Genomic DNA, 57,671 nt, shown 5'->3' on the forward strand with positions numbered 1-57,671 from the left:
ATGCAATCAAATTGAAATGTATGCTAAAACATTCCCAAGCATTAGTATTCGTTACATCTTTAATAGCAATACCTGCAATTAACGTGGTTATGCATCAATCGGCATCAGCTTCTATTGTCTGTGAACCAGGAACTGTGAGTAATTATAGTAATGGTTCGTTAGCAAGTTGCATTTTAGGGCAGGATACAACTTTGCAAATTTCTACTAATATGGGAGGATTATTGACTTTTCCCTGTAAAGCTAAGAATTATATTAGCTTTGACTATAAAGGGCAGTTTGCAAACTGTAGACTATCAGAAGAAATCCAAATCAAAAAAGGTGACTCCGTTCAAATATGCCTTCAAGATTACTTAGTACAAGTTTCATCATCAACAGATAGTGGCATATCTATTACTTGTCAATCTCAAGATTAACCTATTTAATTCCTTATAATACTTCTATCTTGCTCGCTAAAACAATACCAGCTTCATTATTTCAGCAATTCCTCTCATTCCGACCGGCAATTGACAAAAAGTTTTAAGAATTTGTACTATGTGTACCAACAATTTGATAACTTAGTACATAGTTCGCAACACATAGGGAAAAATTACGTTGAGTTACCATCTAGATGCCATTGCCCCCCACGGTGGAGAGTTGGTTAACCGGGTTGCTACACCCGTACAAAAGGAAACATTCCTTTCCAAGGCTGACTTTTTGCCACGAGTGACACTTGATGAGCGAGCCGTTTCTGATTTAGAAATGATTGCGATCGGTGGTTTTAGTCCTCTGACAGGTTTTATGAACCAAGCGGACTACGATCGCACAGTAGTAGAAATGCGCCTTGCTAACGGTGTTGTTTGGTCAATTCCCATTACACTATCTGTTACAGAAGAAGTTGCAGCACCTTTGCCAGTAGGTGGTTTAGTGCGTCTGGATAACCCTAACGGCGAGTTTATTGGGGTTTTGGAACTAAGCGAAAAATATACCTACGACAAAAAACGCGAAGCTATCAATGTTTATCGCACCGATGATGCCAAACATCCTGGCGTGCAGGTAGTCTATAACCAAGGTTCTGTGAATTTGGCTGGTGATATCTGGTTATTACAACGAGATTCCCATCCCCATTTTCCTAGCTACCAAATTGATCCTGCTGCTTCACGGCAAATGTTTAGAGATAAGGGTTGGAAAACTATTGTTGGTTTCCAAACTCGTAACCCTATCCACCGCGCCCATGAATATATTCAAAAGTGCGCTTTAGAAACTGTGGATGGTTTATTTTTACACCCATTGGTAGGGGCAACCAAAGAAGACGATATCGCCGCAGATGTGCGAATGCGTTGCTATGAAATATTGATGGAACACTATTACCCTTTAGATAGAGTAATATTAGCTATTAATCCAGCGGCGATGCGTTATGCTGGGCCAAGAGAAGCCATTTTCCATGCTTTAGTTCGCAAGAATTATGGCTGTACACATTTTATAGTTGGCCGAGATCATGCCGGTGTGGGTGACTACTACGGTACTTATGATGCTCAGTATATATTTGATGAGTTTGCCCCTGAGGAATTAGGCATTGTGCCAATGAAGTTTGAACACGCTTTCTTCTGCAAACGTACCAAACAAATGGCGACAACCAAAACCAGTCCTAGTAAACCAGAGGAACGGGTTCACCTATCGGGGACAAAAGTCCGGGAAATGCTACGTCGAGGTGAGTTACCCCCACCAGAATTCTCTCGTCCAGAAGTGGCAGCAGAATTAGCACGGGCAATGAGTATTCCCACAGTATTAGCTTAGAATTAATGGGAAACTAACAAAAAAGTATAGTCAGAAACTTTACTCTACAGACTTCAGCCCTTTAAGCTGTTAACTAATGGGCTGAGGGCTAACTGCTAATTATGAAACGGCGTGCGTTTTTAGAACGGATTGGCTCAATATTGGCGGTATTGGGGCTAACTGAAGCTGAGTGGTTGACTTTGGGTAATCGCTATTACCAAGCTTTGGCAGCACCTAATCCCCGGAAGTTGGCTTTATTAATAGGCATTAATCAATATCCACAAAGTCCTGCGCTTAGTGGTTGTCTGACTGATGTGGAATTGCAAAGGGAAGTGTTGATTCACCGCTGTGGCTTTGCTGCTGCGGATATCCTCACTTTAACTGAGGAACAAGCCAGCCGGGAATTCATTGAGGCGGCTTTTGTCGATCATTTGGGTAAACAAGCCCAGGCTGGTGATGTGGTTGTTTTCCACTTTAGTGGTTATGGCAGTCGCGTCAAATTGGGGACTTTTCCAGAAACTGTGCAGAATGCTCTGATTCCAGTTGATGAAAAAGAACAACAGGATAGAAGATTTGTCAATTATTTATTAGAAGAAACTCTGTTACTTTTATTGCGATCGCTTCCCACCGACCGAGTAACCGCAGTCTTAGATACGAGTTACTATACTCCGACTACATTGCAGCCGTCAGGTTTGCAAATTCGCGCCCGTCCAGAATTACCAGCAACACAGTTAGCGCTTCCAGAACTGGAGTTTCTCAAACAACTGCAAACCCAGAAATCAGCTATTAATCAAGCAATGGTGTTGAAAGCCACCTCAGACCCAAATCAGCAAGCAGGAGAATTACTGTTTTCTGGTTGGAGTGCGGGGTTATTTACCTATGCTTTAACCCAATATCTATGGGAAGCTACACCAGCAACAACAATTCAAATTCTCTTTTCTCATCTCAGTAGTTCTATGCACAGACTGGGAAGTGAACAGCAGCCAGAGTTAATGAGTGGGCTAAAAAATACTCAAAGTAGTGCCATAGTTGATAATTTTCCCCTCAACAATATTGGCGCTGAAGGAGTAGTCACAGCTGTTGATGAAGACGGTAAAACAGTTGAGGTATGGTTAGGAGGATTACTTCCCCAAGTTCTAGAATACTACGGTGTTGGTTCTAGATTCACTCTACCGACTGGAGAACAGCTAATATTGCGATCATCCCTCAAAACAGGTGTTACACCTTCACGGACTGGGCTAATTGCAAAAGCAGAAATGTCTGACCCAAAAACCAGCAACCCACCCCAAGTTGGGCAACTAGTACAAGAAAAGGTGCGTGTATTACCCCGAAATATTAATTTAACAGTTGCCTTAGATTCTGGCTTAGAAAGAATTGAGCGCGTAGACGCAACTAGTGCTTTTGCCTCAATTACCCGGATGGTTAGCATCGCATCAGCAGAACAAAGCGCTGATTATGTTTTTGGTAAATTACCACAGATTCCTAGCCGTTATGGTCTTTTTTCTCTTGGTGGTGAGCCAATTCTCAATACTGCGGGGGAAATTGGGGAAGCTGTGAAAGTAGCAGTGCAGAGATTAACACCAAAATTTTCCACCCTTTTAGCAGCAAAACTATGGCGATTAACAGAAAATGAAGGTTCTTCCCGCTTGGCGGTGAAGGGAACTTTAGAAATTATTAATAAAATAGCACCCCGTATAATTACACAAAAGCAAAGCTGGCGTACTCAGGTTCAGGAATCTGGGAAGAATAAAGCAATCATAAATTCGGGTACAACCATTCCTACCGTTCCCATTGGTAGTCGGATGCAGTACAAAGTCAAAAATTTGAGCGATCGCCCGATATATTTAATCTTATTGGGTTTAAATAATGCTAGGAGTGCCTTTGGCTATGGTTCACCGGAAGCGATCGCATTATACCCCTGGCAAGTTAACCCAGAAACAGATAGTTCTGACACAAAACCCCACCTGCGAGAAATAGTCATTCCCCCAGGAGAAACCTTGAAGCTACCACAAAATGATGCTACCACTGGCTGGATTTTGCCCATGCGAGCTTTCTTTTGTGAACACCAACTAATTATCAGTACTTCTCCCTTCACACAAACTCAGAAAGCCCTAGAAACCCCTAAATATGCCACCGCAGACCAACAATCAATCAGCCCTTTAGTTAACCCCTTAGAAGTTACCCAAGCCTTACTGCAAGATTTGCATAACGCTAGTGAAACAGAAATGAATGGAACTATTACAGACTCCTATATTTTAGATGTGAATAATTGGGCAAGTCTTAATTTTAGTTTTCAAGTGGTTTGACTTTTCTACAGCTTTAAGTGCTGGAATTCTTGTTTGATTTTAAAAACCCACCTAGGTGGGTTTTTCCTGTATAGCTGTAATTTCCAATTGCTTTACAAATACTTCTGCAACAACAACCCCAACTTCTCCTTAGTCGCTGCTGGTGCATTTGCCAAATTTGTCAAAATCGCATACTTCAAAGCCGAATGGGCATCACTAGATGGGGGATTTTCACTTAAACGCTTTACAGTTTCTTGAATTACCTTTTGAGCATTGACTGCATTTCGTTGTAAATTACCAATCACCATCTCTACTGTCACACTATCGTGATCTGGATGCCAACAATCATAATCTGTCACCAGTGCTAAAGTTGCGTAGGCGATTTCCGCTTCTCTAGCTAACTTTGCTTCTGGTAAATTTGTCATCCCAATGACTGTAGCCCCCCAACTACGGTAAAGATTTGATTCGGACTTAGTAGAAAATGCAGGGCCTTCCATACAGACGTAAGTACCAGCACGGTGTAGATTAACATCAGGTAAATTCAAAGAGGCAATCGCATCTGCCAAAACTCCAGCCAAGTTTTTACAAATAGGCTCACCAAAGGCAATATGTGCGACGATTCCCTCACCGAAAAATGTAGAAATGCGATTTTTTGTTCTGTCAATAAACTGATCTGGAACCACCATATCTAGTGGTTTTGCCTCTGCTTTTAACGAACCAACCGCACTTGCAGAAATTAAGTATTTCACACCTAATTGCTTCATCGCATGAATATTTGCCCGAAATGGTAATTCACTAGGTAATAGCGTATGATTACGACCATGCCGGGCTAAAAAAGCAACTTTAGTACCAGCTAGTGTCCCTAGAATCACAGCATCAGATGGTGAACCGAATGGTGTCTGTATCTCTAATTCTTCCACATCTTTAAGAGATTCCATTTTGTATAAACCACTGCCACCAATAATTCCAATTTGCGCTAATGCCATAATTTTAAACTTGTTAATTCTTCAACACTAAGTTATTTTACCGAAAATATTATTAGTCCAAAGCTACAAAGCAGTAATTAGTTTGGCTTTTCTAGTTTCCGTAAAGCTACCATTGGAAACTTGATAAAATTTTGTTATTGTGAAATTAGGTGAAATTAGCTAGTATCACTTCTCTACAGAGGGGTACGCGGAATTCTTAATAGAGCCTAGGCCTCCCGTAAGGGATACGTAATAAGCTAAACCAACGTAATTATCATTCAATAAAGGTTTTAGAATTTTCAGATAGGTGGCCTATTTACGCGGTACTCTACTAGTATAAAAACTATATAAAAAAGTGGAAAAAAATATGCAATTTACTGTCAATTCTCACCCAAGTAATTTAGAAGAAATCTTAGAACGCATATTTAGTAATCGCAGAATTACACGTCAAGATCAACACATAATGATGTCTAGCCTTCTGGAGGCAGAAGGTTTAAGTGAGCAAAACATGAGGGAAATCAATAAAGTATTTGATGCCTTAAAAAGAGGATTAATTAAAGTCGTAGATTAGGAATATAAAGAAGAGATTTTAATGACTAACTCAACAGTGACAAATAACAAAAATTGAGTAGATTTTAGATACAGCAGATTTGATCAATAAGTTACTGTTTCTAAATTCTACTCAATGCAATTTATGATCATTTTATTTTCGTCGCTCAATAATATTAAGCTACTGGTGAAGCTTTCTTGCTTTTGCGTAAACCAAATGCACTAGCCATACCTAAAGCACCTAAACCTAGAATTGTTGTAGGTTCAGGTACTTCTACTTGCAGACGAGCACCGTCTCCGGGCTTCATTTTACCACCAATTTTACCGAGGTTAACATTGAACGAACTGACATTCGTTAAGGTGACTGTTTGGAAATTACCATCAGGTCCTGGAGCAATATTTATGTTAGCTCCTACACCGTTGATTTGACTAATTTTAGTGCCTATGTCTTCTACATCAAAGAAAGTTAGTACTATCTTGGAAAGTGTTTCACCCAAGAAGTCAAATTTATATTTACCAACTTCTAATTGACCATCCTCAGGTAGAGAAGCAACAGTACCGTCGCCATTCACTTTAACAGCCACAGGACGGAACCAAGTACCGTCTGGGGAGTTAGTTCCAGCATCTATTCCTAAAAAGTTAATAGCGAAAGCGCCAAAATTTTGGTTATTGGCAGTTGTGCTGTCATCGCTGAATAACAGACTCTTTCCATAACCTGCTACGCCAAAATTTAAACTTTCTACTGTGTAACCGTAAGCACTTGTATCAATGCAAGTGGCATCAGTAACGCAGCCAGTACCTACTAATTTGATTTCACCCTCAATAGGTGGAACCATAAAAGCGGCTTGAGCCTTAGATACGCCACCAAATAAGCTTAACCCTACAACTGACGCTGTAAATGTTGCGGCTAAAGAGTTGAATTTTCTCATGTATTTAATTGCTGTTTTAGGTGTCATATTTTGAGGCTGTTATTTTTGCCTCGTTTGATTACTATTACAGTATCACTGAGATATCTACTTAAGTAAATATAACTCAGGTGTAGTTTACACAATCTTTAAAAAAAAGATGCGTTTGCTTATACTAAATTTATACTGGCAGTATGCTGACACCAAAAAATTGCATATTAAAAGCGGTCAAAATCCTTGTCCTACAAGAGATTGAAGATCAGATAGATAGCTTTATTTAGATAAATAGAAGCGGGTAAATTTAACAGTTATTGTTTGAAGCTAGGATAAAATAGGGATACAGCCAGGCCGTATCCCTATTTTATACATTGTATTTGGCGACTTTCCTGAAAACTAGTATGAACAAGCAAGTTGTACAGGTTAGTATTGTTTTTACTTGGCATTTTCAGTAAACACCGAACAGCAGTAGGTGGCATAAAGACAAGTCGAGGGGATGATCCGGGTTATCAATTAAGCTAACAGCAAAGCTTTTTTCGCTTCATTAGCGATCGCTTCCACTTCATCATTCACCAGAGTTTCTAAGATTGATTTAGCTTCCGTACCACCTAAATTACCTAAAGCTTGCACTACTCTGTAACGCACTTGCCAATCTGAATTAGTTGTATAGGGAACCAAAAGAGGAACCGCTTCTACATCTCCCAATTCACCAAGGGAACTAATAGCAGCAGTTTGAATTAAGCCATTATCTGAAGAAAGTGCTTGTTTGAGTAGTTCCAAGCCGCGCGGATCACCCAACTCGCCTAATGTAGCGATGATGCTAAACTGCACTAACCATTCTGGGGTTGTATGGTAAAGCTGCTGCAAATCTTCAAAAGCCGCGTGTAGTTTCAACGCACCTAAACAATCGGCTGCGGCTGCTTGCACATCAGCTTCAGGATCATTAAGTAAATCCCGCAAGAGATGCAAAGATAACTCTAAATCCTGCTCTCCCAGTGTATCCATCTGACTTACAGCAGAGTAACGGACACGGGAATTACCATCACCAATAGCAATTTGCAGTAGTTCTAAACCAACTTTCGGTTCTAGTTCTCGGATTTGATTTACAGCACGTAAGCGATCGCCCAAATTCTCAGAACTCAGTAATTCTTTCACTGACTCAATAGAAATACTCATTTAATTATCCTAAATTATCAAATTGGTAATTGCTTTATTAACTTCCCCCCTCATCATCCCCAGTTCCTACTCTGCGGCCATAGTGCGAATAATGTCCCCACGAGTGAGAATACCAATAACTTGACCTGCATTGTCAAGCACAGGTAGACGGTGAACTTTATGCTCTTGGATGATTTTGGCAGCTTCTCTGAGAGATTTGTCAGGAGTAATAGTCAGAGGGTTTTTACTCATTACCTCACCGACAGTTTGTCCTAAAGCCTTATGTAAATCCCGGTCATAAGTAGCAGGATTTTGCAAATAAATCACACTATCCAAAAACATGATGTATGCAGGAGGAGTTACACCAGTTTCTTGCCACATCAAATCTGTTTCTGAAATAATTCCCACCACTTTACCCGCATCATTAATTACAGGTAAACCGCTAATTCGCTTTTCTGCCAAGATTTGGATAGCTTCTTTTAAAGGAGTTTCAGGACTAACCACAATAGGGTTAATAGTCATCACATCAGCAACGGTTTTAGACATTTTTTACTTACGCCTTTTATAAAAGTCTTTTTAATTATTGTAGAAAATTATAGGTAACAAAAAAATACTTTTAATAGATTGTTACTTTTAAAAATAATCTATGCTTGTATGGAACAGCTTTATAAAATAGTCCAATTTTACCATAAAATAATTAATTTTCCAAAACCTAGATCATATAAAGCAGACTCCCTAAGTTGGAGAGTTATCCCTGTGAAAGGTCTTCCTTGTTTGAAGTGAATGATATTTGTCGCTAGAAAACCCAAAATTATTAAAGCTTTTGTGAGATTTTAATTTTTATCAAATTAATCTAATTTTTCAAGTCACTAACAGCTTTTACTTATTTTTTATATCTATCTAAATCATCTTAAGCATTCTATTGTATTTGGACTAATAACAACAGTTTTGATTTTGACAACGAGTAAATTTGGTAAACTTCGTAAATTTGAATTGAGTAAATAAATTCCTCCATTAATTAGTGGATTATGCTGTTTTTAACCAACCCTAATTTTAATCTTCAGGATTTATACCTAATAGTCGTAATTGTGCAGCTAATTTTTCGGCTCTTTGTCTTTCTTTTTCAGTCCGTTGTCTTTCTTGTTCTACTAATTCTGAACCCCACAATAATAGGTTTTTTTGTTCATCCCACCACCTTAACCACTTTCCTATGCGGTTTTCTCTGAAACCTTCCCACACACTGAGATAAAGATTCATTTCCTCTATCCAATAAAATTGGTTTTCGTGAGGATCTTGCAAAGCATACAAACCTGTATTAGTATTCAAGCGATAGACTTCTAAATTACCAGTATCAGGTTCAAAAATAATGTAATTTGGCACTTTCAGAATACGTTCATAAAAAAACCATTTACCAGGAGGATAAGTGGGTTTAGTAGAGTACTCTGTTCCTTCTGTGTCAGAAATAAATTCCATGACTACAGAAGGAATATCACCCTGTAGTTGAGGAGTGTAACTACGAATAACTTCTTCCCTATCTACTGTGATTTTAGGAATATAAGCCCAATCAGGTGCTTTAATCACAATTTTGCCATTCAAAGTGGCACAGATACCGTAATTCGTTGATGATAAGGCATTGCTTGGCAATTTTCCCGCTAACTCTAGACTTTCTGTAAGTGCTGCGGCAAGGCTTGGTTGATTGATATTGTCCACTGGTTCATCTGGAAGAATATAATCGTTGGGTAGTTTTTCCCAAGTGATTGTATAGTCTTGGGTAGTGGTGATCATGGTGGGTTTTCCTATATTCAGGTGAATCAGTTGTTACCTGCTGGGAATATATTTATTTTAAGCCCTAGATTAGTAAATACACGACTTACGCCAACGTTTTGTTGCGATGATTATTTTCTACTCTTTTGCAAAGCGGCAATAATTTCTATATTTGCTTCGGGAAAAGTAAATTGATCTAACTCATTCAAATTCACCCAACGGATTTCAGCACATTCTATTGCTTGGGGAATACCTTGCAAATGTTGACAATGATGTACTGTCAACGTAACCTGCAAGTGTGTATAAGTATGGTTAATGGTAATCAGATGTTCTCCTACCATAATTTCTATTCCTAGTTCTTCATAAATTTCTCTTTTAATACATTCTTGGATAGTTTCACCATGCTCAATTTTGCCCCCAGGAAATTCCCATAAACCACCCATTGTCCCTTGGGGAAGACGACGATCAATTAAAATTTGTTTTTGATCATTCCAAATTACAGCAACACCAATAATTTTATGGGGTACGGGACTAGTTACACTCATAGTTTAGGGTAGATGGAGAAATTCACTATTAATTCATAATAAAACTCGTCAGACTAATTCGATGCCTGCCGAGTTAATATTTATTTTCAAATTTTCTAATTATCAAGTTTTACAAAAAAGCTGTTAACCACTAAACTGATAGGACTTACGCACTCAGCCAAGTTGAGAAAGGTAGAATAGGCGTTTCAACTTCCGGAGAGATTCTTCGCTGCGCTCAGAATGACAGTTTTCCGTTTCAGTGCGTGAGTCCTGACTGACAATTAAGATTGGATTTCGCAGAGAACTGTTCTGGTTAGCAATGCTATAGATTATGAGAAATATCTAACAGCGCTATTCAAAATCTTTATTAGCTTCATTTCCTTGTAAAGCCATATCAAAGTCCATTCTCTGTTCGGCGTTACGCAAGAAATAACCACTAATCATAGCAGAGGCCAGTAATCTACCTAAACTTTCTCGGCTGGTGGTAATGGTAACGCCAAAATGTTCTGGAGGCAGATTTCCCAAAAGCCCAAAAATGTTGCGTTCCATAACTTGAAACACTTCGGCAGAAGTCGGTTTAGATAACTGGGTTACTGTTTCTGGACTTAAGGATTTAACGTACTGCCATAGTAAATTGCTAGTTTCAGATTCACTATCAAAAAATTCTGAGACTCGATTGGATTGGTTGCTCACTTTTTATCTCCTTTATTACAACTACTGACTGAGGTAATTGTGACTGAAATAATCAATAACCTATTGTGTATTGGATGTAGCTGACACTTGTATATTCATATCAACTAATGTAACAGGTTATTTTTTTCCAGGGAGTCGTTTTAACCGTACCAAAATCAGGGTAGTTTTGCGAAAGCAGGCAGAAGAAGCAGGGTGAAAAGGAGAACTATTTTCCCCCTTGCTCCCGTTCGGCTACGTGGTAGTTGAGCGTTCACGTAGTGTGTCGAAGACAAGTCGAAACTCACGGCAAGCCTGCTCCCTGCGCTCTTTCCTCTTCTCAGTACCCAATCCCCTAACTAGCAAGATACTCATTAATGTTGGTTTTGGATTTACGAAGTTTTGTTAAGGCTTCTCTCTCAATTTGTCGGACTCTTTCCCGGCTGATATTGAGGATTTCACCGATTTTAGCAAGGGTTAAAGATTGCCCGTCTAATAAACCAAATCGCAGCTTAATTACTTCTTTTTGTTGTGGGGTGAGTTCTGCCATCATCCGCTCTAGGTCGTAAGATAAGGAGGATTGCATCACGAAATCTTCTGGTGATGCACCTGTATCTTCCAAAAGTTCTCCTAGTTCAGTGTCGTAGTTATCTCCTAACCGTAAATCGAGAGATAAGGGCAGACGAGCTTTTTCTAGGCATTCTTGTACTTGTTTGGGTGTTAATTCTAACTCTTGAGCTAATTCTGTGGCTGTGGGCGCACGTCCTAACTTTTGGGATAGTTGGCGTTGTGCTTTTTTAATTTTGTTTAGTTTTTCTGTAATATGAATAGGTAGGCGAATTGTGCGAGCTTTTTCGGCGATCGCACGAGTAATGGCTTGACGTATCCACCAGTAGGCATATGTAGAAAATCTGTAACCTTTGGTAGGGTCAAATTTTTCTACTCCTCGCTGCATTCCAATGCTGCCTTCTTGGATTAAGTCGAGTAAATCGACGTTACGCTTAATATACTTTTTAGCGACAGAAACGACTAACCGCAGGTTGGCTTCTACCATTTTGCGTTTAGCTGTTTCACCATCTGCGATCGCTTCGTTCAATTCTACTAGTTCTATCTGTGCTGCTGCTGCCCATTCTTCTAAATTAGGTTGACGATCTAATTGGGTAGCAAGATTTTCCCTCACTTCATATAAGGCGGTACATCTTTGTACCTGTTTCCCATAACGAATTTCTTCTTCGTGGGTGAGGAGTGGCACACGGCCAATCTCACGCAGGTAAGTCCGCACGAGGTCGGTGGCTGTCTGAGCGGTCTTCATGGCGCTACTCTTTGGTGATGATGGGTTTGCTGGTAGTGTCATTAGCTGAATAAGTGCCTTGTAAGGGTGCTACCCAGATGAGATATGAAACCATGCTAAGGTTTGCAACTTACACGCCCGATAAACTCGGTTACTCATATTTAGTCAATTTATGCTTCTTAACTGCTAGACGTTACAGTGACTTTTTGATAATCACAAGTACCTAGAGTTAGATATAAGGTAATAAGTCGAACATTTTTGGTTGTATTTAGATTATTAATAATTGTAACATTTATGAGAATAATTTGACTACCGAGAAACCCGAAAATTCGTGGTTGCTTGGGGTCGTCTAATGCCGTAATTTTACTCAGAAACTTATACCTGAAGCTGCTCACGCAAATTCTTTAAGGAAAAAACACGTTCCTCATATTTGTTAAAATATCTCAATGTTAACCATAATGTTTCTCCTGTAATGATTGCTTAATGTTTTTGGAACAGGGGACTGGTGATTGGGAAGAGGTTATAGATAATTCTCCCCCTGCACCCTGCCCCCTTGCCCTGAGCGTAGTCGAAGGGCTGCCTCCGACTAACTTATCGGGCAGTAATCTTGAATGGTTTTGACATCTAAGGTGGTGTTTTGCAGAGAACGGATAGCGGCTACAGTGGCTTTGGCTCCAGCAATGGTGGTAATAATAGGTATTTTGTAAGCTAAGGCTGTGCGACGGATTAACCTGGCATCAGTATGGGCTTCTTCTCCAGAAGGTGTGTTGATAATTAGTTGAATTTGTTGGTTTTTGATAGCATCGAGGACGTGGGGACGACCTTCATGAAGTTTGAGTATTGACTCAATCTTTAACCCTTTTTCCTGAAGGACTTGACGTGTACCTTGGGTAGCTATGACGTTAAAGCCTAAGGTAATAAATTCCTTGACTACATCTACTGCAAGTCCTTTATCGCGATCGCTCATAGAAACAAATACACTACCCTTAAGAGGTAGCATTTCCCCAGCACCTAACTCAGCTTTAGCAAAAGCGCGGCCAAAATCGCTATCAATTCCCATCACTTCCCCTGTTGAGCGCATTTCAGGACCGAGGATGGTATCCGTACCGGGGAACTTACTAAAAGGTAATACCGCTTCTTTGACAGCAATATGAGCAGGAATAACTTCTTGAGTAAAGTTCAATTCCTCCAAAGTTTTACCCGACATAATTAAAGATGCGAGTTTTGCCAGTTGTATGCCTGTAGCTTTAGAAACAAAAGGCACGGTACGAGATGCTCTGGGGTTAGCTTCCAAAATGTAAACTTGGGGAGAATAACTATTTGCACCGACTACGGCAAATTGAATATTCATCAAACCGACAACAGACAAGGCTTGTGCTAGTTGGACAGTCCAAGTGCGAATTTGATTTAAAACGGCTGGAGATAGGGAAATGGAAGGTAAAGAACAAGCCGAATCTCCTGAGTGAATACCCGCTTGCTCGATGTGTTCCATAATGCCGCCGATTACGACTCTGCCAGTATGGTCAGCGATCGCATCTACATCAACTTCAATGGCATTTTCTAAGAACTTATCAATTAAAATCGGGTGGTCTGGTTCTACCAACACCGCAAAAGTCATGTAGCGTTCTAACTCTGCATCAGAATAGACGATTTCCATCGCCCTTCCTCCCAACACATAGCTAGGACGTACAACCACGGGATAACCAATGCGTTTCGCAACTATTAAAGCATCTTCAAAACTTCTGGCCATGCCATTAGGCGGTTGAGCAATATTCAATTTATTGAGAATCTTTTCAAATCGCTCCCGGTTTTCTGCCATGTCGATAGAATCGGGGGATGTACCCCAAATTTGGGGAATGGGGAAATCAGGACTAGGAACGGGACATTGGTAAATATCACCAGTCGCTAGTTGCTCTAAATATTGCTGTAAGGGAACTGCTAATTTTAATGGTGTTTGTCCGCCAAACTGGACAATTATCCCCACGGGATTTTCAGTGTCGATGATGTTGAGAACATCTTCTTTGGTTAACGGCTCAAAATACAAGCGATCGCTCGTATCATAATCTGTAGAAACTGTCTCAGGATTAGAATTGACCATAATTGTTTCATAGCCTGCACCATGTAAAGCATAAGCAGCGTGACAACAACAATAATCAAACTCAATTCCTTGACCAATACGGTTTGGTCCCCCACCCAAAATCATCACCTTGGGTTTGGTAGTGGGTAAAACTTCCGTTTCTTCTTCGTAGGTAGAATAGTAATAAGGAGTCAGAGCTTCAAACTCAGCCGCGCAAGTATCCACCGTTTTGTAAACTGGAATCACTCCTAAGTTCTTGCGGTATGCCCTAACTTCATCTTCATTGGTTTTAGTAGCATAGGCTATTTGGCGATCGCTATAACCATCCCTTTTCACAGCGTACATTTGCGCTTTTGTCAACTGCTTTAAGGGTGTGCGTTTCAGGAATTTCTCCACTTCTAGCAGTTGTTGTAATTTATCTAAAAACCACGGGTCAATCGCCGTAAGTTCATAGATTTCTTCATTACTCATCCCTAGTTGCATAGCATGACGCACAGAAAAGATGCGTTCGGGGTTTGGTGTCCGCAATTGGGCGCGAATTTGTTCCCCACTAGGTAATTTTTCGGCTTTGTCACAACCCCAACCAGCGCGACCGGTTTCTAAAGAACGCAATGCTTTTTGGAAAGATTCGTTAAATGTCCGGCCAATGGCCATTGCTTCCCCGACAGATTTCATTTGGGTTGTGAGAACCGGTTCAGAACCGGGGAATTTTTCAAAAGCGAAGCGGGGAATTTTGGTGACAACATAATCAATTGTCGGTTCAAAGGAAGCGGGGGTTTTCTTGGTGATGTCGTTTTGCAGTTCATTCAAGGTGTAACCCACAGCTAACTTAGCCGCTATTTTGGCAATGGGGAATCCTGTGGCTTTGGAAGATAAGGCAGAACTGCGGGATACACGGGGGTTCATTTCAATCACCACCACATCCCCATTTTCAGGATTCACCGCAAACTGGATATTAGAACCGCCGGTTTCTACACCTATTTCGCGGATAATTTTAATCGCCATATCCCGCAACCGTTGATATTCTTTATCGGTGAGGGTTTGGGCAGGGGCGACGGTGATAGAATCACCTGTGTGAATCCCCATTGGGTCGAGGTTTTCGATGGAACAGATAATGACAACGTTATCTGCTAAGTCACGCATGACTTCTAGTTCATATTCTTTCCAGCCTAATAAAGATTGATCAATGAGAATTTGCGACACGGGACTGGCATCAATCCCTACTTGTGCCATTTCTTCAAATTCTTCTTTATTGTAGGCAATACCGCCCCCAGTACCTCCCATTGTAAAGGCTGGCCGGATGATCAGGGGATATGTACCAATTTGGCGTGCGATCGCTTTTGATTCTTCTAAAGTCGAGGCTGTACCACTAGGACACACTGCCACCCCAATTTTAGCCATTGCTTCATTAAACAGTTTTCTGTCTTCGGCTTTTTCAATTGCTGGTAACTTCGCACCAATTAACTCGACGTTGTACTTTTCTAAAACACCATTTTTCGCCAAAGCCACAGCCAGGTTAAGGGCGGTTTGTCCTCCCATTGTGGGTAATAGAGCATCTGGACGTTCTTTAGCAATAACTTTTTCTACTATTTCCGGTGTCAGCGGTTCAATATAGGTGCGGTCTGCTGTTTCCGGGTCGGTCATAATCGTAGCTGGGTTGGAATTCACCAACACCACTTCATAGCCTTCTTCTCGCAAAGCTTTACAGGCTTGAGTTCCAGAGTAGTCAAACTCACAGGCTTGGCCAATCACAATCGGACCAGAACCTAACAGTAGAATTTTACGGAGGTCTTCACGACGGGGCATAGTTTGTTACCTTGAAGTATAAAAATACAAATCTTGATTATTGTAAGGGTCTTTACCCCTCCTCATGCTATTTATTATCCAGTTTTCCGGTTTCTGATGAGCCAAAGCCGAAAAAAGAATGGGATGTTGGTCAAAGAAATGACTCTGTTTCCTTACAGTCACCTTTTCAATTTTTATAACTTAGATGATAACGATATTGATAAAAACTTTTATTTATACGTGTGATCTTAATAAAATTAATTATCAATAAATTTAGAAATATCCGCTATGGTCTTTATTTAAATAACAATGAATATTGAATAAAAATAGCAATTATTTTATATTTCAGTTAAATAACAATTTATTACCTAAGTTTTTGGTTAAAAATAGCAGAAAGGTAAAAGTTGACCTCTCTGCTTAAAAATATCATTTTTTAATAGCCTGTAAAGCTAATTCGCACTATTGCTAGATGAGATTAATCACAATGATGTGAAATTTAGTTTTCAGCAGATTGGACAAAACCCAAGGTTAAACTATCCTTAGCCAAGAAGTGGGCTAAATGATAAGCTCTTTCTTCTGTTTTTAACAAGATTTTTTCATACAGATAGCGTGTGGCTCTATCTCCTAAACTCTCAGCCTGAGAAGCTTGACGGCGAATTACGCTAATCATAGCTTGTTCTGCTGCTAGGTCATTTTCTACCATCTTGCGGGCAGCATATGCGCCATCACTTTCAGGCTCAAAGCAGCATAATTCAGCTAATTTACTAAAGCTTGCCGCAGGTACACCACCCAAACCATTTAATCTTTCGCCAATTTCATGGATGTGATCTTGGATTTCTGTGTAGCTGTCGTTAAAAAACTCGTGCAGGGAATAAAATTCTGCACCTTCAACTACAAAATGGTGTTTTTGGTACTGTAAGTACAAAGCTTGAAAACTCGCTAAGACTACATTAAATCCTTCAACTACTGGAGCAGTTACACTCCGATCTAGCAGGACAGGATTGTCATATACTTGACCAAAATTTTGTAACAAAGTTTGTGTATCAGACATGGTTCTCCTAGCTTTTTAGCAGTTTTATTTTTTTACTGCTTAGTTTTTATATATTAACATTGAAAAAAATGAAAGCAAGTCTATTAAATATTACAGAATTTTTAATTTTAACTGCTACTTGTAGCAAATTAATTCCCAAGCTAGATGCTAAAAGTTGAATTTTCATATACGTACCCAATACTATATTTACTAATGAGTTTAAGTGCAAATATATACATAGTAATAAGTTATAAATATAAAAATGCAAAATATTTGCAAAATTAATGACAATAATTTGCACTTACGCTATTCTGAATTAAAGAGGCTTAACTCTAACCAACTCCCCATTTTGGGGGGTAAATAGCTTGTGTTTACTGCAAGTTTGTTGCACTTTGAGGGCAATTCGCTTGAAATCTTTTAGCTCAGAAACAGGAATAAAGCACGTTGTTGAAGTGAATTGGGCAGACCGTTGGCAAGTCTATCAGCGTTTAAGAGAGTTAGAAATTCCCTCTTGCTGCGAGACTAACCAGCCATTACAGGTGCAAATTACCAGTCCTCAGGTAGTTGTTCAACTTTGGAGTGTGATGCGACAATTCACCGCATCTCGTCAAGAGCTAATTTGCACTCTTGAACATTGTTGGCGTAGTCGCTACCAAAAGTTTTAGTCGGTTGACAGCTTATCCTTCATTGAAAATAGGTGAAAAAAATGAGTGTATCTCCCAGTGTAGAAGTAGCAGAATTTTGCCTTGAAGGAAGATTTTTAGAGTTTGTGATTAAAGACGGTTATAAGCTCAAGGGCTTATTGCTGGCGACTGTTGAAGGTCAATGCTATGTGAAGTTAGCCAAACATTTACGGGTAGCTTTCGATTTACGTCTACCTAAAGGTACTTGGTTGCAAGTTGTGGGAACAAAAAAGTACGACTCTAAAAAGGGAGAAGAAACTCTCAAAGCAGAACGGGTAATGGCTGCACGTTCGGAAATGGGAAGATTTCCACCCCAAATTAGTCACACCATGAAGCAGTTACCAGAAACTTCTGCGAAAAATCGCACCAAAGAAAAATCGACTCAGACTAAAGCTACAATTTTGGTCTGTCAAAAGTCTGATTGTATGAAGCGTGGTGGTAAGGCTTTGTGTCAGGCTTTAGAGAGAGAGTTGGAAAATAATGGTTTAGATAATGTAATTATTAAAGGTACTGGTTGTATGAAAAACTGTAAAGCGGGACCAAATCTAGTCATGCCAGATAAAACTCGTTATAGTCGCATACAAGCTACACAAGTGCCGACGTTGATAGATAAGCATATTGGTGGGGAAAGTCGAGAAGAAGCAAAAGATGCAGTTGTGAATATACCCAGTTATGCTGAAGTTTATTGAATAGGTTTTAAACCAATCAAAATAATTGCTGATGCTCCATTTTGATGGAGCTTTAACTTTATACTGAAGCAGCTTGAGACTATTACGAACAGCACCATTCAAAAAGTGATAGCGATATCACTGTTTCCACTCGCGCAACATAAAAAAGAAATACTACTATTTCAGGACTTACGCAACTAGCTTACTTTGTAGAGTGCGTCAGACCCGATAATTTAGCACACAACAGATTTTCTCTATCTGACGCACCGCACTAATATGCGATTCCAGAAGCCTGAAACTAGACAATTTCCTATGTGAAATTTGTACAATGCATAAGTCCTAGTAATGATAGAATTTAGCTTAACTGCTAAGTTTAAATAAATGACCACAACAGTTGCAAAAATAATTACCATAGAAGAATTCTTAAAACTGGGTTACATAGATGAGTCACCAGCTTGGGAATATATTAACGGAGAAGCAATTCAAAAACCAATGGGTGGTGGTAAACATAGTCTTTTACAAAAACGATTAGTTGCAGTAATTGACACAGCAATAAGTGATTATTAAGCATTTCCAGAACTGCGTTATAGCTGTGGAAACCGTTCTTTAGTTTCTGATATTGCAGTGATTAATACCGAAGAAATACCATTAGATGAAAGCGGTGATATTATTAGCAGTGGAATTAATTTTGCACCAGCTTGGGTAATTGAAATTCTTTCACCTGCTCAAAGTCAAACTAAGGCAACTGGCAATATTTTACATTGTATTAAACATGGGACTAAATTTGGATGGTTGCTTGATCCAAGTGAGCGTTCAATTTTAGTTTATCAGCCTCATAGTTTACCAGATTTGTTAACTGGAACAGATATATTACCCATTCTAGAAGGTGTGAATTTAAAAATCACAGTTGAGGAAATATTTGGTTGGTTACAAAGGAAGAAGTGATAGATTTAACCATCAGAAATAACTTGATTATTTAACCAAATAACCAAATCATTAACACTGGTAAAATCCAACAAAGCTAAACCTAAATTCTCCAAATCTTCCACAGATAACCTATTGATTTTTACCTGTAAGTCTTGACTAAATGCACCAATACGCCGTTCAAGTAGACGTATTACAATATTGAAAATTACCTCATAACGAACTTCTTGATAATATCTGGTATTTTTTAAATCACTAATACTAAACATTCTTGCTAACTTCTGGGGACTGAGACGGGGTAATTTGTAGGAAACAATAGTCTGAATTAAATCTAGCAAATTCTTTTGCAGACTGGCATCAGATAAATCTGACCTGGCTTGTGATAACAAGTTTCTCGCTAAAGTAGGAATTTCTTTTTCATTCTCCACAACTAACTTCAGAAATTGATCTGGCTATTGTCGCTCAAAATGAGGATGATTAATGGTCAGACTATATGCTGATGAGAATTTTCCTCTTGTCTAGCAAGTTGATCACCATGTCTTACCAAAAAAATTTTTCTTTGCCACCACATATGTAAAAAATAATTACAATAGTGGAAGTTGTTTTAAAATTTGTGATATGACCCAAAAGCATTATTTAATTAGTTACGATTTATACAATGCTGATTCGCAAAGGTACTCTGATTTGAACGAGCAGATTCAAAGCTTGGATAGCTACGCACAAAAGTTCTTAGAAACTACCTGGATAGTAACTTCTGATCTTTACCGAGTCGAAATCAAGAAGAATCTTGAGTCATCTGAAGTAATCAAGCACGCTGATGAATTACGAATTATTGAGGTCAAGAACTACAAAGAAAACAAGTATTACTACTGTAATCCTTCTTATTACTATTGTGATCCTTCTCCAAAAGATATATTTTTTCTAAGTGATATAGAGCAGAAAAAAAATTATTTTGTGAGTTTGGGTGATATTAAATCACACTATTTAATCAGTTACGACCTAAAGAAAGACATACAACACAAGAGAAATTACGAAGCTTTGGAGGAGGTAATTAAGTCCTTCGATAGCAACAGCCGAAAATTGTTGCGAACCACCTGGGTTGTTAGTTGTAATCTTGCAACAGATTACAATCGTATCGCTGAAGTTCTTTACTCGTCGGATCTAATCAATGAAAGTGATAGACTATTGATTATTGAGGTTAATCCTCCCGACGAAGGTAAATATTACTACAGTCATCCTGATTTTAATTAACTAGACCATATATGACCCACTTCTTGCTCTAGTCTGATTCAGATTAGAGCAAGATCACTAAATTTCTTCGTGTAGAATATCATCTTGTGGATATCTACCGCTAAAAATTAATATTTGAAAATAGATACCCTACAATCAGTTGTATCAAGCTACTTTCGTGTGATTGATTTGATTACAATAATATAGGTGAAGTATGTCTGTACTCAGAAAAATTCGTATTGGTAAAACTGAAATCATAACGAATCATAAATTCGGTAGAGAGGAAATTACACTTTTTACTCTTTATGGAAGGGAAAAAATAAATGAATTTTTATTAAAAACTAGTAGACATTTTAGAGATGTATTTTCTATTTCGTGGGAAAAATATCAAACTGATGCCAAGCGATACTATCATTCATCTTTTTTAAAAAAGATGAATCAGGCAAAATCATTTAAAAAATTTTTACTAGCTTTTTGTTTACAACAAATGCTACAAAAAGAAAATTTCAAAATGCCTTTTGAAGAATTTTATCTACCAATGCTGATAGAAGGACATGACAACTATCAAACTAACAGAGAAACTGGCGCTCAAGGATTAGTAGTAGGTATTCTTGTACATTTAGCTGCTATCTACCCTAAATATAAAGAATGTCTATTCGAGTTAAATCATTCATTAGATATCATAGAAAACATAAATTCTGGTAGGGTTATATATCTAGATGCTAATTTAGCTTTAACATACAATCAAGACATAAAAAATGAAGGTTTAGGTGAACTATTATGCGGAGCTAAAAAGATATCTGAAATCTGGACTTACGATAAAACAGACCTTTTTGTACCTCTGAATTCGTTACGTAAAGCTAAGAAAGCATTAGCCGACTACAAAGGTATACCTCGAAAAGGTGAGTTAATGGGAAATGACTCGGAGCGTTTTGCTAAATTTTTAGGTTTAGAAATAAAAGACAAGTATGCGTATATGCCTAAATACCAAGATATAAAACAATTTAGTGGTAAAGGATTCAAAAAGTGAGTTTACATTTTATTGTAAGCATTTAGTAGGTTGAGTTAGGCTTGTAACCCACTATTAATATTGAATTATAACCCCCTCTATCTCACGACAAAGGGGGTGAGAAAATGCTATTAAGCAGTGAAATACTTAGCTACAGGGTGATAAGTAATAATCGCCGTTGTCGATTGTTCAGGATATAATTGCTCACTTTCATCCATGTGCATCTTCATCCTATCAACCCCCAGCAACTCCAACTGCTTAAACTGATCTTGGATATTCGGACAAGCCGGATAGCCGAAACTATACCGAGAACCTTGATAACGCTGCGCCAAAATATCCCGAATATTATTCGGTTCAGCATCACCAAAACCCAACTCTCGACGGATTCTGGCGTGTGTCCATTCCGCTAAAGCTTCTGCCACCTGTACCGCCATACCATGAAAATACAGATAATCAGTGTATTGATTATTGGCAAATAACTTTTGTCCAAACTCCGTTGCAACTTCCCCCACAGTCACCGCTTGCATGGGGAAAACATCAATTATTCCCGACTCCTTCGGTGCAAAGAAATCTGCAATACATAACCTATTGAAAGACTTCTGACGGGGGAAATCAAAACTTGTCACCTGTTTTGACTGATTTTCTACATCATATATATGTAGAGAATTCCCCTCGGACTGACAAGGGAAATACCCATAAATCACATGAGGATGCAACAAATTTTCTTCAATAATTCGCTGTTTCCAACTTTCTAAAACTGGATAAACCTTCTCAGCCAAAAATGCCTGATATTCCTCCTTAGATTGTTCTTTTGGCTTGCGGAATTGCCATTGTCCGGCAACCAAAGCTTGCAAATCTAAATACCAGAATATCTCCTCCAGAGAAATATCATCATGTTGTAAAAACTGAGTTCCCCAAAAAGGTGGCTGAGGACGTTCAATATCTACTGCTACAGCTTCCGAACGCCGAGTATCTATTTCTTTGGGTTCAGCAGAGGCTTTTTCTTCAGAGGAGATTTTTATTGCTTCCTTATGACCATTTATTGATTCTTCATTTTCTCCTAATTCATCCAAAAATCCCTGCAAATCATCCCAATTACCACCTACTTTCGCAGGCATTAATTTATCCATAAAATGCAAATCAGAAAACGCATCTTTGCCATAAACGACCTTACCTTTGTAAGCATTTTGGCAATCTTGATACACAAACTTAGGAGTTAACGCCGCACCGCCTAAAATTACCGGTACTGTAATACCATTTTCGTTGAAAGTCTGCAAATTATCTTTCATAAAAGCGGTAGATTTCACCAGCAAACCACTCATGGCAATACAATCAGGTTTATGCTGTTGATAAGCCTGAATAATATTTTCCACTGATTGCTTAATTCCTAAATTAATTACCTTGTAACCGTTGTTAGATAAGATGATATCTACCAGGTTTTTGCCAATGTCGTGAACATCACCTTTCACGGTTGCAATTACAAAAGTCCCCTTGGAATTATTCCCAGATTCTGATTTCTCCATGAACGGTTCTAAATACGCAACTGCCGATTTCATCGTTTCCGCAGATTGCAAAACAAAAGGCAATTGCATTTGTCCTGAACCGAACAACTCACCCACAACTTTCATCCCATCTAACAAAAATGTATTGATGATTTCTAAGGGAGGAAATTGTTCTAAAGCCTTTGTTAATTGTGCTTCTAAGCCAATGCGCTCACCATCAATAATATGACGTTTCAAACGTTCTTGAATGGGGAGATTTTCATCAATTCCCGTATTACGTTTTGTTTTAACCCCTGCAAAAATTGTTGTTAGTTCTCCTAAAGGATCATAAATGCAGACATCACCATCAAATTTCCGTTCATCGTAAATTAACTGACGACAAACTTCTTGATGCTGAGGTTCAATTTTAGCAAGTGGTAAAATTTTATTTGCGCTGACAATTGCTGCATCCATTCCCGCGTTCATTGCTTCATGCAAAAACATCGAATTCAGAACCATCCGCGATGCAGGGTTCAAACCAAAGGAAATATTGGAAACACCCAAAATTACATGACTTCCAGGCAATTCTCGGCGAATACGGCGAATTGATTCAATGGTGGCTTTACCGTTTGCTCGATCTTCTTCAATTCCCGTAGAAATAGGTAAAGCTAGTGTATCAAAGAATATTTCTGTGGGGGCAAGTCCATATTCTACAGCTTGACGGTAAGCACGTTGGGCAATTTGAAACTTTTTCTCTGCCGTCCGCGCCATGCCATCTTCGTCAATTGTACCAATAACTACACCTGCACCATACTTTTTGGCTAACTCCAACACTTTTAAAAATCGCGGTTCGCCGTCTTCATAGTTAGTAGAATTGAGCAAACACTTACCACCAGCTACCTTTAGTCCTGCTTCCATTTTTTCCCATTCGGTGGAATCGAGCATTAAAGGCAAAGTAACATTATTGACAATTCGAGAAACTACCTCGTGCATATCACGCACGCCGTCACGTCCTACATAATCAACGTTAACATCTAGGATGTGTGCGCCTTCTTTAACTTGACTCCTCGCCATTGACACCAAACCATCCCAATCTTCCGCATTTAGTAAGTCACGGCATTTCTTAGAACCACTGGCGTTGAGACGTTCACCGACAATCAAGAAAGAATTATCTTGCTCATAAGGCTGAGTAGAATAAATTGACGCTGCTGCTGGTTCTAAACTCGGTTTTCTAACTTTCGGTTTTAACTCCTTGGCAATTTCTGCCAATTGTTGAATGTGTTCTGGACGTGTCCCACAGCAACCCCCAATCACTTGGACACCTAAATCTTCGATAAAGTGCATTAAAGACATCCGTAATTCAACGGGCGTTAGTCTGTAATGCGCTTGACCACCAACGTTTTCCGGTAAACCCGCGTTAGGAATACAGGAAACTACGAAAGGCGAATGTTCTGATAAATACTTGATGTGTGGTTTCATCAAGTCTGGTCCAGTGGCACAGTTTAAACCGAGAATATCAATGGGGTAAGGTTCTAGAATTGTCAGTACGGCGCTGATTTCTGTACCTACTAGCATTGTCCCCATGCTTTCCATTGTCACGGAAACCATTAAGGGTCTTCTTTCGCCTTTTTTGGCAAAAACTTCCTCAATCCCATTTAACGCCGCTTTAATTTGCAATACGTCTTGGCAAGTTTCCACCAGAAATAAATCGACACCACCATCAAACAAAGCTTCTGCTTGTTCAGCGAAGGAGGCTTTCATGGTGTCAAAATCAATATGTCCCAAGGTGGGGAGTTTGGTTGTCGGACCAATAGAACCTGCAACAAATCGGGGTTTTTCTGGTGTAGAAAATTCCGCAGCGACGCTTTTAGCAAGTTCTGCGGCGGTTTTGGTGAGGTAGTAAGCTTGGTCTGCTAAGTCATATTCTGCTAGAACTATGGACATAGCGCCAAAGGTGTCGGTTTCAATGACATCAGCACCAGCAGTGAGAAAGTCACGGTGAACTTTGGCGACGGCTTCGGGTTTAGTGTGGACTAGGTATTCATTACAACCTTCATACTGTGCGCCTCCAAAGTCTTCCGCTGTGAGGTTTTGGGTTTGTAAGTTGGTTCCCATTGCGCCGTCAAAGACGATAACAGGACGTTTTGGACTATGTAGGTGTTCTAGGAAAGAATGTTTCATATTTTCTGAAATCAAGTTTTGTTAGTTTTGTGATTCTAGACTTAGTTTATTATTTTCCAAAATTTAGACGTATTTTTTAGACAACAAGTATTTTAAATCTGTGGATTGTCTATGATCCTGATGATATAATTTACGTTTAAACACAATATGAAGCTTTTAGTAATAGGTAAATAATGTATAAACTTGTCTTGCCCAGTCTCGACAAGGATTCTGGAAGATGCATATTGAAATTCTGTCGATGTCGTCAATGTCAAAATATTATGCACACACAGCATATCTAGGTCGAATGCAATACAATCGAGGGCGGAGAAACCCCGCCCCTACAGGCTTGGCGATGAAAAACTGTACTTCATAACATCAGGAAGTGCTGTAAGTAGGTAGGCACAATTAAACATAATTATGTGAATAAAATTAATGAGGCGCAAACCCTCTTCCCACTTGCTTTCCACTGTTTGCCTGATCCTAAAGATAAATATTAACGCCCACCTACTCAGTAAAGTTAGACTATAGACAGATGAATAGGTAAAAAAATTTATTTACCTTATACCTTAGTATAATAGTTACTTTTATTTTGCGAAATCAAAGTATTAATATTAACGTTAACAATATTACCAGTATTAGATATATGAGATTTAGAGACTGGGCAACTAGAGTAATGCTAATCTTTTTTATGTTCGCTGCTCTGGTTTTGGCATTGTTTGTGGGTGGTTCCAGACAGACGCAAAGTAATAACATTACTTCAATTCCAGAAACTACAGCTTGGAGTCAATATCCACAGGCACAATTGCAGACAGTAATAACGACGGAGAATAAGGAGCCAAATTTACCTAAATCTCCGGTGAATACGAATACCATTCCTAAACTTAGTAAAGTTAATACAATATACGCAACTACGGCGGCTTTTTCCAAATATAGACCTAATTTTGCTAAGGCTGATGTGCATCCTAGTAATTATGGAGAACGCTCTACCAGAGATGTTAACGGTGTCCCGTTAAATAATCAGGCGGTTATCGTAATTCATGAAACTAGTAATTCTGCTTCTAGTGCTATTAATTTTTTTCAAACACCCCATGATGATGAAAATGTACAAGCGAGTTATCACGCTTTAGTTACTTTAGATGGGACAGTAGTTTATCTTGTTCCACCAGATAAACGGGCTTTTGGTGCGGGTAATTCTGTGTTTGAGGGTGTTAATGGCCTGGAAACTGTGCAGACTAATCAAACTTTACCTCCATCTGTAAATAATTTTGCTTATCATGTGTCTTTAGAAACGCCTTCAGATGCTTGGGGTAAAAATGATATACAGGGTCATAGTGGGTACACAGATGCTCAATATAATTCTTTGGCTTGGTTAATTGCTCAAAGCCAAGTTCCAGATGATAGAATGACCACTCATCGGGCTGTAGACCGTTCTGGACAAAGAGCAGATCCTAAAAGTTTTGATTTTGAGAAGTTTTTTAATGTACTTCATAGCTATCGGCAGCTAAGACCGATTAATACTGCTAATAAATAATATATGCATTTATCATATCTGTTTCGGCTGGTAATGAGTAATTGGGAAGAGCAATTATCACATTCATAATCATTTCAGGCAATGTGAGTGTCAGCAGATTTTCTGGGTTTCACACGTAACAATAAGCTTTTACTCCAATAGTTTGTTGATTAAGGCAGTAAAAATAAGGTAGTATAAATACATAGATGAAATTAATTTAAATAGCAAATATTTTACAGGAAGTTTATAGTGTCTTTTTCTGTTTTTAATTGAATAAACAGTAAATTGGTATTGTAGCTATCTAAAATCATAATCTTAATGTTTAAAAGATTTAAAACGACATTTGCATTGGTTCCTCTATCGTTGGGAGCAGTTGCCATAACAGGTTTAATACAACCAGCTATGGCTGTTAATTTAGGAATCGCGCAAAACTATAATGTCTTTGTCTTTGGAGATATGAATCAAAGTTCAGATTCCGAAGGTCGTGTAGCTGTTGGTGGTAATGCAACATTGACTAATTTTGGAATTGCTGACCGTCTCAGTAATTCTAATGGTACAGATACTCGACTGGTAGTAGGTGGCAATTTAACCTACAATAATGGTCAGATTTTTGGTGGTAATGCTGTTGTTGGCGGTACTGTTAACACCCCTGTATATTTCAACTGCTCTCCTAATTGTGGTGTTAGTTCAGGTCAGCCGATTGATTTTAATGCTGCACGCTCAGAGTTAACCAATCTTTCTGATTACTTGGGTGGATTAGTTTCTACAAATACTACAGAGTATAAATGGGGCGGAATTTACCTTCAGGGAAGCAATAGTGATTTGAATGTTTTTACAATTGATGGTTCCAAATTTTCTAGCAGCAGTTACTTCAATTTGCAAGGAGTGGGTAGTAATTCTACTGTAGTGCTGAATATTTTAGGAAATAGCGTTGATATCAAGTATTTTGGCGGGTTTAATGGTGTTAATAAGCAAAATGTTTTGTTTAACTTTGTGGACGCAACTCAAGTAACAACTACTGGGTTCTCATTCCAAGGCAGTGTACTTGCTACTAAAGCTAACGTTAATTTTTCTAACGGTAATGTGGAAGGTACTTTAGTTGCTTCTTCATTGTCTGGTAGTGGCGAATTTCACAATGTACCATTTACAGGAATTCTTCCTAATTTACCAGAGCCAGAACCTCCTCACTATTGGAATCCTCCTGCTGAAGAACCTGTTGTCAACAAAGTACCAGAACCAGGTAACACTTTAGGGCTATTGATTTTAGGAACTTTATTCACATTTTTGCGCCGTTCTCAAATTTTTTCAAAATGTTTATGGGTAGCTGACTCATTAGAATCGCACAGGTAAAGCATCAAATCCCTTAAAAACTAAGGTATTACGACGGGGAAGGGGGGGTCTTGTCGAATCAAACTGAAGATTTGGGAACCGCTTCAGCAAAGTAGAGAAGCAAATATTTAATTCCATCCGCGCCAAAACTGCACCTAGACAGAAATGGATACCAGGACCAAACGCTAAATGTTCATTAGGCGATCGCTCAATATCAAAATTGTCTGCTTGAGTAAATTTTGCTGGGTCGTGATTAGCTGCTGCTAATCCCAACGCAATCACACTACCTGCGGGAATTTTTTGACCACCAATTTCTATATCTTCTTTGGCAATGCGAAATACAAAGGACACTGAAGTGTCATAGCGGATGATTTCTTCAATCGCTGATGAGATAAGGGCGGGATTATCTTTGAGTTTCTGTAGCTGTTCAGGATGATTGAGCAAAGCTGATACCCCATTGGGTATTAAATGAGTAGTAGTTGAACGGCCGGCATTGAGAATGAGAATGCACAGGGAAGGTAATTCTGCAAAATCCAGGTTTTGCTCTGTGTAAGCCATTGCCAGCAAGCTAATCATCTCTGTTCCTGGTTTTTGACGGCGTTCAGCTACGAGTTGGTTAATGAAAGCCGTGAATTGAGCAGCACTAGTATCAGCTTTTTGCGCCAATTCTTCTATATTGTTACCAGATGGAACGCCCCAGAAAGTACTGATATCCGTTGCCCACTGAATTAGGTTAGGGCGATCACTTTCTGGTACACCAAAAATCTTGGCGATAATTAAGCTAGGTAAGGGTACAGATAGGTCAGAGACAATATCCATATAACCCTGATGTTGCACTTGATCTAATAAGGTATCAGTCGTTTTTTGAATAATGCCCCGCCAGCTTTCTAAAGCACGGGTTGTAAAGCCTTGATTCGCTAGTTTTCGCATCCGCGAGTGATCAGGTGGATCTTTTTCAATCATCGAGTTATCCGTCAGTTGCAAAAAGTTTTGAATCAAACTGACATCTAGATTGCCTAATTGCTGAATAAACAAAGTCCGTCGCTCAGAACTAAGCCGTTCATCTCGCAACGCAGCTTCTACATCTTGATACCGAGTTAAAATCCAGTAGCCCAAGGATGCTTCATAGTGAACTGGATCTTCTTCGCGGATACGTTTGTACAATGGATAGGGATTAGCAATTATTTCTGGTGCAAATAAGTCATAAGTTAGGGACTGATTGCGTTTTGCTAAACTACTTTGGTCATCTTCTCCATTTAATCCTAAACGCTCTGGGGGAATTAATAGGGTAATAGGTGTATGCATAATTAGTAGGAGATTACGAGGTTTGCGGAGTAGGATTTATGGCGTTGCATAAGTGCGGGATGAATTGGTCGTCGAAATCATCCCAGGATATGGCTAACGCCAAGCTGCGCTAACAGCAACGCCGGATTTATTTAGGCATTTTGACGTTTTTTCATGCCCAAAAGTCTTTCAACTAAACTATGAATGGTTTTCTCCTAATTTAGAGTTGGTGATCCTCCCAGAGTAAAAGTTTGATAAATAATTTATCTCTATCGAGCAAAAGATATACGTCCTATACAATTTCTACTTATGGAATGATTTGGGCAGAACTTTTTTATAGTAGTCTTTACGCGATGTGCGACTTATTGTTTCTAGGACTTACGCACTCAGCCAAGTTGAGAACGGTAGAATAGGCGTTTCAACTTCTGGAGAGATTCTTCGCTGCGCTCAGAATGACAGTTTTCCGTTTCAGTGCGTGAGTCCTGCTTTCGTAAAAATCTTCATTTAGTTGTAAATAAAGAACGAAAAATCAAGATTTTACAGCACATCTGAGTTGAAAAAATAGGCGTTTTTGGATTAGTGGGATAAGTTCGTGTATAAACAATGGAAAAGAAAATTTTCTGGATTGACGGGTGGCTGACTAATAACGGGTTAGTTTTCTTGGGGTAATCCGGCTAATCTGCGTTTATTCCAGATTGAGTAGGGAACACCTACAAAAGCTCCCAAAATTAGATAAGCCACCAATGTCGGAATCACCTGCTGTTGTACATGATTCAAAATAGCAATAAACAAAGCTAAACCAAAATTGCGAGCAATACAGAAAATCGCCAAGGTAGATCGGGTATCATCATCGAATCTGCCTAAAGCGTGTCCAATTCCTAGAGAGGCAATCACCATAATTGCGATCGCTACCAGTGGTAATTCACCAACTTTGGAAAACATTGGCAGCCCTAAGATGCACACTAAAACAACCAGCACCAAAAAGAGACTGTTAGCAATAAAAGTCAAGGGTTTAGCAATCTTTTGGGTAAATGTAGGCGCGAACTTTTGCATCAAAATACCGAGACTGACAGGTAATAACTGCACCATAATCACTTGTCGGGCAACGTCCACAATTGCTACCTTTTGAGAAATACTCGCAAATAAGGTGGCGAAAATTGCCAAGGTGATGGGAGTAACAAAAACCGCCAGTATTGCCAGAGTTAGCTGAAGACTGGCTGAGTAGTGGAAGCTGCCTCCAGCCTGTTGCGCTCGCTTTGTGGTCAGAGGCGCACCCGGAGAAGCTGCCAGTAAAGCCAATCCGATCATCACTGCCGATGGTAAGTTAAACAGTTTCAACAGCAGAATAACTACTAGAGGCACTAGCACAACAACCGCTAAAAGCGCACGGAATACTAAGGCAGGTTTTCGCGAGAAGGAGCGCATCTTTGCAAAAGAGAGGTTGCACCCTATGGCTAACATCAGAGAAAAAATAGTGACTTTAACGAGAACCAGTAGTATTAGATGGTGCATGGCTTGCAAATGCTTGCTCCTGGGTGATAAAAAATCACTAAAAAATTCTGAAATCGCACTGAGTCACGACAACAAATTGCCTAAATATATGCTCAAATCCAAATGTTTTTAAATCCTCTACATTTGGGAGGATTAAACCATTTGAACAGTTTGCTGGTTAAGATATCTGGGAATAGGGGTGATAGTGGCCAAGCGATCGCAACATGATTAAATACTATGGAGGGAGGGGTCTCCCCTCACAAGGGTAGGTATTTTACATTGTCGTGAGGGCAAGACTTGGGCGACAAGGCAAGACTTGGTGACCGGAAGAAGCAGGGGGAAAGGGAGCAGAGAGCGGGGGGAACAAGCCCTTTCCCTCTGGGTGGAGCGGAGCGGAACATGGGTACAAGCCCCGTCCTTCTAGGACACTTATACGGGGCAGAGTCCAAGCTCCGTCCCGGTCTTCCCCCTTGCCCCCTGCCCCCTGCCCCTTTTCCTCTTCGTGACAAGGGAGGAAAACCGTAGAGGATTATGTTTTTTTGGTAACGATAACACTCCGTTAACAGACTATTGTACGTATAAATTCTTCCTGGTCTTGCCTTCACAGATAATATTAAAAACCTACCCCTGTGAGGGGGAAACCCCGCCCCTACGGGCTTTATCAAACAGAATTCAGGAGTCAGAATGGGCAGGAAAGCCTATTTACTAAAGCTGTAAATTTTCTGTGTCTCCAAGCGATCGCTCAACGATGAAGGCGGTGTATCATGGGTGAAATGCTGTCGGTCTAGTTGTACTTGCAAATTACTCAAGGGATCACTACCGGCAGAAATGAGAAATTCTAGCTTGTGGATGTAGGGTAAATTTACTAGTTCATCAAGAATTTGGCAGATTGCTTGCAGGTAAGGATGACCATTTTGCTGATACCAATCTGATTCAGCCACGTTGGCTTGGTCAAAACCCAAGTGTACAGTTAAAGATGGTTTATCAAATAGTGCGATCGCCAATGGACGAGCTTCTTCCTGTAACAATAAATCATGAGTTCTCACTAAATGGCGCAGTTTTTCTAGCCTTTCATAGCGTTTGATCACTAATTGCGGGTCATCTTCCCAATGCAAAGCTACTGTCACTAGATAACTTTGTAACAGCATATGCCCTAATTTTTTCGCTTTAGTCGCTAGGTAATAGGAATTATAATCATTAGCCTCAATTAACAAGGGTAAACGATCCACCACTTCCAAACCATAACCCTTGACACCAGCAATTTTACGGGGATTATTGGTGATCAGGCGAATTTTTTTAATGCCTAAATCCATCAGCATTTGCGCTCCCATACCGTAGTCCCGCAAGTCAGCAGGAAAGCCCAAACGCTCATTTGCTTCTACTGTATCCAGTCCCATATCTTGTAAAGAGTAGGCTTTGAGTTTATTAACTAAACCAATACCCCGCCCTTCTTGTCGCAAATAGACAACAACACCTTGACCGGCAGACTCAATCATTTTCAATGCTGCTTGCAATTGCATTCGACAATCGCAACGCAGAGAACCCAAAGCATCACCTGTTAGACATTCTGAGTGCATTCGCACCATGACTGCATCATCTTGGAAAGTTGCGGGATCTCCTTTGACAATAGCGACGTGTTCTGTATTATCTAGGGTGTGACGATAGCCGTAAATATCAAATTGACCAAATTGACTCGGTAGCTTGGTAACAATTTCTCGATATACCAAGCGATCGTTTTGGAGACGATAACTGATTAAATCGGCAATGCTAATAATTTTTAGCTTATGATTTTGGGCATATTGTACTAACTGCGTTAACCGCGCCATTGAACCATCAGGGTTTTGAATTTCACAAATTACCCCGGCGGGATACAACCCAGCTAATCGAGCTAAATCCACTGCTGCTTCAGTATGTCCTGCTCGTTTAAGCACACCTCCTGCCCTAGCTCGCAGTGGGAAAATATGACCAGGACGGCGTAACTCTTCAGGTTTTGTGGCTGGGTTAAGAGCGACTTGGATAGTACGGGCGCGGTCTTCCGCTGAGATGCCGGTGGAGACACCTAAATGAGGGCCAGCGTCAATGCTAACAGTGAAGGCAGTTTGGTTAGTATCTGTCAGAGTACTCACCATTAATGGTAAGTCTAGTTCATCCAAGCGATCGCCTGTCATGGCTAGACAAATTAGCCCTCTAGCTTCCACCGCCATGAAATTGATCATGTCAGGTGTGGCAAATTGGGCGGCACAAATTAAATCGCCTTCATTTTCTCTATTTTCGTCATCTACTACCACAATGACACGACCTGCTTTGAGGTCGGCCAAAGCGGCATCTATCGAATCAAATTCAAAAGCTTGGCTAGTCTTAGGCTGTGACACAGAAAATTTCCAGCTACCAACGTAAATTTTTTTTACAATTTCTTATTCTAGATTGTAGCCTGTTTATCGGAACTGGAGTGATCATGTGTCAGCACTCAGCACTCAGATAGATCCCCGACTTCTTGAAGAAGTCGGGGATCTGGTTGTTAAGGGGTGATCGCTATTCATAGAATGCGGAACTTCGCCCAAATTTCCGAGGAGATTTCATAACCAGGCGCGAATTCATCAGTGTGGGAAGGCTTGAGAACTTTTCCTAAATTCCAATCCATATCACCTTCACGGGGTAGGTAAACAATAGCAGGACGGCGACCTTGTTTTAATTCGGGTTTATAGCCTTCCCTGATAAACCAGTAACGAGAGGGTTCATCAAAGGGGTAATTTAGGATGGGTCCGTTAACTTCGTAGGTCATAACATCCTACTTTGTATTTCCTGTACTTTAATTTAATTTTTATTGCTAATCTCTTGATTAAGAAGATTTAGTATTCATAACCAGTAAACCAATACCTCCTGCAAAAAAGAATGCAGAAAGAATTAATTGATTTGTTCCTCTGCTTTGCATTTCTTTTTCATAACGTAATCCACTTGATTGAAATCTCTGCTGAATAGGATCAGTTGTAGCATAAGAAACTTTACCATTATTAAGCCAAAGTGCATTTTCACCATAGGGTGACTTAGTGTTTATGTCTTTAATGCCAAGAACAATTAAGATAAGACTAATTGCTAAACAACCAAAACCAATTTTTTTCTTCATACTACTTTATAGTATTGAAATTACTAACTACTAACAACTTATTGTCCCGCCAATCTTTAACTTGTTCCCTGATTTGGTTCACTAGCACCATTTCATAACCAGGGGCGAATTGATATGGAGGTGAAGGTTTTCATCATAATTTTTTAACCGCCATGTATTAATCTCAATCTGGAAAAGCATCTTCTCCACCCTCCGATAGTAACCAATCGAGATGTTCTTGTTCTTCTCTGGCTTCATGTCTCATGTCCTCATCCCTTTCTTTTTTACTCTGTTCCCTTTCTAACCGTTCCAACTCAGATGGATCAGATATAGTATCTTGATAAGATTGCTCGCTGCGTTGAAAGGCTTCTTCCAAACTTTCACCAAATCCAGGTATACTCACAGTCACATTTAAAGGCTCTCCTGATGGATCAGTAGATAAGAATTTTTCAACTCTCCACGTTGTTTCAGGAACTGAACTATTTTGTAAATTCACACAAAGAATAAACTTTCTCTTCTCAGAACTACAAGATAAAGTGAAATTTGATGATTCAAAAAAAGAAAAGCCGCGTTCTTGAAAAGAAAAACTTAAACTACTTAAATTAATTTCTCTGTCATATCTGCTACACACCTCTAATATTTTCTCTTTTGTCAAAGGGATATTTGCTCTGACTAATTCTGCAATATTTTGAGAATTTTCCCTGAAACTTCTCATTCTTGCTTGCTGAAAATTAAAATCAGCTTCTAACAAGGTTTCCCCAAATCCTGACGGTATGGCATCAAAATCTAATATAGATATAGAGTCCAGCTTTTTAGGCAACAGCAATACTAACCACTTTTTTTTATTTATCCCATATTCATAATAAGTATAGATTTTCTCCATATAACTTGCATTGCTTATAAGTTGACGTTTTAGTTGTAGATTATAGAATAAAGAATCTCTATTACTGATAATTTGATTTAATAAATGTTCTTTCGCTCTAAAAGACAAATTAAAGTAATATGGAGATGAGCAAACATAGAGACGCTTTATATTTCTGATACTTAGTTCATCATTATAATCACCATCATAATAATTATCTGGATCTCCTGTTTTAATATATTTTAGTATAAAATTATTGGTTGTTTTTTGTCTATGGAGATTAATTTCAGTGTAGAAATTAATTTCAATCGTTCTTTTCGTACCTGGTAAAATGTTCGGGTCATAAATAGTACAGTAATCGAGAAACTGGTCTATATTTTCAATTTGTATTTCTTCAGAAAATTCTTCATTAATATTGATATTCATTTAATTAATCTCCTTACAAACTCTTAACAACCAACAATTCATTACCCCGATCATCAATCACCTTAACCACAACCTGTTTATGTCCCCCTGCTTTAAAAGGTGCGCTGGTAGTTCCTGCTAGGTGTTCCCAAATGAACTATCAACTGCTTTTTATGAATTGCTGGATGTAGCAAATGTCATATTAAATGATATAATCATATTTAAAAGCAGTTGTAAATATTTTTTCTTGATTATTTTTTGTTTAGTTTGTTTACTAAATAGAAAAGTACCGCAATAAAACTTCAGTAAATACCCCAGTATTCACAACAAAGTTAGGTAATCACAACAATTGAGTTAAACTAAGAAGCGATAAAATCCACCCAAAAAGTTGAGTAATGGGTATTGTCTAGATATTATATTAGATTACAGTTTTCAAACCGTACATAAGAATCAGGTTTTTAGCCCCATCTTTCCTAACTCCTAATAATACAGCAGATTACAAATCCATGAGGTAGAAACTGAATAACCAAAACATGGCTTACGCCACGCTGCGCTATCAAGCAGCAAGAGTGTTTTACCTCCTGCCTCCTGCCTTCTGCTATATATAAGCTAAAAGACGATATTTGCTATACAATGCAGCGAAAGTTCAATAATAATTCAGTTGTCAGCGATGAGCTACAAGCTTGATTGTTGATAGCTAATATTAGATCAACCAAAAGCGGATAAGGATTTCAGATCATGGGTAATTTAAGACGCGTACCAGTTGGGATTGTTGGCGCGTCAGGTTATGGCGGAGTCCAACTAGTCAGACTCCTGATGGATCATCCAGAAGTTGAACTGGTTTATTTAGGTGGTGAAAGCAGCGCCGGGAAATCATTTGCTGACCTTTACCCCCATTTCGTTAATATAGTTGACTTAAAAATTGAAGCAGTAGAAGCTGAAATAATTGCTAGTCGTTGTGAAGTCGTATTTCTGTCATTACCCAACGGACTAGCTTGCGAAATCGCACCTCAACTGATAGAAAAAGGATGCAAAGTACTGGATCTGAGTGCAGATTATAGATTTAGTGACTTGACAACTTATACAAATTGGTATGGAACACAAAGAAGCGATCGCACTGTTGCAGCTACAGCAGTTTATGGTTTACCGGAATTGTACCGCGATCGCATCGCCGAAGCTCAACTTATAGGTTGTCCCGGTTGCTATCCCACAGCCAGCTTACTGGCACTTTCACCACTGCTCAAACAAGGCTTAATAGTCCCCGAAACAGCCATTATTGACGCTAAATCAGGTACATCTGGCGGTGGACGACAAGCTAAAGTTAACCTCTTATTAGCCGAAGCAGATAACTCCCTCGGTGCTTATAACGTCGGCAGACATCGCCACACACCAGAAATTGAGCAAATTTGCAGCGATTTAGCCGGACACGAAGTAACAGTCCAATTTACACCTCATTTAATCCCTATGGTGCGGGGAATTTTGGCAACTGTATACGCTTCACTGCGCGATCCTGGATTAGTCCGTGATGACTTAATTACAATTTACACAGCCTTTTACCGTAATTCCCCTTGGGTGAAAATTTGTAATAGCGGCATTTATCCCCAAACAAAATGGGCGTGCGGTAGTAACGTTTGCTATATAGGCATAGAAGTTGACCCCCGCACAGGTCGCGTTATCGTCATGTCAGCCATCGACAACCTGATTAAAGGTCAAGCAGGACAAGCAATTCAATGTATGAACCTGATGCTAGGCTGGGATGAAACCTTGGGGTTGCCAAAAGTCGGATTTTATCCCTAGTACTGAGTCACGAGTCCTGAGTCTTGAGTAACTTATTCACTCAGAACTCGGTACTCGGTACTCACAACTTACTTAGGTCCTAAACCAACCGTACCAGCATAGATAGCGCGATCGCCCAATTCATGCTCAATCCGGAGTAAGCGGTTGTATTTTGCTACCCGTTCACTACGACAGAGAGAACCGGTTTTAATTTGACCAGCGCGAGTAGCCACAGCCAAATCAGCGATCGTGGTATCTTCAGTTTCACCAGAACGATGACTAATAACTGAACGGAAACCGTTGCGATTTCCCAAATCAATGGTTTCCAAAGTTTCAGTCAGTGAACCAATTTGATTCAACTTAATCAAAATCGAGTTAGCAGCTTTTTGCTCAATGCCCTTTTGTAAGCGAGTAGCATTAGTGACAAATAAATCATCACCTACCAACTGCACTTTTGAGCCTAACTTCTGAGTTAGTAATTGCCAATTTTGCCAATCTTCCTCATGCAAGCCATCTTCAATGGACACAATTGGATATTCATCAACTAATTGTCCTAAATAATCAACAAACTCACTTGGTGCATGGGGTTTGCCATCATAGACATACTGGCCATTTTTGTAAAACTCACTTGCAGCCACATCCAAAGCCAAAGCCACCTCTTCCCCAGGCTTATAACCAGCTTTTTTAATCGCCGCTACCAGCAATTCTAAAGCAACTTGATTAGATTCCAAATTAGGCGCAAAACCGCCTTCATCACCTACACCAGTCAGCAAACCTTTTTCATCCAATACTTTGCTGAGAGTTGCAAACACTTCCGCACCCCAGCGCAAAGCTTCTTTGAATGAAGGAGCGCCAATAGGTACAATCATAAACTCTTGAAAATCAACGTTATTGGAAGCGTGCGCTCCACCGTTGATCACATTCATCAAAGGGACAGGTAGCAAATTTGATAAAGGACTGCCCAAATAGCGATATAGGGGAACATTCAAAGACTCAGCACTAGCTTTTGCAGCAGCCAGAGAAACCGCCAAAATTGCATTTGCACCCAAATTCGCTTTATTAGGTGAACCATCCAAAGCAATCATTGTTCTGTCTAAGGCTTCTTGGTTGAGAGCATCCAAACCTAACAATTTTGGTGCTAGTACCTCATTGACGTTCTGTACCGCCTTAAGTACCCCTTTACCTCCATAACGGCTTTTATCATCATCCCGCAGTTCGTGGGCTTCAAATGTGCCAGTAGACGCACCACTGGGAACCTGTGCTAGTCCGACAACACCATTAGCCAAATGTACTTCTGCTTCCACCGTTGGTCTACCCCGTGAGTCGAGGATTTCGCGGGATACAATTGCTTCAATAGCGGTATCTAGAAATGCAGTCATTCGTGTTTTGTCCTTCGTTTCTATGGTGTTTAAGGGATAAGACTTTACAGTTTAGTCCTAACCCAATCGTTAGCATAGGCGTTTCCGAGGCAAAATCGCCTGACATTAAAGAAGATTTCCAATAGCGAAGGCTTGGAGTTGGTTTACTGGGTAAGAAACAAAACACAGATTACTACTACATCTGCAATCACAGCTAATTACGTTATAATTTGCTTAAAATTTCAGAGATTATTTATGGATACAGTAGAAATTCGTCAACAAACATTAGTCTGAATCAGAATTTACAGGATTAAAGGATGTACAGGATAATTTATTGATAATTTACTTATCTTGAATACATCAATGGCTATTTTTAAGATTTGTATATAAAATTCTGAAAATCCTCAAATCCTGAAAATCCTGATTCAGACTAATGTTTGTTATGATTGCACATCGAAGTAGAGTTTATGATTAGGAAATTTCAGTGCATAAGAAATGCGATCGATCTTGTGAAGTTAACGTGACTAGAGAGCGATCGCAATATGCAAATATTCAATTAGTTATGATTACCTAGAAATACAGTAAATTCAATTTCTAGCTAATTGCAACTGATTTTTTACGATTCCTAATGACCAAGCTTCCAACAGTACCAAAAATCAATAAACCTAAAGTAGTTGATGATTCTGGTACAGATTTCTTTCCATAAATGAGAGCCATTATGTCATTACCACATTCAGGAGACAACAAAGTAGTAAAATTGGCATTAGGAAGTAAAGAAGAATCAAGACTTATTCCTATGGTATTATAACCTTGAACTCCAAAATGACTAGAATCAAAACCGAGATTTTGTAAAGCATTAGCATCCAAAAGATTAATATTACCTTTCCAATTTCCAGAATCAATAACATTGAGAATATGTTTACTGGAGTCAATCTCAGAAGTATTTAATGCCAAATCTCCCATTGAGGGTGTTCCCCCGTTGTTTTGTACATAATTATGATATGCTCCAACATTTGCTAAAGCTAATCCATTAGCTGTAGTCACAGATTTAGCAACAACATTATCATATAGACCTAAACCATGAACTCCCGCAGCATTGTTATTAACAAAGCGTATTCCCATTAAATTACCTTTTTCACTAGCCACATTAAAACTATCGGTGGTAAAGTTTAAAAGAATATCTCCCCAAGCTACAACACCATCAGCAGCAAATGAAGAGCTAGTTCCTTCTAAGGGAAGTTTACTAACAATTGCAAAAATAGATTGACCACTTTTTTCTCCATAAGCTATACCAGCAATTTCATATTTTGTTCCACCAACAGTAGTGCCGCTAATACTATCAGTTAGAGAATCAAAAGCATAATACCAATTATTATGTACAGTACCAGCCAGAACTGCTTTTACATGGAAAAGAGATAGAGTAAGTCCAGCTATAATTATACCTGATGCTTTAAGAATCGTCTTCATGGTAATTACCTCAATATTTGACTTGATGAAAAATTGAATGCTGAGAGAGAGGCAGGTCTAGTAAAATAACCTAAAGAAGAAATAATTTTGAATTTCCTAACCTTGCTAGGGTAGGTTTTTTTGCGCTTCAATATCTCGATTGATAACTCAGCACCAGGTGATTAGAAAACACATTTACCAAGATCACATCTACCAAGTAAGAACTACGTAAGTTGGTTTAAAATCTTTGAGTTTCTTTTAGTACACTTAGGCAGACTGAGTTTGTATAGCCCCAGAATTTTAATCTGAATATGCTTGTTTTAACCCACAAGCTGAATATACTCGAATCTTAAAACCTTGTCTGTCTGCCAATGTCGGGTATTTTTAGGGACTTATATTAAAAATTTTGTCGGAAAATGTCGTTTTTCGCCGCTTACTAGTCAAAAACTGATACATTTAGCTTATGAGCGTCAAAAAAATTTTTGAATTTACATTACCTATGGATATTGACCGTGCGGTAAATTTTACCTGCGAATTAATTGTTACCCAGACTGGTAAACCCTTGAATTACTCAGAAATGAATGTACTCAAAGGAATGTTAGATAATAAAACCTATACACAAATAGCTGAATTACATAAATATAGTGAAGGTGCTATCAGAGATATTGGTTCTGATTTATTAAAAAAACTGTCTGCTGCATTAGGAATAAGAATTACTAAAAAGAATCTCAGGACTGTCATAGAACAAAATTTACCTGCTGAAACACAGAAAATAACTCCTTCTGAAGAGGTAGTACCTTTTAATACTCCTGATTATCAAATTGTAGGACGTGAGCGACTTATTTCTACACTCATTGCTAAACTTCAAAAAGATTGCCGAATATTGTTACTTACTGGGATAACAGGCATTGGTAAAACTTTTTTCGCTGACCAATTGGCAGTAAAATTGCAAAGGGATTTTCCTCAATCTCTTCTATTCAATTTTGACCATTACCAAAATAGATTTGACCATTCTCAAAATATAGATTTTGCCAGTATAGCGGCTCAAATGCTAACAGGTTGGGGCGAAACACTAACAACAGAGGAGCGTAAAGATACACAGCTATTATTCAATTGGGTAGTTACCCGCTTAGAAAATAATCCCTATCTGCTGGTGATTGACTCTTTGGAATTCATACTAAATCCTGACAGCGATTTTAAGGATGAGTATTGGAATAAGTTCTTTAGTTGTTTGCTGTCTGCCAACTTGTGTCAGACTAGAATTATCATTACTTCTCAGGATTTACCGAGGCAATTATATACTATTGGTTCGCGTTACCCGACTCATTGGCACTGTCAACTTCTTAAAGGATTGACTGATACAGAACAATTAGAATTTTTCAAACAAGCAAGGTTGGAGATTAGCACAGATTTAGAGATTTTAACCTATCTTAAAAAAATTGGTGCTGCTTATGAGGGACATCCGTTAGCCTTGCAAGTAATTACTGGGGAAATAATTAGTGAACCTTTTTACGGAGATGTTATAGCCTACTGGAAGAAATATGGACATGAAGTGGAAAAAGTTGAAAAAAGTCAACAGGAACAACAGGAATCAAAAACCAATTTAGATGATGATGTATTTAAACTAGATAGATATAGCAGACATTTGGAAAAGGCTGTAAGAGAACGTATTGAAATAACTTTTAAACGACTCGCTAATGATGTGCCAAAAGCTTATTTAATGCTTTTATTAGCATCTGTCTATTCTGAGCCAGTATTAGAAATATTTTACCTTCATACTTTGGAAAATTTAGAATTAGATGAAGAAGAACGATCTATAGTGTTGAATACACTACTTGATCGTTATCTGATTGAAGAAATGATTGATGATAATCATGATTTACTGCTGAGACAGCATAATCTAATTCGCAGCACAGCATATCATCAACTTAAGAAGTCAAAAAATAGAAAGTAAATATGAGTCATGAATTTAGTGAAGCAGAGGTAAAAACTCAACAACCTTTAGAAACAGTTAGTTTCTCCAAACCTGGAGAATTAGTGTTATCTCAACTAGGTATCAAGACAGTGGCATCTCTCTCAACTAATATTTCTCTTTGGGAATTTGCTCATTACGAAGCGATAAAAAATTGGTCAATGTATAAACCTAAGCCTAATGCTTCTAACCTAGAACAAGTAAAACATTATCTGAAAATATTTCACCATCTCTGTGAATTAGAAGCATGGGAAAAAGCGTGCAGACTTATTCGCTTAACTATTCCCCATACTAAAGAACTACATGAACAATTAGGTATTTGGGGCTACTATAGTGAACAAATTGAACTATACAGCATTATTTTAAATAAACTCAATTTGGATTTAGATTGTTTTTGGTTGAATGGTCTAGGTAATGCCTATGCTCATAAAGGAAAACCCAATCTTGCTATTGATTACTATGAAGAACAATTAAATATTGCCCGTGAAATTAACAACCATAAAGCAGAAGCTTTAGCACACAGTGGCTTGGGTTGGGTTTATGTTAATTGCATAGAAGAATTTGATAAGGCACTTTTTCATTATCAGCAGCAATTAAAAATTTCACTAGAAATTGGTGATCAACAAATGGAAGGACGATCGCTATACGGGTTAGGTTCTATTTATAATATGATTTCCATAGTAAATTATCAAGTATCAATGCAATATCATAAAAATTCATTGGCAATTGCACAAGAAATTAATGATACAAGCATACAATATAATGCACTGGGTGGTATAGCAGCTAATTACATTAATATGGGAGAACCTAGTCAAGCTATTAAATATATTCAATTACAGCTAAATACAGTTGATAAAAATCTTGAAAATTACCAACTATGTAATACCTTAAACAATTTAGCATCTACCTACATATTATTGGAAGATTATGATAATGCAATGAATTCTTTACAAAAAGCCTTAAAGATAATCAATGCAATTAGTAATAGGCAACTGGAAGCTAAGATACTACATACACTTGGATGTCTTTATATTTATGTAGAAAAACAGTATAAAGCAGCAATCAATTGTTTTAATTCAGCCTTAATTATTAACAATCAAACTGGGAGCAAATTAGATGCCGCTCTGAATAGAGCTAATTTAGCCTATTGCTATGGTTGTCTAAAAGACCACCAAAAAGCGATTGATGAATCTAAGCAAGTTATGTTGATTGCTGATGAAATTAGTAGTGAAAATCTACGAGGATTAGCATTAGCAATGTTGGCTAATACCTACTGGCATCAAGGAAAATGTATTTGGGGTTTGCTATTAATTGTCAGAAGTATGCTAATAGTTCCTCCTTGGAAAAATGCAAATAGTAAGATTACCTTAAAGATCACAATTAGGACAATCAGCCAAAATTTACGTCAATTACTGATATGCTGTCCCAAAAGCTGAAAATGACTAATTATCATTTATTTATCTCATATCTAATTTGTACAGTTCTAATTTGTACAGTGGGTAAGCCCTGTTATGGATCATTTTTGACTGAGAATACTCTAAGTAGCAAAAATACGATCGCAGTATGAATCACGCGAACCAATAAGGGACAGGGTTTTTATTAAATTTAGTCAAAATTTTAGTATCGGCTGGCTTGCAAAATAAGGGTTTTTGAGGGGGGATATTCCCTAAAATTAGGCAAGAACTAGGCAAAGCCAAATGGTAAAAAGCTTGGAAGTTAGTGGGTGAGGAGGGAATCGAACCCGCAACCAATTGATTAAGAGTCAACTGCTCTACCGTTGAGCTACTCACCCACACTAGGATTTATGATATCAGACTTTTGACGCTGGCGCTAGTGTTGCAGTTAAAAAACTGGTTAAAGCGGGAATCTAATTGTGAAAGTGATTTGCATATTGCTGCTTTCGACATGAATTGAGCCGTTTAAACGTTTGATCATTGCTTTCACTAAAGCCAGTTCTAATCCCGTGTTGGTCGATTTCCAGGGAGAATTGTTGGGAAAGCGGTAAAATGGCTGAAAAACCTGTGTTAGTTCATGACTGGGAATCTCTACACCAGAATGAGTGACTTTTAACTCAACTGTGTCTGCATTCAAGTCAGCGGAGACTTTGATTGATTCACCTGTGGGGGTGCATTTACAAGCATAATTGAGCAATTCTGTGATAATGCGCTCAAAATCGGTGATATCGGTTTCTAAAAGCGGAAGTTTGTCCTCAATACTCAGGTTTAAGTTTTGTTTCTGACAATCGGTAACATCCCGAAAAGACTCGACAATGGGAGTTAGCCAGGTTTGTAAGTCAATGGCGATTAATGTCGGGGGTTCGGGTTCAATTTTGAGATAGGTGAGGGTGAGCAAATCGTTAATTAATTTGCTTTCGCGTCCACATTCGTTATGTAAAATCTGCAACAGTTGCGGTACTAATTCTAGATCGATAATACCGTTTGGGGTAAGCAGACTTTCCAGAGTTTGAGCAGCGAGGCTAATACTGGTAACAGGTGTGCGGAGTTCTTGAGAAAGGGTTTTGAGAAATTCGTTTTTGTGACGTTCGCGGTTTTCTAGTTCTTTTACCTGTGCTTTGTTTTTTTCTTGCAGTTGAGATTGACGAATTGCGATCGCACATTCATTAGCAACTTCCTGTACTAATGATATCTCTAATTCCTCAAATATCGCCTCTGTTGGCTTAATTAACCAAATATTGCCCAAAATTCCCTGAGCATCAAAAATGGGACAAGCTAATTGGGAAACAACCTGTACTTGTAGATAGTTTCCAGGCAAAATTTCCACAGTTTGCAATGGTTGTTTTTGCAATAATGGCTGATATACTTCAGGAAAGTCTGCAATATCCCTCATTAATCCCTGACAATGAGGTGAACTAGAACTATACTCACAAACAACTGTGGCTGAAGTTTGGCAAGGGTTATACAGTTCGATTTGACATCGTTCCAGTTGCAATAATTGCGCTAATTCCTGGGTTGCAGTTTGCAGCACTTGATTAACATCTACACTATCGCGGATTTGTTCAGTAATCCGTCGTAACAGTGCTTGAAAACTCTGTACCTGATGAAACTTAAATGCGTGCTGTTGCTTTTGTAATTCTAGTTGCTCTTGCAGATTTTTTACCTGTTGTTGCAGTTCTGCTTGTTGAGCAGCAATACCAAGTTGAACGGCTATTTGTTTGAATAAATCAATTTCTCCCTGTTGCCATTGTCGCTTTTCTCGGCAATGTTGAGCAATCAAAAGTCCCCACAACTTTTGTTGGAATAAAATTGGTACAACTAAATTAGATTGTACCTGCATGGCAGCCAAGAAATCCCGTTGACAAGGATGCAGACCGGTGGCATAAATATCTTCAACTACGTGAATACAACCGCGTCTGTAACGTTCTCGATGTTTGGCATCAAAACAGGGATCTTTGATTTTTTTGCCTAGTAGGGGATCACCAGCCGTAATTGTTGATTCGGCAGTAATTGTACCACCATTATCCGGCTCAAAGCGATAAATTAAAATGCGATCGCTCTCTAATAAATGGCGCAGTTCTTTAACTGTCTGCTGGAGAATCGTTTCTAAATCTTGAAATTGGCGAATTCTCAGGGTAATAGCTTCTAGCAAACGTTCTCGTTCTGCTTGTTTGATTCCCGTTTGTTCTGCTAGTTTGGAGGGGGTAATATTGCTACTAGTGCCAATCAGTCTATAAATCCTAGAGTCTGCATCTCGCAACGGTGTTAAAGTTGTACTCCACCAAGTATCTATACCCTGAAATTGCAAACATTGCTCATAGGAAATTGTTTTGCCAAAGCGCACACAATCACTATAACGCTGACGGACTCTAGCCGCATCAATGGCAGAGAGAATATCCTCTGGTTTTTTACCCCGCAGTTCCTCTGAGCGAATCCCCAACCACCTTTCATGGGTAGGATTAAGTGCTAGATAGCGAAAATCCCCGTCTTCTAGAACATCGACGATAAATATAGATGTCTGCACAGAATCGTACATACTGAGTAGAAATTGCTCGCTACTACTTTTTTCATCTATTTCTGTACCGAAAAAAACCTGCTGAGGTACTGAGTTTGTCAAATTGGAAATTGATTCAACTGGATTTATTTTCATGCGAGAGTCCATATTAGGTGTTGCTGACTCTTCTAGGCGCTCTTTTGGTATTAATTTTGGTGACAAATAATCCCTAGCGCCTAAAGCTAAAGTATTTTTCAGATTTTATTCATGGATTTTTATATCTTTCTCTAGTTATGAATCGAAAATATCAGCCAGTTAATAGGAGTAGACTTCACCAATATTCCTAATAACAGCCTAAAACACGTCTATAATGCTGTTAATGGGGTGATACTGAAGTTATTGTTAATAATGTTCTAAGATTCTTGCATATACTGAATTATAAACTAGTATGATCCTTCATATTTGTTACAATTCTTCATACTTTCATAAATTCATCCCCACCCTATGAATACATTGAGAGTTAGGACTTGGATGTGATTTTAAACAATTTGTAGGCGCTGATTCCTGTCAGAATTCCCACTACCAGCCAGGTAAGAACTAAACCGACAACTTCCCCTAAAAACAAGCGTGTGAAGCGGCGCAAAAATAGTCCTAAAATTGAACCAATAGGTACAGCCACTGCCCAACTTGCCGAACTTACGAATATCCAACACCATGTCCAGGGAACTGATTGGGGGATTGCTAACCACCATTGTGTCAGTCCAATGACGAAACCGCCAGTACCTCCTGAAATAATTCCTAAGAAGATTCTCATAGGTAACAATTCTGTTGACGGTACACACCAACCCACAGCACCTATGCCAATAGCGACAATTAGCACCCAACCTAAGAGGGTGGATAAGATCCAGCCTAAAGGAAAAATCTTCTGTTTGAGTATATAGCTTTGCGGGAGTGCGATCGCTAATCCACCTATCGTAGCCTCCACCACACCAATATATTCTTTTTCCCCAATCTCAATCAAAAATAAACTTAACAAAAAACCAATCAAAGTCGCAAAAGTCCACAGGAATGTAAATGAAAAAAAACTATATTTAGTATGTTTAAATGCTAATTGCATCACGTCTTTTTTATATTTAAAGGTTTAAAAGCTTTAGTAGGAAACATCTCAGAAAAAACTTTACGCCGTTTTTGAGGTGATTCGGGTGTCATGTAACTCCATAAACTTTCCCAATAGAAAAAAGAAAAGCCCAAGAAATTATGATCACGGACAATTTGCACCTTTTCCTTAATGCTATCAATATCCACAGGACTCGTTAAAGTTCCCGTTGATATACCAATACTCACAGGAATTTTAGTTAGCGCTAATTTTATAGCAGGTTTTTCTATTTCCGCAATAAAGGATTTTTTATCATCTCTATATACCTGTAAAATTAACTCATCTACTAAATTTTTTTTGACCCAATTTTCCCAATCTTGCAAATAATATTTATACGCAAAATACTGGGAATTAGGGGAAAGAGATATTTTGGCATAAGGCTTAATTGCCTTTACTTCCTGATTAATTTTGGTCATAAAATTAGTAATTTTGTCTGCCCTCCAGCGCATCCATTTGGCATCAAAAGGATCACTCGGTGGACTTTTACCTAAATGTTCTGTTTGATAAAGTTCAATAGTAAAATCATCATAACCGAATTGTACTGGCATTCCAAAATGATCATCAAGTTGAATACCATCTACATTGTAATTTTTCACAACTTCCAAAATTAAACTTTTGAGAAATTCCTGTACTTGGGGGTGCAGAGGATTTAGCCAAACTTGGCGATTAAACACACCATTATCAATTTCTTCCGGTAGATTTTCATCAACAGAGGTTAACCCTTTTTGTCCAATTGTCAACCATTCTGGATATAACTTTGCTAATGCAGAATCAGGTGGAGTCATTAAACCATATTCAAACCAAGGAATAACACTTAAATTTTTATTTTTTGCCAGTTTTACCAGCTTTGCTAAAACATCTTCATTTCCATGTAATAAATTCATCAAAGGTTGAACTTTTTCTCCTGTAATATTTTTAGCAATATCACTTTTGTAGAAAGTATAACCTCTATTCCAGACTACCGGATAAATTGTATTAAAATTGAGTGCGGCTAATTGATTTATTGCTCGTTCAATACCCCAAGGAACAAAAAGCACACCACTAGCAACATTAGTCAGCCAAACACCGCGAATTTCTGTAGTTACCAAACTACTTTTTGGAGAAGAAATCAAAGTTGAAGAAATTGGCAATCCTGTTAAACTGAATACAAATCCTAAACACAAAAATAACAAAAAACAACGGCGCAACACCCTATTCATTTGGCAACTAGACTTAATTTGATCATATAAATATAACTACAAAATCAAATTAGATTTATCAGGATTATGTAATGATATCAATATTTTTTAATGAAAAATAAAAAATGTAGGTTGGGTTAAGCGACAGCGCAACCCAACAAAAGCTTCGATACAACCTATGTAAATATTGATTTTGGTTACTAGAATAAGGGACTTCCAGAAAATAAATGATCTCATCTTGTGGGGTAGGCATCCTGCCTGCCCTTGATAATTAGCGGGCAAGATGCCCGCACCACAAGAAATATTTATATATTTTTTTATTTGGAAGTCCCTAAACTGTATTAGCTTATACTTTGCTAATTAAAATCTCTCCACTCCTGGAAACTGCTGAATTGAAGCCTTTGCTGCTTCTCCACAAGTGCGAGGTGTGGGGAAAATCTTCCCAGGATTTGCTAAACCTTGAGGATTAAAAACCTGTCTTACCCATTGCATAGTTTCTAAATCAGCATCACTAAACATCTCTGGCATATAACATTTTTTATCAGCACCAATACCATGTTCACCAGAAATGCTACCACCGACTTTCACACACAATCTCAGAATTTCTCCACCTAATTCTTCAACTTTTTCTAATGCTCCATGTATGGAATTATCAAATAAAATTAAAGGATGTAAATTACCATCTCCAGCATGAAATACATTAGCAATTGGATAACCATATTTTTTACTTAAAGCCTCAATTTCATTTAATACATAAGGTAACTGAGTCCGAGGAATTACCCCATCTTGTACATAATAATCAGGGCTTAAATGTCCAGCAGCAGCAAAAGCAGCTTTTCGTCCTTTCCACAATTTTAATCTCGTTTCTGGATCATTCGCAGTCGTGATATTTCGCGCCCCATTTTTTTGACAAATTTCAGAAATACGCTGTTTATTAACTGCAACTTCTACTTCTAAGCCATCAATTTCTACTAACAAAATTGCCGTTGCATCACGAGGATAACAATTTGTAGCGACAACATCTTCAACAGCATTAATACTAATATTATCCATCATTTCCATCCCACCGGGAATTATTCCCGCGCTGATGATATCCGAAACAGTTGCTGCTGCATCTTCTACACTGGTAAAATCTGCTAAAAGCACACAAATTGATTCTGCACTTTTGAGGATTCGCAAAGTGATTTCTGTCGCAATTCCTAAAGTTCCTTCTGAACCGACAAATACACCTGTTAAATCATAACCTGGCATTTCGGGAATTTGTCCCCCGACATCAACAATTGAACCGTCAGGAAGCACAAGTTTTAAACCCAAAACGTGGTTAGTGGTGACACCATATTTTAAACAATGTACTCCACCTGAATTTTCGGCAATATTCCCACCAATTGAGCAAATAATTTGGCTAGAAGGATCTGGTGCATAGTAAAAACCAGCACCGCTAACGGCTTGTGTTACCCAGCTATTTATGACTCCAGGTTGAACAACTGCAAGCTGATTTTCTAAATCAATTTTGATGATTTGCCGCATTAAAGATGTGACAATTAAAACTGAATCTTCAGACGGTAAAGCACCACCTGATAAACCGGTTCCAGAACCCCGTGCAATGAACGGGACGGAGTATTGATTACAAATTTTGACGATTGCGGATACTTGTTCTGTGGTGCGCGGTAAAACTGCAACTGGGGGTGTTTGGCGATAGCTGGTTAAGCCGTCGCATTCATAAGTGAGGAGTTCTTCTCGGCGTTTTACTACCCCTTTTTCTCCAAGAACCGCAATAAATTTTTTGATTATGGGTTTCCAGTCGATTTGTTTTTTTTCTTGGGTAAGCATAGTCTATTAATGGTAGATGTTTATTTTTACTTTAAGGCTATTTGTGTGGTTATGGAAGTTGGTTTTTTCGGTGTTGCATAATGGCAGTATGAATTATGTTTCGCGCAAAGGTGCAAAGGAGCAAAGACGCAAAGTTTCAGATTTTGCATTTTTAAAACATTTTCTAAGCAACTCCATAATCTGTATATGGACGTTTATAAGGAGGATATAATCCCAGGACGATATCTTCTCTGGGAACACCCATTTTTACTAAATCTTCGGCGAGATTTTCTTCTGTTAAATTCTGTTGTAACCAAATTTTGCTGTTTTTAATATCGAAGTGGATAACAGTGCGATAAACGCGATTTAAATCTTCCCAACCAACATTCATCCACTGGTAATGGTCGCGTTCTATATCAAAGATGAGTTCCACATCTACTTTGTCAATTTCAATTTTTTCGATATTATACGGTAGATAATCATTCAACATTGCGTTCTTAAAATCTGATAAAGATTCAATTAGTCCCTTGAGTTCATCTATACTATAGCCAAATTTTTTATTTATTTTTTGTCTCAGTTTCCACAAACGTTCAATTGGCTGAGGATGTGAACTACGCCAATTAGGTGTAGCGCTAATGTACATCCTCGCCATCTCAAATAAATCTAAACATAAGAAAAAAGTAAAAGCTCCGTTGACTATATTATCTTTATAATTGGATGTATATTTTCTTGCATTTTTAAGGGAAAACCAATCTGCTTCAAACTCTTGTTTCTGACGATAGTTATAATATTTAATTGATGAGATATTTTTATTTCTCATGTCTATGTCACTGAGAAAACATTCATTGACAATATTCTTGTTAAGATGCCCTAGTAAGATATGAGCATATTCGTGTCCAATAACAAATTCTATCTGATCTCTCACAATATCATTTACTTGTTCAGATAGTCTTTGTGGTACATTTCCTCTGGGGTCAATATCAAAATCTAGTGTTTCCGTACCAAGCATAATTCTGATTGCAATTATAAAACATGAAAAAAGATCCTCTTCTGGCATTTCATGTCCATAATTCGATACGTTGATATACCCGCAAAAAAGAAACAAATTCATCCAGTAGAGAAAGAACTGTAAAGCTTCAGAAATTATAATTGAATTACCAAAATTATTTTTAATACAAATACCATTTGGCTCATTTATAAAGGCATATCCAGCAGTTATTATTCTGCATTTCCTAAAATCATTTTGTGAAAGATTGTTCAGGTAATTATTAAAAGGTTCATTGTTAAAATGACTTGAAAGTGACCAATTATTGATACTTTTCTGACGGCGATATTCAAATACCCTCGTAAATCTTGGATGATCTACTATTGAATCAGCCCTAAGCTTTAGTAGAAAATCTTCTGAGTTTTCTAGCTTTCTAATACGCTCTATTTCTTCTTTTGTACATAATGGATAATAACAACGATATTTTAGAGGAATATTTTTGACTTCCTCAATAGGGATAATATGTTGTAAATAAATAATTAAATCTTCGCCAATAAATAGTTTTTTATTATCTTGAGCTTGTAACTTTTGCCAATGCTTTAGATATTGAAATTTCATGGTATCAAATTTATGACTATCTATTTTATTCCTGTCTATAATTTCTATATTGCCTCCGAATTCTTTTACGTCAATACCGAAATATTGCTCTAATATTTTTCTGATTTTAATGGTGTGAGTGTTTATCATATTACTTTTTAAAAAGATTTAGGTAGTCCAGCTTGTTTCAAAACTGCATTAGCAGTGTGACGAGACTTAATACAACCATCCACAACGAATCGACGCTGTGTAATAGGACTGTACCAAATTTCATGATCACCTTTGCCTTGACGTTCAAAATTGCAACCTGCTTCAGAAAGCACTTTTTTTAACTCAGGTGTAAAGGATGTACTCATCTATTAAGCCACCTGTATAAACTCTTGTCTATGACTAATTAACTCAAATCTGATAGCACCCAAATAATCAGCAGGTACAATATTATTTAATACCAATAACTCAGGAATAATTACTCGCAATTTTGCTGTCAAAACTTCAATTGTAGAAGCTTCTGTTACCAAACCAGGGACATCTTCGCTAGTTGCAACCCAAACTTCCGCTTCTGCATCCCAGAATGCTTCTACTTGATAAGTGATTTGTGTCATAATTCCCAACTCTCTAGACTGAACATAAAAAAGAATAAAATATCAATTAATATAAAATATATTATACTTTACTTCATTCTCTATTTATTAATAAAATAACATTACTTTTTTCCTCTCTTCCTTCTTCCCTCCTTTCTTACTTCGTGTCCTTCGCGCCTTCGTGGTTCATTCCTATTTTAATAAACGTTCGCGTAGCGTGCCGTAAGGCATACCACAGAAACGCAGAGGACACAGAGAAAGAAGAATGTTTAAATATCTTTTTATTCTTCTTCTCTTCCTTTGCGCCTTTGCGCCTTTGCGTGAGAAAAATCTGCTTTATTTACATAAAACAGTAATTCTAATACTTCCTCTCCTTTGGCTCAAACATATTAATCATTACCGGACGATATTGAATATCAATTCCCGCAGGTGAATAATAAGCCATTGTGTGTTGCAGAAATCGACTATCATCTCTATTTGGGAAATCTTCCCGAAAATGTGCGCCGCGACTTTCTTGACGATTTAAGGCTGATGCTAAAATTGTCTGTCCTACTACCATTAAACTCTGCAATTCTAAAGCTTCTACTAATTCCGTATTCCAACAAGTTCCTTTATCATCTAAATAAATCTGTGGATATTGTTGTTGTAATTTTTCAAGTTTCTGCAAACCTTCTTGCATTAATTCTTCTGTTCTGAACACTCCACAATATTGCGTCATCGTATCTTGAAATTCTTGACGAATTTGGTTAATTCGATATTTTCCAGGTTGTTCTAGTAAAGATTGAATTTGTTGTTTTGCTTCGGTAATATAAGGTTGCTCATTTACATTTGGAAATTTGCGGTTCTGCACATATCTGGCTATACTTGCCCCTGTGCGCTTACCATAAACTACACATTCTAACAGCGAATTACTACCGAGACGATTGGCACCATGAACGGAAACACAAGAGGTTTCCCCAGCAGCATAAAAGCCTTCAACTAAGCCGTCTCCACTGCTGCGGACTTGTCCATCAGTGTTAACTGGTATACCACCCATGCAATAATGAATTGTGGGACGGACTGGCATGGGTTGAGTGACAGCATCAACACCTACTAAACGGTGTGCTTCTTCCCAACAGAAGGGAACGCGACTCATGATTTTTTCTTTACCCATGTGGCGCAAATCTAGGTAAACAAAGGGGCCTCCTGGGCTACCATCGAGATTGACACCGCGACCGGCACGAATTTCATATGTAATGGCTCTTGAGGTAATATCACGAGGAGCTAATTCCATTCTACTAGGCGCATAATTCGCCATAAAGCGATCGCCCTCAGCATTAATCAAATACGCCCCTTCCCCGCGCACAGCCTCGGAAATCAGCACTCCTACAGGATATAAACCAGTGGGATGAAACTGCACAAATTCCATATCTTCTAAAGGCAAACCTGCGATCGCAGTCATTGCCAAACCGTCACCAGTCGAAGCATAATCATTAGAAGTAGTGTTATAAACGCGACCATATCCCCCCGTCGCAAACATCACCGCCTTAGCCCGCACCACCTCAATTTGCCCATCCAACAGGTGAAACATCACCAAACCTTTTGCCTGACCATCTTCTAAAATCAGGCGCATTACATACCATTCTTCGTAAATCTGCACACCATAACGCCGTAAATTATTCACCAACTCGTGCAAAATTGCATGACCAGTTTTATCGGCAGCGTAACAAGTGCGGTTGTGGGAATGTCCACCAAAAGCCCGTTGAGCAATCCTACCATCAGCAAGACGCGAGAACAAAACCCCCATGTGTTCTAAATCAATGACCACATTGGGTGCTTCTTGGGTGAGAATAGCCACAGCATCTTGGTCTGCCAAATAATCAGAACCCTTAACAGTATCAAAAGCGTGTGCTTCCCAACTATCCTCATCATCAACATTTTTCAAAGATGCTGCCATACCACCTTGAGCAGCAACAGAGTGAGAACGAATCGGATGGGTTTTGGCAACTACCGCAACATTTAAACTAGGGTCAGTGCGGGCGATTTCTAGCGCAGCCCGACATCCCGCCAAACCACCACCAACAATAATGACATCATGCTCTAACATAAATTTAACTCACATTGCAAAAAAAATACCCCGCCTCTAGACAGGGATGTTATCTCAATTTATTGGTTTATTCCCATTACCCATTACCAATTACCCATTTCTCAACTAGTAGCTTGTACAGGTTGTTGCTGAGAAATGTTACCAGGTATAGGTTCAGTTTTTGTCCCTGGTTCTATAGCAGTTAATTCAATATGATTTAACAATGTCGTCACAAAGGCAAAGAGCAAGAAAGGCAATGTGAGAAAAACGACTAGTCCCACTGTAGCTAAAGCATATACAGGTCTTCTTGCACCCATTAGCGCCAAAGCCGATGCCAAACTAATGGTAATTGTGATTAACCAAACAATGATTTGACCGTAGATATCACCAAATGTCAAGGTGCAGACAAACCGATAGTTTTGAATATTATTTTTATTCATCTTATTTGCCTCAAATTTATCCTATAGGTTCTACCTTAGAGCCATGTTTGGCTGACGGGTATTTTCTCAATATTTTTCCAAAGTTCGTAATATCACTTAACAATTTAGTTGTTAATGATCTAAAAAAGCCAGAAAATTAGTATTTGAGACTGTTCCTACTCTCTTCTTATTTTTATCCCCTAGTTTTAACTATGGGCTAATACTCGGTACTCAATACTCAATACTCGGTACTCAATACTCGGTACTCGGTACTACTTCACCCGCGCTTGCTTCACCATTGCAATTAGGGTTTGATGAGCATCTTCCGCATCTGTGAGAACATGATCGAACTGAATGCGAACTGGCACTGTTTCTCCGTTCACCTGTGCAGTTAAATCCATGCCTTCGGCATCTATTGAGAGCATTTGGGCTGTTGTGGCATTTTTGGCACTACCAAAAGCCTGGGCGTAGATAACAACAGCATTAGCATGATCTTCGTTCATGTGTTTGCAGATGCGATCGCTAATTTCTGGAGAAAACTGTTCAGACATTGTGCGGTTTCCACTGAGGTAAACAACTATTGTCTATATTTTAAGCTATAGTTACACTCTGAAAAACTTGCCCAAAACCAGGTTTTGATTAATTTTTTATAAAACTTGGCTAATTTTCACAAAAGTTATGTTATATCTGATAAAATTTTAACTAAGTCACTTAATATTTTTGTTAAAAATAAATCATGTAATTAATCAAGTATTTAGTGATCCTTTCATACGGTAATCATAAAAATAAAACCGTAATAAAACTTGCTAGTAAATTTATTTAGAGCTAGAGCCGATGAACGAAATTAGTCCACGCAGAATTGTTATCGGGGATGTACATGGTTACTACCAAGGTTTAATGATCCTGTTGGAGAAGATTGCACCTACATCAGCAGAAAAAGTCTATTTTTTGGGAGATTTAATAGATCGTGGACCTCAAAGCGCACAAGTAGTAGATTTTGTCAAACGAAATAACTATGATTGTCTGCTAGGTAATCATGAGCAGATGTTATTAAATGCAATTAATAACAACAAATTTAATTCTAATCAAACAATACAGGCATGGTTATATAGTGGCGGACAGGCAACTATTAGCAGTTATCAAACAGCCCAAATTCCTCAAGAACATCTAGATTGGTTTGAGAATTTACCCACCTATATTGACTTGGGAGATGTGTGGTTAACCCATGCAGGTGTAGACCCCAATAAATCAGTTTCAGAACAAACCACTGAGGAACTTTGCTGGATACGTGAAGAATTCCACAGCATAGAACAACCATATTTTAGCGATAAGTTAATTATCGTCGGTCATACTATCACCTTTACTCTACCTGGCGTTGCTCCTGGTCAATTGGCACAAGGACAAGGGTGGCTAGACATTGATACAGGTGCTTATCATCTCCGTAGCGGTTGGTTAACAGGATTAGACATTACCAATAACTTGGTTTATCAAGTCAATGTTTTTAACAATTCTGTTCGGACTTTACCTTTAGAAAAAGCAACTACTATAATTGATCCAAAGCAAATTAAAAATAGTCGTCGTCATAAACAAAGAGTCTAAGAGAACTCCACAAAAAAGATGATCCAATCTTGTGGGATGGGCATCCTGCCCGTCCTTGTATTATTAGAAGGCTTTTCAGACTGAACCACAAGAAATTTTGGGATATTTTTTTATTTGGAAGTCTCTAATTGAAAAAGTCTTTGAGTTTTAATTATCAAGGCTAATTTATAAAACTAGCCCTTTGAATATCGCTTGAAAAATCTTTTTCTCTCTCTGTGTCTCTACGGTTTAAAAGTAATCTATCTAACCACAGAGGCACAGAAAACACAAAGGAAAAAGGTTAATTAACCACCAATTACAGCAATACACTCAATTTCTACCAACACATTTTTAGGTAAACGCGACACCTCCACACAAGCGCGTGCGGGGGCTGTATCTTCAGGAAAATATTTTGCGTAAACCGCATTCACAGCGGCAAAATCATTCATATCAGCTAAAAATACACCCGTCTTAACTACATCTGCAAATGTAGCTCCTGCTTCTGTCAGGATAGCTTCAATATTCCTCATTACCTGTTCAGTTTGTTTAACTACATCTTCGGTGTAGACAACATCACCCAAACGAGGATCAATAGCAATTTGTCCAGCAACAAATAACATTTGCCCAGAAGCGAGAATTGCTTGATTATAGGGGCCAACTGGTGCAGGTGCTTTATCAGTTCGGATAACTTTACGAGTCATAATATATATCTCTTTTGGCTCTTTTGGTAATGGTGCATCTGGTTTATCGAAGTCTAAATCAACAGATGTCGTATAAACTTCTCCATCTGGCATTATCGCACCTGTGAGGTCAGCATTTTTAAAGGTTGCACCATAAATATTTGAGCCAGTTAGATTTGCATTTTTCAGATTTGCACCATCAAAATTTGCATTCATCAAGTTTGTATTTTCAAGACAAGCTCTTTCTAAATTTGCACCTTTTAAACAGGCATTTCTAAGATTTGCTTGACCCAGGAAGACACCAACCAAATCAGCTTCAGCTAAATTTACCTTTGATAAATTACATTTATCTAAATTTGCCCCTCTAAACTTAGCTTTTTGAAGATTGGCATTTTGGAATGATGCATTCGTGAGATTTGCCTGAGTCAAGTCTGTTTCCGCTAAGTTTGCTTCAGTTAGATTTGCGCTGTTGAGGTTAATACTATTTAAATTTGCCTGATATATACTCGCATTCCTCAAATTGGCACTATTCAAGCTTGCTCCAATCAACCAAGTATTATTGAGGTCTGCCCAACTTAGATTTATTGAAGAACCCTCTATAAATCGCAAATCTGCATCTTGTAGACAGGCTCTAGTAAGGACAACACTATTAAGTTTCGCTCCGATTAGTATTGCTTCACTTAAATCTGCTCCGTTCAAATTTGAATTATATAGGTCTATCTCTTTTAAGTCTGCATTTTGTAGTTCTACCCCTCCCAAATTTACAGAATGAAACTTCCGTTCTCCTGCCGCATATTTTTCTAAAAGTTTCTCAGCGTCCATAAAGCACCATTAAATACCCTGGCTCAGTATAAACCAATGCCTAACGCTAAAGTACAAGCCTCATAGCAAAATTTTGTGAAAACGGAATGAATAAACTAGCTATTCAACTCAATATAGTCAATAATTAAAGATCAACATCTCTGGCAGATACATAAAATGATGCAACTTTATGGAAAAACTGATCCAAGAGATATTCCTTCCTACTCCATTAGAGATGCTGCCAAGTATCTCCGTATCCCAGCAGGAACAATTAGCTCTTGGGTAAAAGGTAGAAATTATCCTACTGCAAACGGGTTGAATTTTTTTAAACCACTTATTATCACTCAAGAATTAAAACCAAAATTGCTTTCATTTACTAATTTAGTAGAAATTCATATTCTCAGAGCAATTCGGAAACATCATAAAATTCAA

46 protein-coding genes, 1 tRNA gene and 2 pseudogenes (1 of these 49 only partly in view) are annotated in these 57,671 nt (G+C 38.4%); 16 read left to right on the forward strand and 33 right to left on the reverse strand.

The window, feature by feature from the left end:
• The first annotated feature begins 20 nt into the window (after positions 1-20).
• The 3 genes from ACSQ6I_RS07865 (at position 21) to ACSQ6I_RS07875 (ending at position 4,058) form a co-directional block, all read left to right on the forward strand.
• Entirely contained in the window at positions 21-413 is a 393-nt protein-coding gene (locus ACSQ6I_RS07865) for a hypothetical protein (RefSeq protein ID WP_438889802.1), read from the forward strand.
• A 178-nt stretch (positions 414-591) separates the two neighbouring features.
• Positions 592-1,773 (forward strand): sulfate adenylyltransferase, encoded by a 1,182-nt coding sequence (sat, locus tag ACSQ6I_RS07870; protein ID WP_438889803.1) that lies wholly within the window; start codon positions 592-594, stop codon positions 1,771-1,773.
• A gap of 101 nt (positions 1,774-1,874) precedes the next feature.
• The gene (locus tag ACSQ6I_RS07875) at positions 1,875-4,058 is read left to right on the forward strand and encodes a caspase family protein (protein ID WP_438889804.1); all 2,184 of its coding nucleotides are present in this window, start codon (positions 1,875-1,877) and stop codon (positions 4,056-4,058) included.
• 92 nt (positions 4,059-4,150) lie between these two features.
• Here ACSQ6I_RS07875 and ACSQ6I_RS07880 read toward each other — a convergent pair whose 3' ends face one another.
• Entirely contained in the window at positions 4,151-5,023 is an 873-nt protein-coding gene (locus ACSQ6I_RS07880) for an S-methyl-5'-thioadenosine phosphorylase (RefSeq protein ID WP_438889805.1), read from the reverse strand.
• Positions 5,024-5,369: 346 nt separating this feature from the next.
• On the opposite strand from ACSQ6I_RS07880, the gene ACSQ6I_RS07885 reads away from it, so the two are divergent.
• Positions 5,370-5,573, forward strand: coding sequence for a hypothetical protein (locus ACSQ6I_RS07885; protein WP_438889806.1), 204 nt, complete (start codon positions 5,370-5,372; stop codon positions 5,571-5,573).
• Positions 5,574-5,727: 154 nt separating this feature from the next.
• Here the strand turns inward: ACSQ6I_RS07885 and ACSQ6I_RS07890 are convergent, their stop codons facing one another.
• From ACSQ6I_RS07890 to ACSQ6I_RS07930, 9 genes are all read right to left on the reverse strand, one after another.
• Entirely contained in the window at positions 5,728-6,507 is a 780-nt protein-coding gene (locus tag ACSQ6I_RS07890) for an LEVG family PEP-CTERM protein (protein WP_438889807.1), read from the reverse strand.
• 459 nt (positions 6,508-6,966) lie between these two features.
• Positions 6,967-7,629, reverse strand: a complete 663-nt coding sequence (nblB, locus tag ACSQ6I_RS07895) for a phycobilisome degradation protein NblB (protein WP_438889808.1) — start codon at positions 7,627-7,629, stop codon at positions 6,967-6,969.
• Positions 7,630-7,695: 66 nt separating this feature from the next.
• Positions 7,696-8,154 (reverse strand): CBS domain-containing protein, encoded by a 459-nt coding sequence (locus ACSQ6I_RS07900; protein ID WP_438889809.1) that lies wholly within the window; start codon positions 8,152-8,154, stop codon positions 7,696-7,698.
• 507 nt (positions 8,155-8,661) lie between these two features.
• The gene (locus ACSQ6I_RS07905; RefSeq protein ID WP_438889810.1) at positions 8,662-9,393 is read right to left on the reverse strand and encodes a Uma2 family endonuclease; all 732 of its coding nucleotides are present in this window, start codon (positions 9,391-9,393) and stop codon (positions 8,662-8,664) included.
• 110 nt (positions 9,394-9,503) lie between these two features.
• Positions 9,504-9,917, reverse strand: coding sequence for an 8-oxo-dGTP diphosphatase MutT (gene mutT, locus ACSQ6I_RS07910; protein ID WP_438889811.1), 414 nt, complete (start codon positions 9,915-9,917; stop codon positions 9,504-9,506).
• Between the two features lie 330 nt (positions 9,918-10,247).
• On the reverse strand, positions 10,248-10,589 hold the full coding sequence (locus tag ACSQ6I_RS07915) for a DUF760 domain-containing protein (RefSeq protein WP_438889812.1): 342 nt from the start codon (positions 10,587-10,589) through the stop codon (positions 10,248-10,250).
• A 331-nt stretch (positions 10,590-10,920) separates the two neighbouring features.
• Positions 10,921-11,877: an RNA polymerase sigma factor, RpoD/SigA family gene (locus ACSQ6I_RS07920; RefSeq protein WP_438889813.1), complete on the reverse strand. Its 957-nt coding sequence runs from the start codon at positions 11,875-11,877 to the stop codon at positions 10,921-10,923.
• Positions 11,878-12,442: 565 nt separating this feature from the next.
• Positions 12,443-15,739: a carbamoyl-phosphate synthase large subunit gene (gene carB, locus ACSQ6I_RS07925; protein ID WP_438889814.1), complete on the reverse strand. Its 3,297-nt coding sequence runs from the start codon at positions 15,737-15,739 to the stop codon at positions 12,443-12,445.
• Positions 15,740-16,214: 475 nt separating this feature from the next.
• Positions 16,215-16,769: a Dps family protein gene (locus ACSQ6I_RS07930; RefSeq protein ID WP_438889815.1), complete on the reverse strand. Its 555-nt coding sequence runs from the start codon at positions 16,767-16,769 to the stop codon at positions 16,215-16,217.
• A 386-nt stretch (positions 16,770-17,155) separates the two neighbouring features.
• Here ACSQ6I_RS07930 and ACSQ6I_RS07935 point away from each other — a divergent pair, with 386 nt between their 5' ends.
• From ACSQ6I_RS07935 to ACSQ6I_RS07945, 3 genes and pseudogenes are all read left to right on the forward strand, one after another.
• The gene (locus ACSQ6I_RS07935; protein WP_438889816.1) at positions 17,156-17,413 is read left to right on the forward strand and encodes an Asr1405/Asl0597 family protein; all 258 of its coding nucleotides are present in this window, start codon (positions 17,156-17,158) and stop codon (positions 17,411-17,413) included.
• Positions 17,414-17,454: 41 nt separating this feature from the next.
• Positions 17,455-18,120 carry a (2Fe-2S) ferredoxin domain-containing protein gene (locus ACSQ6I_RS07940; RefSeq protein ID WP_438889817.1) on the forward strand — a complete coding sequence of 222 codons (666 nt, stop codon included), beginning with the start codon at positions 17,455-17,457 and terminating at the stop codon, positions 18,118-18,120.
• 360 nt (positions 18,121-18,480) lie between these two features.
• A pseudogene (locus ACSQ6I_RS07945) lies at positions 18,481-19,044 on the forward strand (Uma2 family endonuclease).
• Between the two features lie 5 nt (positions 19,045-19,049).
• On the opposite strand, the gene ACSQ6I_RS07950 reads toward ACSQ6I_RS07945, so the two are convergent.
• Positions 19,050-19,463, reverse strand: coding sequence for a DUF4351 domain-containing protein (locus ACSQ6I_RS07950; RefSeq protein ID WP_438889978.1), 414 nt, complete (start codon positions 19,461-19,463; stop codon positions 19,050-19,052).
• 178 nt (positions 19,464-19,641) lie between these two features.
• Here ACSQ6I_RS07950 and ACSQ6I_RS07955 point away from each other — a divergent pair, with 178 nt between their 5' ends.
• Together ACSQ6I_RS07955 and ACSQ6I_RS07960 are read left to right on the forward strand one after the other, a co-directional pair.
• A complete protein-coding gene (locus tag ACSQ6I_RS07955) occupies positions 19,642-20,274 on the forward strand; it encodes a hypothetical protein (RefSeq protein ID WP_438889818.1) in 633 nt (210 codons plus the stop codon).
• Between the two features lie 193 nt (positions 20,275-20,467).
• Positions 20,468-21,283 (forward strand): hypothetical protein, encoded by an 816-nt coding sequence (locus ACSQ6I_RS07960; protein WP_438889819.1) that lies wholly within the window; start codon positions 20,468-20,470, stop codon positions 21,281-21,283.
• A gap of 110 nt (positions 21,284-21,393) precedes the next feature.
• Here the strand turns inward: ACSQ6I_RS07960 and metH are convergent, their stop codons facing one another.
• On the reverse strand, positions 21,394-24,924 hold the full coding sequence (metH, locus tag ACSQ6I_RS07965; protein ID WP_438889820.1) for a methionine synthase: 3,531 nt from the start codon (positions 24,922-24,924) through the stop codon (positions 21,394-21,396).
• A gap of 625 nt (positions 24,925-25,549) precedes the next feature.
• On the opposite strand from metH, the gene ACSQ6I_RS07970 reads away from it, so the two are divergent.
• Complete coding sequence (locus tag ACSQ6I_RS07970; RefSeq protein ID WP_438889821.1) at positions 25,550-26,437, forward strand: peptidoglycan recognition protein family protein; 888 nt, start codon at positions 25,550-25,552, stop codon at positions 26,435-26,437.
• Between the two features lie 297 nt (positions 26,438-26,734).
• Positions 26,735-27,766, forward strand: a complete 1,032-nt coding sequence (locus tag ACSQ6I_RS07975; RefSeq protein ID WP_438889822.1) for a choice-of-anchor A family protein — start codon at positions 26,735-26,737, stop codon at positions 27,764-27,766.
• Here ACSQ6I_RS07975 and ACSQ6I_RS07980 read toward each other — a convergent pair.
• From ACSQ6I_RS07980 to ACSQ6I_RS08005, 6 genes are all read right to left on the reverse strand, one after another.
• Positions 27,749-29,050, reverse strand: a complete 1,302-nt coding sequence (locus tag ACSQ6I_RS07980) for a cytochrome P450 (RefSeq protein WP_438889823.1) — start codon at positions 29,048-29,050, stop codon at positions 27,749-27,751. The two genes, ACSQ6I_RS07975 and ACSQ6I_RS07980, sit on opposite strands and share 18 nt — an antisense overlap.
• Before the next feature lie 630 nt (positions 29,051-29,680).
• Positions 29,681-30,541, reverse strand: coding sequence for a bile acid:sodium symporter family protein (locus ACSQ6I_RS07985; protein WP_438889824.1), 861 nt, complete (start codon positions 30,539-30,541; stop codon positions 29,681-29,683).
• 677 nt (positions 30,542-31,218) lie between these two features.
• On the reverse strand, positions 31,219-32,892 hold the full coding sequence (gene ribBA / locus ACSQ6I_RS07990) for a bifunctional 3,4-dihydroxy-2-butanone-4-phosphate synthase/GTP cyclohydrolase II (protein ID WP_438889825.1): 1,674 nt from the start codon (positions 32,890-32,892) through the stop codon (positions 31,219-31,221).
• A gap of 164 nt (positions 32,893-33,056) precedes the next feature.
• The gene (locus tag ACSQ6I_RS07995; protein WP_438889826.1) at positions 33,057-33,302 is read right to left on the reverse strand and encodes a hypothetical protein; all 246 of its coding nucleotides are present in this window, start codon (positions 33,300-33,302) and stop codon (positions 33,057-33,059) included.
• Between the two features lie 57 nt (positions 33,303-33,359).
• Complete coding sequence (locus tag ACSQ6I_RS08000; RefSeq protein ID WP_438889827.1) at positions 33,360-33,644, reverse strand: hypothetical protein; 285 nt, start codon at positions 33,642-33,644, stop codon at positions 33,360-33,362.
• Between the two features lie 163 nt (positions 33,645-33,807).
• Positions 33,808-34,911, reverse strand: coding sequence for a hypothetical protein (locus tag ACSQ6I_RS08005; RefSeq protein ID WP_438889828.1), 1,104 nt, complete (start codon positions 34,909-34,911; stop codon positions 33,808-33,810).
• A gap of 717 nt (positions 34,912-35,628) precedes the next feature.
• Here ACSQ6I_RS08005 and argC point away from each other — a divergent pair.
• Positions 35,629-36,687: an N-acetyl-gamma-glutamyl-phosphate reductase gene (gene argC, locus ACSQ6I_RS08010; protein ID WP_438889829.1), complete on the forward strand. Its 1,059-nt coding sequence runs from the start codon at positions 35,629-35,631 to the stop codon at positions 36,685-36,687.
• A gap of 68 nt (positions 36,688-36,755) precedes the next feature.
• On the opposite strand, the gene eno is transcribed toward argC, so the two are convergent.
• Together eno and ACSQ6I_RS08020 are read right to left on the reverse strand one after the other, a co-directional pair.
• Positions 36,756-38,045, reverse strand: a complete 1,290-nt coding sequence (eno, locus tag ACSQ6I_RS08015; protein WP_438889830.1) for a phosphopyruvate hydratase — start codon at positions 38,043-38,045, stop codon at positions 36,756-36,758.
• A gap of 573 nt (positions 38,046-38,618) precedes the next feature.
• On the reverse strand, positions 38,619-39,491 hold the full coding sequence (locus tag ACSQ6I_RS08020; protein ID WP_438889831.1) for an XDD3 family exosortase-dependent surface protein: 873 nt from the start codon (positions 39,489-39,491) through the stop codon (positions 38,619-38,621).
• Between the two features lie 442 nt (positions 39,492-39,933).
• Between ACSQ6I_RS08020 and ACSQ6I_RS08025 the strand changes: the two genes are divergently transcribed.
• Complete coding sequence (locus ACSQ6I_RS08025; protein WP_438889832.1) at positions 39,934-41,424, forward strand: ATP-binding protein; 1,491 nt, start codon at positions 39,934-39,936, stop codon at positions 41,422-41,424.
• 2 nt (positions 41,425-41,426) lie between these two features.
• Positions 41,427-42,878 (forward strand): tetratricopeptide repeat protein, encoded by a 1,452-nt coding sequence (locus tag ACSQ6I_RS08030; RefSeq protein WP_438889833.1) that lies wholly within the window; start codon positions 41,427-41,429, stop codon positions 42,876-42,878.
• A gap of 284 nt (positions 42,879-43,162) precedes the next feature.
• Here the strand turns inward: ACSQ6I_RS08030 and ACSQ6I_RS08035 are convergent.
• The 12 genes and pseudogenes from ACSQ6I_RS08035 to ACSQ6I_RS08090 form a co-directional block, all read right to left on the reverse strand.
• Positions 43,163-43,234, reverse strand: a tRNA-Lys gene (locus ACSQ6I_RS08035).
• 62 nt (positions 43,235-43,296) lie between these two features.
• Entirely contained in the window at positions 43,297-45,546 is a 2,250-nt protein-coding gene (locus ACSQ6I_RS08040; protein WP_438889980.1) for a GAF domain-containing protein, read from the reverse strand.
• A 364-nt stretch (positions 45,547-45,910) separates the two neighbouring features.
• Positions 45,911-46,507 carry a hypothetical protein gene (locus ACSQ6I_RS08045; protein WP_438889834.1) on the reverse strand — a complete coding sequence of 199 codons (597 nt, stop codon included), beginning with the start codon at positions 46,505-46,507 and terminating at the stop codon, positions 45,911-45,913.
• Positions 46,507-47,745, reverse strand: coding sequence for a glycoside hydrolase family 10 protein (locus tag ACSQ6I_RS08050; RefSeq protein ID WP_438889835.1), 1,239 nt, complete (start codon positions 47,743-47,745; stop codon positions 46,507-46,509). Before ACSQ6I_RS08050 ends, ACSQ6I_RS08045 begins: the two co-directional genes overlap by 1 nt.
• A gap of 339 nt (positions 47,746-48,084) precedes the next feature.
• Complete coding sequence (gene glcD, locus ACSQ6I_RS08055; RefSeq protein WP_438889836.1) at positions 48,085-49,554, reverse strand: glycolate oxidase subunit GlcD; 1,470 nt, start codon at positions 49,552-49,554, stop codon at positions 48,085-48,087.
• A gap of 163 nt (positions 49,555-49,717) precedes the next feature.
• Positions 49,718-50,023: a XisI protein gene (locus ACSQ6I_RS08060; protein WP_438889981.1), complete on the reverse strand. Its 306-nt coding sequence runs from the start codon at positions 50,021-50,023 to the stop codon at positions 49,718-49,720.
• 90 nt (positions 50,024-50,113) lie between these two features.
• Positions 50,114-51,265 (reverse strand): annotated as a pseudogene (locus ACSQ6I_RS08065) (M48 family metalloprotease); the annotation flags it as partial.
• Positions 51,266-51,273: 8 nt separating this feature from the next.
• Positions 51,274-51,471: a type II toxin-antitoxin system HicA family toxin gene (locus ACSQ6I_RS08070; protein ID WP_438889837.1), complete on the reverse strand. Its 198-nt coding sequence runs from the start codon at positions 51,469-51,471 to the stop codon at positions 51,274-51,276.
• 3 nt (positions 51,472-51,474) lie between these two features.
• Positions 51,475-51,717: a DUF1902 domain-containing protein gene (locus ACSQ6I_RS08075; protein WP_438889838.1), complete on the reverse strand. Its 243-nt coding sequence runs from the start codon at positions 51,715-51,717 to the stop codon at positions 51,475-51,477.
• A 337-nt stretch (positions 51,718-52,054) separates the two neighbouring features.
• Positions 52,055-53,782: a succinate dehydrogenase/fumarate reductase flavoprotein subunit gene (locus ACSQ6I_RS08080; protein ID WP_438889839.1), complete on the reverse strand. Its 1,728-nt coding sequence runs from the start codon at positions 53,780-53,782 to the stop codon at positions 52,055-52,057.
• Positions 53,783-53,883: 101 nt separating this feature from the next.
• On the reverse strand, positions 53,884-54,201 hold the full coding sequence (locus tag ACSQ6I_RS08085) for a hypothetical protein (protein ID WP_323312284.1): 318 nt from the start codon (positions 54,199-54,201) through the stop codon (positions 53,884-53,886).
• A 251-nt stretch (positions 54,202-54,452) separates the two neighbouring features.
• Entirely contained in the window at positions 54,453-54,731 is a 279-nt protein-coding gene (locus ACSQ6I_RS08090; RefSeq protein ID WP_438889840.1) for a DUF2470 domain-containing protein, read from the reverse strand.
• Between the two features lie 283 nt (positions 54,732-55,014).
• Here ACSQ6I_RS08090 and ACSQ6I_RS08095 point away from each other — a divergent pair, with 283 nt between their 5' ends.
• Positions 55,015-55,779: a metallophosphoesterase family protein gene (locus ACSQ6I_RS08095; RefSeq protein WP_438889841.1), complete on the forward strand. Its 765-nt coding sequence runs from the start codon at positions 55,015-55,017 to the stop codon at positions 55,777-55,779.
• Between the two features lie 284 nt (positions 55,780-56,063).
• Here ACSQ6I_RS08095 and ACSQ6I_RS08100 read toward each other — a convergent pair whose 3' ends face one another.
• Positions 56,064-57,260 carry a Rid family detoxifying hydrolase gene (locus ACSQ6I_RS08100; protein WP_438889842.1) on the reverse strand — a complete coding sequence of 399 codons (1,197 nt, stop codon included), beginning with the start codon at positions 57,258-57,260 and terminating at the stop codon, positions 56,064-56,066.
• Between the two features lie 156 nt (positions 57,261-57,416).
• Between ACSQ6I_RS08100 and ACSQ6I_RS08105 the strand changes: the two genes are divergently transcribed.
• A protein-coding gene (locus ACSQ6I_RS08105; protein WP_438889843.1) for a DUF433 domain-containing protein crosses the window boundary here: on the forward strand, positions 57,417-57,671 show its start. 447 nt of this gene lie beyond the right edge of the window; the window shows 255 of its 702 coding nt (coding positions 1-255); its start codon is at positions 57,417-57,419; its stop codon lies off the right edge, out of view.

It is taken from the genome of Anabaena sp. WFMT, from assembly GCF_051781005.1.
Lineage (GTDB): Bacteria > Cyanobacteriota > Cyanobacteriia > Cyanobacteriales > Nostocaceae > Anabaena.

Bases quoted from the DNA above. Each gene is read 5' to 3' on its own strand.
- ACSQ6I_RS07930 (WP_438889815.1), bottom strand. From the start codon at position 16,769: ATGTCTGATACACAAACTTTGTTACAAAATTTTGGTCAAGTATATGAC.
- ACSQ6I_RS08025 (WP_438889832.1), top strand. From the start codon at position 39,934: ATGAGCGTCAAAAAAATTTTTGAATTTACATTACCTATGGATATTGAC.
- eno (WP_438889830.1), bottom strand. From the start codon at position 38,045: ATGACTGCATTTCTAGATACCGCTATTGAAGCAATTGTATCCCGCGAA.
- ACSQ6I_RS07880 (WP_438889805.1), bottom strand. From the start codon at position 5,023: ATGGCATTAGCGCAAATTGGAATTATTGGTGGCAGTGGTTTATACAAA.
- ACSQ6I_RS08040 (WP_438889980.1), bottom strand. From the start codon at position 45,546: ATGAAAATAAATCCAGTTGAATCAATTTCCAATTTGACAAACTCAGTA.
- ACSQ6I_RS08075 (WP_438889838.1), bottom strand. From the start codon at position 51,717: ATGACACAAATCACTTATCAAGTAGAAGCATTCTGGGATGCAGAAGCG.
- mutT (WP_438889811.1), bottom strand. From the start codon at position 9,917: ATGAGTGTAACTAGTCCCGTACCCCATAAAATTATTGGTGTTGCTGTA.
- ACSQ6I_RS08020 (WP_438889831.1), bottom strand. From the start codon at position 39,491: ATGAAGACGATTCTTAAAGCATCAGGTATAATTATAGCTGGACTTACT.
- ACSQ6I_RS07975 (WP_438889822.1), top strand. From the start codon at position 26,735: ATGTTTAAAAGATTTAAAACGACATTTGCATTGGTTCCTCTATCGTTG.
- ACSQ6I_RS07985 (WP_438889824.1), bottom strand. From the start codon at position 30,541: ATGCACCATCTAATACTACTGGTTCTCGTTAAAGTCACTATTTTTTCT.
- ACSQ6I_RS07960 (WP_438889819.1), top strand. From the start codon at position 20,468: ATGTCTGTACTCAGAAAAATTCGTATTGGTAAAACTGAAATCATAACG.
- nblB (WP_438889808.1), bottom strand. From the start codon at position 7,629: ATGAGTATTTCTATTGAGTCAGTGAAAGAATTACTGAGTTCTGAGAAT.
- ACSQ6I_RS08030 (WP_438889833.1), top strand. From the start codon at position 41,427: ATGAGTCATGAATTTAGTGAAGCAGAGGTAAAAACTCAACAACCTTTA.
- ACSQ6I_RS07940 (WP_438889817.1), top strand. From the start codon at position 17,455: ATGAGTGTATCTCCCAGTGTAGAAGTAGCAGAATTTTGCCTTGAAGGA.
- ACSQ6I_RS07890 (WP_438889807.1), bottom strand. From the start codon at position 6,507: ATGACACCTAAAACAGCAATTAAATACATGAGAAAATTCAACTCTTTA.
- ACSQ6I_RS08000 (WP_438889827.1), bottom strand. From the start codon at position 33,644: ATGAAGAAAAAAATTGGTTTTGGTTGTTTAGCAATTAGTCTTATCTTA.
- ACSQ6I_RS07995 (WP_438889826.1), bottom strand. From the start codon at position 33,302: ATGACCTACGAAGTTAACGGACCCATCCTAAATTACCCCTTTGATGAA.
- ACSQ6I_RS08085 (WP_323312284.1), bottom strand. From the start codon at position 54,201: ATGAATAAAAATAATATTCAAAACTATCGGTTTGTCTGCACCTTGACA.
- ACSQ6I_RS07905 (WP_438889810.1), bottom strand. From the start codon at position 9,393: ATGATCACCACTACCCAAGACTATACAATCACTTGGGAAAAACTACCC.
- ACSQ6I_RS07980 (WP_438889823.1), bottom strand. From the start codon at position 29,050: ATGCATACACCTATTACCCTATTAATTCCCCCAGAGCGTTTAGGATTA.
- ACSQ6I_RS08005 (WP_438889828.1), bottom strand. From the start codon at position 34,911: ATGAATATCAATATTAATGAAGAATTTTCTGAAGAAATACAAATTGAA.
- ACSQ6I_RS07865 (WP_438889802.1), top strand. From the start codon at position 21: ATGCTAAAACATTCCCAAGCATTAGTATTCGTTACATCTTTAATAGCA.
- ACSQ6I_RS08060 (WP_438889981.1), bottom strand. From the start codon at position 50,023: ATGTTGAATGATTATCTACCGTATAATATCGAAAAAATTGAAATTGAC.
- ACSQ6I_RS07875 (WP_438889804.1), top strand. From the start codon at position 1,875: ATGAAACGGCGTGCGTTTTTAGAACGGATTGGCTCAATATTGGCGGTA.
- argC (WP_438889829.1), top strand. From the start codon at position 35,629: ATGGGTAATTTAAGACGCGTACCAGTTGGGATTGTTGGCGCGTCAGGT.
- metH (WP_438889820.1), bottom strand. From the start codon at position 24,924: ATGAAACATTCTTTCCTAGAACACCTACATAGTCCAAAACGTCCTGTT.
- glcD (WP_438889836.1), bottom strand. From the start codon at position 49,554: ATGCTTACCCAAGAAAAAAAACAAATCGACTGGAAACCCATAATCAAA.
- ACSQ6I_RS08045 (WP_438889834.1), bottom strand. From the start codon at position 46,507: ATGCAATTAGCATTTAAACATACTAAATATAGTTTTTTTTCATTTACA.
- ACSQ6I_RS08095 (WP_438889841.1), top strand. From the start codon at position 55,015: ATGAACGAAATTAGTCCACGCAGAATTGTTATCGGGGATGTACATGGT.
- carB (WP_438889814.1), bottom strand. From the start codon at position 15,739: ATGCCCCGTCGTGAAGACCTCCGTAAAATTCTACTGTTAGGTTCTGGT.
- ACSQ6I_RS07970 (WP_438889821.1), top strand. From the start codon at position 25,550: ATGAGATTTAGAGACTGGGCAACTAGAGTAATGCTAATCTTTTTTATG.
- ACSQ6I_RS08070 (WP_438889837.1), bottom strand. From the start codon at position 51,471: ATGAGTACATCCTTTACACCTGAGTTAAAAAAAGTGCTTTCTGAAGCA.
- ACSQ6I_RS08100 (WP_438889842.1), bottom strand. From the start codon at position 57,260: ATGGACGCTGAGAAACTTTTAGAAAAATATGCGGCAGGAGAACGGAAG.
- ACSQ6I_RS07885 (WP_438889806.1), top strand. From the start codon at position 5,370: ATGCAATTTACTGTCAATTCTCACCCAAGTAATTTAGAAGAAATCTTA.
- ACSQ6I_RS07900 (WP_438889809.1), bottom strand. From the start codon at position 8,154: ATGTCTAAAACCGTTGCTGATGTGATGACTATTAACCCTATTGTGGTT.
- ACSQ6I_RS07920 (WP_438889813.1), bottom strand. From the start codon at position 11,877: ATGAAGACCGCTCAGACAGCCACCGACCTCGTGCGGACTTACCTGCGT.
- ACSQ6I_RS08090 (WP_438889840.1), bottom strand. From the start codon at position 54,731: ATGTCTGAACAGTTTTCTCCAGAAATTAGCGATCGCATCTGCAAACAC.
- ACSQ6I_RS07955 (WP_438889818.1), top strand. From the start codon at position 19,642: ATGACCCAAAAGCATTATTTAATTAGTTACGATTTATACAATGCTGAT.
- ACSQ6I_RS08050 (WP_438889835.1), bottom strand. From the start codon at position 47,745: ATGAATAGGGTGTTGCGCCGTTGTTTTTTGTTATTTTTGTGTTTAGGA.
- ACSQ6I_RS08080 (WP_438889839.1), bottom strand. From the start codon at position 53,782: ATGTTAGAGCATGATGTCATTATTGTTGGTGGTGGTTTGGCGGGATGT.